This window comes from Streptomyces sp. AC550_RSS872 (genome assembly GCF_019049285.1).
In the GTDB taxonomy this organism is placed as follows: domain Bacteria; phylum Actinomycetota; class Actinomycetes; order Streptomycetales; family Streptomycetaceae; genus Streptomyces.
On sequence record NZ_JAGMUL010000020.1, the window covers coordinates 36293 to 90388 of the forward strand.

Here is a 54096-nt window from a genome sequence, read left to right on the forward strand (position 1 = left end):
CGCCGGCTTGACGGGCTTCACCGGGTATTCGGGTTTGACCGGCTTGACGGGGTAGGCGGGCTTTTCCGGATACGCGGGTTTGACCGGCTTGACGGGGTAGGCGGGCTTTTCCGGATACGCGGGCTTGACCGGCTTGACGGGGTAGGCGGGCTTCTCCGGATAGGCAGGCTTGACCGGCTTGGTGGGGTACTCCGGCTTGACCGGCTTGACGGGGTGCTCGGGCTTGACCGGGTGTACCGGGTATTCGGGCTTGACCGGGTGGACCGGATGGTCCGGCTTGACCGGGTGTACCGGATACTCGGGCTTGACGGGGTGCACCGGGTGCTCGGGCTTGACCGGGTGTACCGGATAGGCCGGCTTGGTCCCGTGTGCCGGCTGGGCGGGCTTGGCCGGGTGCGGCGGGTGCGGGGTGGTGTCGTCCTGGGCGTGGGCGGTGCCCGCGCTCGCCAGTGCGGCTGCGGCGAGCGCGGCAGCCATGGCGGCTGGCGCCAGAACTGATCGCCATCTAGGCGATGTCGTCATTGTTTCCACTCTCCTCGACTTGGTTCAGGGCCTCGTGACGGCTGGTCAGCACCAAGAGCCGGACAGTGGAATGAATAGGAAATCGGCTGATATGAATAACGCTACAGCGGTCATAAGCCACCGGATGGTGTAGCGCAGGAGGCCAGTTGGCCCGGGGGAGGAGTGGGCCGCGAGGGCGGTGGCCCGAAACCTCCGTCCCCGTCCCCGACCCCGACCCCGACCCCCACCTCGACCCCGGCCGTCGGCCCTCGACCCGCGTCACGCGGCAGGCTGGACGAGCCCCGACTCGTACGCGAACGTCACCGCCTGGACGCGGGCGCGGGCGCCGATCTTGGCGAGGATGTTGCTGACATGCGTCTTGACGGTGGTCGGGGCGATGGACAGCCGCTCGGCGATCTCGGCGTTGGACCAGCCGGAGGCAACCGCGGTGAGGACGTCGCGTTCGCGCCCGGTGAGGACGGCGAGGTCGGATCTGCGGGGGAGGGAGTGGCTGGTGCGCTGTTCGCGGACGGTGTCGATGAGTGCGCGGGTCAGGTCGGGGGTGATGACGGCGTCTCCGGCGGCGATGATGCGGACGGCCGAGGCGAGTTCGTCGGGGGCGGCGTCTTCGAGCAGGAACCCGTCGGCACCGGCGCGCAGGGCCGCGTAGGCGTGGCTCTCGTGGCCGGCGCGGGTGAGTACCAGGACGCGGGGCGTGCGCGTGTCCGCTTCCGTCGGTTCGAGGAGCCGCGGGCCGCGTGGCGGTCGTGCGAGGCGTCGGACGGTGTCGATGTCGTCGTCCGTACGGGAAGGATGACTGCCCATCAGAACGACGTCGGGGCGAAGTGCGGCGCTGATGCGCACCGCTTCGGCCCCGCCCGCCGCCTCCCCGACGACGTTCAGGTCGGGCTCGGGGTCCAGGAGCATGCGCAGGGCGAGGCGCTGTAGTGACTGGTCGTTGACCACGAGTACGGAGACCATGCCTGTCATCTCCCTGATGGAGGGCCGAGAGGGCCGCCAATCGATCGGAACGAAACCGTTTCGTTCACCACGCTAGCGTAGCTCGTGTAAAGCCGGGATGGGCGAATGCCCAGGACGACTTCGTCCTCACCCGGCCCGGGGGTCGCGGCACGCGGGCTGCGTGCATGTCGGCGATCACTTCTTCGGGGCACCGTTCCGCGCAGGGAACCTGCCGCGCCGCACGTGCCCGCCATGCCGACGCCCGCGAGGCCCGCGAGGGCCCGCCGAGCGGGCTGAAGTGCAGTTCGGTGGGGTCCCGTGCGCCGCTCGCGTGGGCCGTGAGCTGGTAGCGATGCTCGTCCATGGGGTTGTAGCGGGCGGCGGTGCTCAACGGGGGCGTCCCCCGGGGCGGGGCGGGCGTGTCGGGGGCGTCAGTGTGCGAAGACGGTGCTGGCCGGCGTCACATGGACGGCCGTGCCGGCGAGGATGCTCAACAGGGCGTTGCGGCGCCACAGATGCAGGCCGACGGTGACGGCGAGGGCGGCCGCCGGGGCCGTGGCGCGCGACTCGGTGACCGGCAGGTCGCGCAGACAGTAGAAGAAGATCAAGACGGACGGCTGACGGCAGGGGCGCGTCCCCGAGAGTCAGGCTGCTGGTTTCAGCGCCGTACGGTGATTCCGGGCGGCTGAAAGCGGCTTGAAACCGTTCTGAACCGCCCGGGCCGCACGCTCTGCGGCATGACGACGACGGACCACGAACTCGCAATCGCAGCCACCGGGCTGCGTAAGTCCTACGGGGACAAGACCGTCCTGGACGGCATCGACATCCAGGTGCCCGCGGGCACGGTCTTCTCCCTTCTCGGGCCGAACGGCGCCGGCAAGACCACCGCGGTCAACATTCTCTCCACCCTGATCTCCGCCGACGGGGGACAGGCGCGGATCGCCGGGCACGATCTCACCGCCGAGGCCCAGGCGGTACGGGCCGCCATCGGGGTCACCGGTCAGTTCTCCGCCGTGGACGGGCTGATCACCGGCGAGGAGAACATGCTCCTCATGGCGGACCTGCACCACCTGTCCAAGCGCGAGGGGCGGCAGGTCACCGCCGCACTGCTGGAGCGCTTCGACCTCACCGAGGCCGCGAAGAAGCCCGCCTCCACCTACTCCGGCGGCATGAAGCGCCGCCTCGACATCGCCATGACCTTGGTCGGCGGCCCCCGGATCATCTTCCTCGACGAGCCCACCACGGGCCTCGACCCGCGTTCCCGGCACAACATGTGGCAGATCATCCGTGAGCTGGTCTCCGACGGCGTCACCGTCTTCCTCACCACCCAGTACCTGGAGGAGGCCGACCAACTCGCCGACCGCATCGCGGTGCTCGACGGCGGCAGGCTCGTCGCCCAGGGCAGCGCCGAGGAGCTCAAGCGGCTCGTCCCCGGCGGCCATGTGCGGCTGCGCTTCTCCGACCCGGTGGCCTACGAACGGGCGGCCACCGCACTGCGCGAGACGACCCGGGACGACGACGCCCTCACGCTCCAGATCCCGAGCGGCGGCAGCCAGCGCGAGCTGCGCTCCATCCTCGACTGGCTCGACTCGGCCGGGGTCGAGGCCGACGAGCTGTCCGTGCACACCCCCGACCTGGACGACGTGTTCTTCGCCCTGACCGCAAGCACCGCCCCCGCCAAGGAGACCGTCCGATGAGCGCCCCCGCCACCCCCGCCACCCCGGCCACTCCCGCCTCCCACGCCCTGCGCGACAACCTCACCATGCTGCGGCGCAACCTCCTGCACGCCCGCCGCTACCCCTCCCTCACCCTGAACCTCCTGCTCACCCCGGTCATCCTGCTGCTGCTCTTCGTCTACATCTTCGGCAACGTGATGAGCGCCGGCATCACCGGCGGCCCCGCGGACCGCGGCGAGTACATCGCGTACATCGTCCCCGGCATCCTGCTCATGACCATCGGCGGAACCGCGATCGGCACCGCGGTGTCCGTGGCCTCCGACATGACCGAGGGCATCATCGCCCGGTTCCGCACCATGGCGATCTCCCGTGCCTCCGTGCTGATCGGCCATGTCCTCGGCAGCGTGATCCAGACGCTGGTGGCGCTCGCGGTGGTGCTGGGCGTCGGGCTGGCCATCGGCTTCAGGCCCGACGCGACGCCGCTGGAGTGGCTCGCGGCGGCAGGGCTGCTGACGCTGGTCAGCCTGGCGCTGATCTGGATCGCCGTCGGCATGGGACTGGTCAGCCCCAACGCCGAAGGCGCCAGCAACCTCGCGCTGCCCCTGATGGTGCTGCCGCTGCTGTCCAGCGCGTTCGTGCCGGTGGACGCCATGCCGGGCTGGTTCCGTTGGTTCGCCGAGTACCAGCCCTTCTCGCCCGCCATCGAGACCCTGCGCGGACTGCTGATGGGCAGCGAGATCGGCACGAAGAACGCGCTGCTCACCGTCGGCTGGTGCCTGGGCCTTACCCTGCTGGGCTACTTCTGGTCCAAGGCGCGGTTCCACCACGAGCCGGGGCAGTGAGCTCACGCAACGCCACGGCCCGCAACTCCTCCCGCCCCAGGGCGGCGTACCGCGACCTCGCGTCGGCGTACGCCGCCCGGTCGGCGTCCTCGGCCGCCTGCCGGGACCGGGCCGAGGACAGGGTGGGGAACTCCCGCCCCACCGGCATCCGCTCCGCCAACGCCACCAGCCGTACGGCCGCAGTATCGCCCTGGGCCAGTCCGGCGAAGCCGAGCGCCAGCAGGACGGTGCCGTACACCGGCAGTTCCACCGGAGTTCCGCCGGCCGGCTCGCCGGACAGCATTCCGAGCAGCCGCCCGCGCAACTGCTCGGCCAGCCCGGCCACCGGTTCCAGCCGGCCGTGCTGCGCGTGCGCGGCCAACGCGGCCGACTGCATCTGGAGCATCCACGAGTCCGCGAACGGATCGTCGGCGTACAGCGGACCGGACTTCCGTACCCACTCCACCGCCTGGCGCCACAGCCCGAGCCCGACCTCGGTCAGCCCCCGGGCCAGTGCGATCTCCGCCCGCGCCAGCAGATCGGGACTGGAGATCTCGGCGGCCTCCGGCTGCTGGTCCACTGCCGCGAGTCGCAGCCAGTACTCCGCCTCGTCGACCTCCCCGCGCTGGAGGCAGGCGAGCACCAGCCCCCAGCGGACGCCGATCAGATCCAGCCAGACGCTGAACTCGCCGAGCACGTCGAGCGCGGCCCGCAGATGGTCGTACGCCTCCGCGCCACGCTCGGACTTGAGACACAGATCGCTGATCCGCCCGTGGCTGAGCAGCCGCATGGCCGGGCTGCCGAGCGGTCCCAGCGCGTCGAGCATCCGGCGGGCGCAGTCCAGTGCGCGCTCTGTCTCCTGCTCGGACTCCCATACGTAGCTGGCGACACATCCCGCGACCGCCGCCAGCAGGGGCTCCCCGGCGTCACAGAGTTCCGTCAGCCGTGTGTACCGGGGCGGATGCATGTCCGGGACGGCACACAGTACGACGGCCAGCGCCCGCACCACGGTGTCCGGCGGAGCGGGCGGAAGCCGGCGCAGCGTGACGAGATGCCGTACGGCGTGCGGACCGTGGCCCATGAAGAGGCTGGCCGTGCACGTGGTCGCCGCGCTGCGGGCCGTCTCGATGTCCTCGGCGTCCTTGGGGCCGGGGCGGAAACGGGACAGCGGACCGGCGGTCTCGGCGGCGAGAGCGGCGAGCCGGGCGTAGTTGGAGCCGGTGGCCCACAATCCGCTCAGTACGGCGGTGAGGGCCGCGGTGGTGGGGCCGTCGGTGCGGGCCAGCGCGTACCGCAGGGCCAGGACGAGGTTGTCCTGCTCGGTCCGGATGCGGTTCCAGGAGGGCAACGGGTCGTTGCCGAACAGCACATCGTGATGCGCCCGGCCGAAGTCCCGCGCCCAGCACAGGAACCGGTCGGTCACCGCCTCCTCCTCACCGGCCTCCGCGCGTCGGGCCGCGCCGAACTCCCGCAATGTCTCCAGCATGTGGAAACGCACCCCGGACGGACCGTCCCCCACCTTGATCAGGGACTGCTCGGCCAGCTGCTCCAGCAGCGCCAGTACGTCGTCGGTCCCGCCGAGCAGGTACTCCGCCGCGCTGTCACCGAAGCCGCCGGGGAACACCGACAACGCCCGCAGCGCCGCCTGACCGTCCGGCTCCAACAGGTTCCAGCTCCACTCGACCACGGCCCGCAGCGTGCGATGCCGTTCGGGTGCGTCACGGGCGCCGCCGCGCAGCAGGGCGAAGCGGTCCCGGAGCCGACGGGAGATGTCGCCCACGGACAGCACCCGCACCCGCGCCGCGGCGAGTTCCACGGCGAGCGGCAGCCCGTCCAGGTGCCGGCAGATCTCGGCCACCGTGGCCTCGGGCAGCTCCACGCCGGGCCGCGCCGCGCGCGCCCGCTGCACGAACAGCTCGACCGACGTAGCCGGGGACAGCTCCGGCAGGGCGTACACGGACTCCGAGGTCAGACCGAGCGGAGCCCGGCTGGTGGCCAGGACCCGTAGCTCCTTCGACCGTGACACCAGCGTCCGTACGAGCGCGGCCGCACCGGACACCACCTGCTCGCAGTTGTCCAGCACCAGCAGCGCGGGCCCCGCACCCAGCGCGGCGAGGATGCCGCTCTCCGCGTCCCCGCCACCGGCGAACTGCCGGCCCTCCCCGGCACCGACCGCCGACGCCACCTCACCGGCCACGTCGTCGTCGGCGGTGACACCGGCCAGGGCCACGAAGTGCACCACGGGCTGCTCGGCCGCCCGGCTCACCGCGTGGGAGAGCCGGGTCTTGCCCAGCCCGCCGGGCCCCACGACGGTGACCACCCGGGCCGCCCGCAGCAGCCCCGCCACGGCGGCGACGTCGGCGTCCCGCCCGAGCAGCGGGTTCGGATCGTGCGGCACGCCGTGACGGACCGGTGGCACGTCCGCGCTCAGCAACTCCTGGTACGCCGCCCTGAGTCCGGGCCCCGGATCGGCGCCCAGCTCCTCGCGCAGCCCGCGGCGGTAGGCGTCGTACCGGGTCAGCGCCGCGGCCCGGCCCGCGGTGGCGGCCTCGCAGCGCAGCAGCTCCGCCAGCACCTCCTCGTCCCGCGGCAGCTCCCGCGCCAGCTCGGCCAGCGGTGCGGCAGCCTCTTCCCGCCGCCGCAGCCGGGCGAGGGCGAGGGCCCGGAAGCGGACCAGGGACCGATGGGCCCGCAGCCGGTCGGTACGCAGCGCCACCACCGGATCGTGCAGATCCTCACCCGCTCCGGCACCCACACCGCCGTCCCACAGGGCGAGGCCCGCCTCGGCCCGCGCCAGCGAGCCCTCGTGGTCCCCCGCCCTGGCACGCTCGGCGCTCGCCGCCTCGTGCAGCAGCAGCGCGGAACTGTCCACCCGCGCCTCGTCCAGCGTCAGCCGGTATCCCGTGGGTGTGCTCACGACCAGTTCGGCACCCACCTGTGCCCTCAGCCGTGACACCAGGATCTGCACCGCCTTGCCCGGCCGCTCCGGCAGCTCCTCCGGCCACAGGCCCTCCACCAGCCGGCCCGTGCTGCACCCGGTGCGCGGATCCTCCGCGAGCAGGGCCAACAGCCCGCGCAGCCGCGGCGCGGTGATCTCGCGCCCACGACAGGCGACTCGGGACAGCAGGGTCAACTCGGTCGTCACCCGTGAAGGTTAGCCAGCCCTGCGCCGGCCGTGCTCTGGGCACAGGGGTCCGCGACCGGGATGATGAACGGGCCGGCCACGCCGATCTCCCGGGGAGAGTGACAGCTGATGCGAGTCTGTGTGATCGGGGCCGGCCCCGGGGGAATCGTCACCGCCAAAGTGCTGCTGGAGAACGGCTTCGACGTCACTGTCCTCGACAAGTACGAGCAGGTCGGCGGGGTCTGGTCGTCAGGAGGCTGCTACGACGGGCTGGCCAACCAGTCCGCGCTGCGCATCTTCGAGTTCGCGGACCTGCCCAACAGCCTGCACTTCGCCGACGCGGAGGACACGCAACGCTATCTGGAGAAGTATGCCGAGACCTTCGGCGTGCTGGCCCGTCTGCGGCCCGGAACCGAGGTGATCTCCGTCCGGCCGGTGGACGGACCCGGCCGGCCGGGCGCCGCCGGCTGGTCGGTCGACTCACGTCCCGCCGGGGACGGGACGGCGGAGGTCCATCGCGAGGAGTACGACCACGTCGTCGTCGCCAGTGGGGCCCATCACCATCCCCAGCTGCCCGGGTTACCCGGCCGCGAGTCGTTCCGCGGGACCGTGCTGCACTCCAACGAGGTGCGGGCCGGCACCTTCACCGACCGGCGTGTGGTCGTCGTGGGCGGCGGCAAGTCCGCGCTGGACCTGGTCACCCGCGCCGCACGCGAGGCGACCTCGGCCACCCTCGTGCAGCGCAAGGTGAACTGGATGATCCCCGAGCGGTTCCTGCTCGGTCTGGTCGGCTACAAGTGGATCCTGTTCACCCGGCTCGGCGAGGCCCTCCTGCCCCGCTACCACGACCCGGCGTGCATCCGCCCGGTCGACCGCCTCGACGAGCGGGTCAAGCGGGCCCTGTGGTGGCTCATCACCCGCGACCTGCTGCTCTCCACCGGTCTCTACGGTCTTCCGAAGCACCTGCGACCCGACCGCCCCCTCCCCTTCCACCTGGCCCACGCGGGAGTGATGCCACGCGGCTACGTCCGTGCCGTGCGCCGTGGCCTGATCACCGCCAAGGTCAGCGCCGTCGAGGCGTACACCGACCAGGGGCTGCGACTGGCGACCGGCGAGGAAGTGGCCGCGGACGTCATCGTGTTCGCGACGGGGCACCGCAAGGTCTTCCCGTTCCTGGACCCGAGCGTGCCCGTGCACGATTCCGCCGGCCGGCTACGGCTCTACCGGGGGATCGTGCCCCCCGGCGCCGACCGGCTGGGGTTCGTCGGATTCCGGCAGGTCTTCAACAACATCATGGGCATGGAACTCACCGCGCACTGGCTTGCCTGCCACTTCCGGGCGACGCTGCGCACGACCCCGAGCGAACAGCAGATGCGGGAAGCCGTCGAGGCCCGCCTGGCCTGGCAGGAACAGGTGCTGCCGGGCTCCGGCGGCTACGACTTCGGCCCCTACGACATCCACTGCGCGGACGAACTCCTGCACGACATGGGGTTGCCCTCCCGCCGCGCCGGCAACCTACTGGCGGAATACCTGCTCCCCGGCGGAGTCGCCCGCCGGTACCGGGGCCTGACCCGATCGCGCCGGCCGGAATGATCCCGCTCCTCCAGGGGAGCCGCCGGATGGCACGGGCCCGCACTCCGTGGTGAGGTGATGCCGAGAGGCGAGTCACGGGTGACGGGCAGGGGTGACGGGCACGGGGCGACGGGAGCGGCTTCGGCATGGTGGCGGGCATGGACGAGTTCCTCGGACGGGTGAACCCCGACATGTGTGTGGTCACGGCCGCGGCGGGCGGCGAACGGGCCGGCTGTCTGGTCGGGTTCGCCTCGCAGTGCTCCATCCGGCCGGTGCGGTGGGTGGTGTGGCTCTCGGAGGTCAACCACACCTTCCGGGTGGCCCGGTCCGCACAGGTCCTGGCCGTGCACCTGCTGGCCCGCGAACAGCACGCCCTGGCCGAGCTGTTCGGCGGACGAACCGGCGACCGGGAGGACAAGTTCCGGCACGTCCGCTGGCGCGAGGGACACGGCGGGGCCGCCGTCCTCCAGGACGCGCCGGCCTGGTTCGTCGGCAGGATCGTCACCCGCGTCGGTGGCGGCGACCACATCGGCTTCGTCCTCGACCCGGTCGAGTGGGGCGACGACGACACCTACGACGGGCCGCTGCTGCGCCTTGATGACGCCCGGACGATCTCGCCGGGCCACCCCGTGGACTGACCGGTCCCGGGCCGCACGCGAACGCCTGGAAGGGCTCATGGCTTCGGGGACGCTGGTGGAGCGTGTCCAGCTGGACCGCCGGTGCGGCGGGACTGAGCGGGGGCCTGCTCGGCCGGCAGCACGGGGTCCAGGACGTCCTCGAAGGCGGGCAGTGCGAGTCCGGCCCGGCCTCGCGCGGGGGGCCGGCCGTTCCGGTACCTCGGCCGCGGTCAGCCACGTCCTCGCACGTGACAAACCCGGCGACGTCGGCGGCCGTCCCCGGGATACTGGTCGCCCATGGACGAGGTCAAGGTCGTCGTCGCCCATTCCGAGCGCGCGACCCTGCGCGTCGGCGACGTGTTCCTGAAGGTGGACGCCGATCAGGCGCGCATCGACGTCGAGGTCGAGGCGATGGCCCTGGTGCCGGTCCCGACCCCGGAGATCCTGTGGCGCAAACCACCCGTGCTCGCGCTCGCCGCGGTCCCGGGGACGGTGCTCGGCCGCCTCGGCGAGCCGTCGACCGCGTCGCCGACGGCGTGGGCCGCGGCGGGCGCCGCCATCCGGAAGCTGCACGACGCGCCGCTGCCGCCCCTGCCCGGTCGGGGCGGCCGGAGCATCGTCGCGCTGGCGGCGGAACTCGACGACGAGTGCGAGTTGCTCGTGACGAACGGCGTCCTGCCCGCCGACCTGGTCACCCGCAACCGCCAGGTCGCCGAGGCCGCGCTCCGGCCGTGGACCCCGGCGTTCACCCACGGCGACCTCCAGATCGCTCACGTCTTCGTCGACGGCGACGAGGTCACCGGCATCATCGACTGGTCCGAGGCGGGCCAGGGTGATCCCTTGTACGACCTCGCCACCTTCACGCTCGGACACGAGGAGCACCTCGACGACGTCATCGCCGGCTATGGCACCGACATCGACCTCGACGTCATCCGCGCCTGGTGGTCCTTGCGAAGCCTGCTGGCGGTTCGCTGGCTGACCGAGCACGGCTTCGACCCGTTCGCGCCGGGCTGTGAGGTCGACGTCCTGAGATCCCGGATGTGAGGAGCGCGAGCCCGACTGCCGGGAGCGGCCGGCCGCGATGGGGTCGGTGCGTTGGTGCCCGGTGCGGCCTTGAGGCTTTGTCGGCGACCGCGAGGCTGAGCATTCCGACAACTGCCCCTCGGGCCAGGGCCCTTCACGCACCGCCCGAGGTGGGCGAGGATGCTCCAGGCGGCGGACCGCTGCGGTGACCGAGGCGTCACTGGCGACGTCGAGGCCGAGGAATGTCACGCCGTCGAGCGGGGTGACGCGTGAGGTGTCGCGGCTTGTGCCGACCGGATGACGCACCCGTCACGAGTGCCACCGGCCGATCTGTCGGCAAGCTCAAGCAGGGGGAAGGACGTCATGGGCAGGGTCAGTGCGCCGGAGCGGCGTGAGAGCGTCATCCGTGCGGCGATCGCCGAGTTCGCGATCAGGGGGTACCACGGCACCTCCATCGCGGCGATCGCCCAGCGGGTCGGCGTCACGCAGTCCCGCCTGGCTTTCGAGAGCGCGGCCGACGGGGGCGGGCGGCGAGCGGGCTCCTCAGGCCCTGACGAACGCCTACGCGCGGCTGATCTCGACGCGCCCCGAAACGCTCCTGATGCAGATGCGGGGATACGCCACCGTAGTGGCCGCCGAGGCGAAGGGCGATGGCCTGATCGGTGAACCCGGCCGGGCCGGCTGGATGAGGATCTGGGACACCGCGCACCTGTCGCTGGGCGCTGACGCCGGCGCGACGGCAGGTTTCTTCGCGTGCGGCATGCTCGGCAACACGCTTACGGCCATCGGCCTTCCCGCGAGTGCCGGTAAGTGAGGGAGTCTTCCGGACGGGCGATGCGTCAGCGCACGCCTGCCGCGTCGAGCAGGGCGGTCACCGTGGGTGCGATGAGTCCGGTCAGGTTGTCGGCCTGGATTCCCGCGCGGGCGCTGGCGCCGTCGAAGACCAGGCTGAGCTGCCGGGCCAGCAGATCGGGATCGCCCGCCCCGCCCTGCTCGGCCTCGGTGCGGAAGAAGGCGGTCAGGTCCGCCTTGATCTGGTGGGCGACCCGGCTCGCGGGATGACTCCGGTCCTTGAGCTCGATCTGTACGGCCAGGTACCGGCAGCCTCGGAACTCGGGCGCCCCTGCCTGCGCTTCCACCTGTTCGAAGACGTGCAGGATCCGCTCACGGGGTGACCGGCCGTCGTCCGCCGCAGGCAGGAGAGTCGCCGCGTAGGCGGAGGCGCGCTCCTTCAGGCTCACCGCCAGGAGTTCGTCCTTGCTCTCGAACAGCTGGTACATGGAGCGCTTCGACACCCCGGCCGCCTTGCACAGCGCCTCGATGCCGATACCGACACCGTCTCGGTAGGTGAGCGTGGCCGCCGCCTCCAGCAGGCGCTCCCTGGGGCTCAGTTTCACTTCGGTGGTCATACCGCGAGGTTAACCCGCAGCGGGCGAAACAAAAACCGATCGGTTTCCCAGGGGTCGGTCGCAGTGCGGTGTCCATGAATGCAGCCGGACTTGCAGTCGCCGGTCCTCGCCGCCGCGGGCTGAACCCTGCGAGCGCGGATGTCGGTGCCCCGTCGGCGCCCCGGGGGCCCCTCCGCCGACTGGGCCCGGAACGTCCCGGCGAAGCCGAGGGCCCTCCTGCCGGGCTTGCGCCTGGAAACCGATCGGTTTACCGTGGTGGAAACTGATCGGTTTCTCATTCTGTGGAGACAGTCATGACCGCATTGAAGGGCGCAAACGTCTTCGTCACCGGCGGCAGCCGCGGCATAGGCAAGGCGCTGGTCGAGGAGCTGTACGCGCGCGGTGCCGGCAAGGTCTACGCCACGGCCCGCGACCCGCGCGGCGTGACCCACCCGGACGCCGTCCCGGTGGCGCTGGAGGTCACCGACCCGGCCTCCGTGGCTGCCGCCGCCGCGCAGGCGGAGGACGTCACCGTGCTGATCAACAACGCCGGTGCCGCGCTCGGCGCGTCCTTCCTCGACTCCCCGGTCGACGACGTACGCCGGGAGTTCGAGACCAACTTCTACGGCCCGCTCCTGGTCGCCCGGGCCTTCGTACCGGTCATCGAGCGCAACGGCGGCGGCCACCTCCTCAACGTGCACTCCGTGCTCTCCTGGCTGGCCCTCGGCGGCTCCTACAGCGCCTCCAAGGCAGCCCTGTGGTCGCAGACCAACTCCCTGCGCCTGGAGCTTCAGCCGCGCGGCATCGCCGTCACCGGACTGCACGTCGGCTACGTCGACACGGACCTGGCGGCGGACGTCGACGCACCCAAGTCCGACCCTCGTGACGTCGCCGCCCTCGCCCTCGACGGCGTCGAGGCGGGCGCGTACGAGGTGCTCGCCGACGACATCTCGCGGCAGGTCAAGGCGGGCCTGGCCGGCGACCTGGCGGGCCTGTACGTCCAGCTGGCGAAGTAAACCCCCTTCACACACAAGGAGTCGGCGAGATGCCCACCCACGAGTCACGTCCCACGATCCACATTCCGGGGACCACCAGCCACACCATCGCCCCACGCGCGGGACGTGACGGCCACGAGGGAACTCTGCGCTACCTCAAGGCGGGCACCGGCGCTCCCCTCGTCCTGCTGCACACCGTGCGCACTCAGGCCGAGCACTTCCGCCACCTCATCCCGCTGATCGCGGACCACTACACCGTGTACGCCCTCGATCTGCCGGGGATGGGCTACTCCGAGATCGTGCCCGGGGCGTCGTACGACGAGCCGGCGATGCGCGCGGGCGTCGAGCGGCTCCTCACCGAACTCGACCTCCACGACGTGACGTTGGCCGGGGAGTCCATGGGGGCGGTGCTCGCCCTGACCACCGCGGCCGAGCTGCCGGAGCGGGTACGGCGCGTCGTCGCGGTGAACACGTACGACTTCCGCGGCGGGATCGCCCGGTCGAGCCTCCTCGCCCGGGTGGTCGTCAGCGGTGTCCTCATGCCCGGAGTGGGGCCGGTGATCGCCGGGGTGGAGCCCAAGCCCGCCCTCCGCAAGATCCTTCAGGGCGGCCTCGGCGACAAGAGCGCGCTGCGGGACGACTACGTGGACGAGCTCCTCCAGGTGGGCGGCCGCCCCGGCTATCGGACCGTCGCCCGGGCCGTGTACCAGGCCCTGCCCAGCCTCGTCGCGGCCCGCTCGCGCTACCCCGAGGTCAAGGCGCCCGTCCACCTCGTCTACGGCGAGAAGGACTGGTCCCGCCCCTCGGACCGACAGGCCAACAAGCGGCTGCTGCCGGCCACCGACTTCACGCAGGTGCCGAAGGCCGGCCACTTCATCGCCCTGGAGCGGCCCGACGTGCTGGCCGACTTGTTGAACGCGGTGGCGCATGCTGGTGGAACCCTCCCTGCCGATCATGTGATTTGCCGCCCGGGAGGGTGAGTCATCGGGCAAACCTCGTCCGGACGGAGACGGTGCCCGATACGAAGATCGCCGACTTGTCCGTGATCTTCGAGAGGACTCCCGCTCGTGTGCCTCCCCCGTTCCCGTGCGGAAGTCCAGGAGCCGCCAAGTGAAGCGGCAGGTACCGGTGTTGGTGAAGGCGTAGTGGTTGGTGAGGCTGATCTGCCGTTGAAGTCGTCCGGCAGGCTGGAGGCGAACCGCTCCGGCTCGGCGAGTTGTACGGGAGACCAGATGTCCTTGATCGTGTAGAAGCCGGCCTCCTTCTCGCGGATGGGGCCGAGGGCGCCCTTCACCTCGTGTGACGGAAGTGTTGACTGGGGCAGGTGCAGGACCTACCTTCTGGTCGAGCTCACGAACGATGTTCGAGATATCGGCAAAGCGTGGGCAGGCGGTACCTCCGCACCCCCAGCACCAGAAGGAGTACTCCGTGAATCCTGCGCTCACCCGTCGAACGGTCCTGGGCCTGATCGCCGGCTCGGCCGCTGCCACCGTCACCGGTGTCTCGGCCGGTACCGCTCACGCCGCCGTGCCCGCGTCACCCGGTGTGACGTACACGAACACCATCGCCGAGCAGCGGGCCGACCCGCACATCTTCAAGCACACGGACGGTTTCTACTACTTCACCGCCACGGTTCCGGCCTACGACCGGATCGTGCTGCGCCGGGCCACCACGATCCAGGGGCTCACGTCGGCCGCCGAGACGACCATCTGGACCAAGCACGCCACCGGTGAGATGGGCGCCCACATCTGGGCGCCGGAGATCCACTTCATCGACGGCAGGTGGTACATCTACTTCGCCGCCGGTGCCGCGAACGACATCTGGAGGATCCGGCCCTACGTCCTGGAGTGCACGGCCGCGAACCCGATCACGGGCACCTGGACCGAGAAGGGCCGTATCGCACTGCCGCTGGACACCTTCTCCCTGGACGCGACGACCTTCGCCGTCAACGGCACCCGCTATCTCTCCTGGGCGCAGAACGACCCGGCTGTCGGCCGCGGCACCAACATCTACATAGCGCGGATGTCCAGCCCGTGGACCATCACCGGCGCACCGGTCATGCTCAGCCGGCCGACCGCCCCGTGGGAGACCGCCGGAGGCGAGACGGTCAACGAGGGCCCGGCCGTGATCCAGCGGGGCGGCAAGGTCTTCATGACCTTCTCGGCCAGCGCCACCGACGCCAACTACTGCATGGGCCTGCTGACCGCGTCCGCCTCCGCCGACCTGCTGAGCACGTCGTCGTGGGCCAAGAGCGCCGGCCCGGTCTTCGCCAGTAACGCCGCCACCAGCCAGTACGGCCCCGGGCACAACCAGTTCACGGTCTCCGAGGACGGCAAGTCGGACATCCTCGTCTACCACGACCGCAGCTACAGGGACATCAGCGGTGCCCCGCTCAACGACCCCAACCGCCGCACCCGCGTCCAGAAGATCTACTGGAAGGCCGACGGCACGCCCGACTTCGGCATCCCGGTCGCCGACGGTCTCACTCCGATCCGGCTCTCCTCGTACAACTTCCCCGACCGGTTCGTCCGGCACTGGGAGTACCGCGCCAGGATCGAGGCGAACGTCTCGCCACTGGCCGACTCGCAGTTCCGTGTCGTCACCGGTCTCGCCGGCAGCGGCACCGTCTCCCTGGAGTCGGCGAACTTCCCCGGCTACTTCCTGCGCCACAAGAACAACGAGGTGTGGGTGCAGAAGAACGACGGGACGTCGCTGTTCGCCGGTGACGCCTCCTTCATCGCCCGGGCCGGCCTCGCGGACTCCGCCGGAGTCTCGTACGAGTCGCACAACCTCCCGGGCCGCTACATCCGCCACTACGACTACCTACTGCGGGTCCAGGCCCTCAGCACGGCGACCGACCGGGCCGACGCCACCTTCTACACCCAGTGAGCCACAACTGGGCCGTCAAGGTCCGGCCGCCCAGGTTCGTGTCCGTCTTCGCCTACTCCGCGGTCTGACAGCCGCGTTGCGAGCTGATCTGTTTCCACGTGGGCCCTGTGGTCACCCCTGCCTCTGTGCCGCCCGCATCACGTCATGCTTCCTGCATCGTGGGGGCAGGGCGCTCGCCCGAGCCCCGGACGATCAGTCGGGTGGGGACGGTGATGGTGCGGGCGCGGGAGCGGTCGCCGTCGAGGCGGGCCAGGGCGGTGGCCGCTGCCGATCTGCCGATTTCCTCGGGGTCCTGGGCGACGACGGTCAGGGCCGGTTCGAGTGCCTCGGCGAGTTCTACGTCGTCGAAGGCGATGACGGCGACGTCCTTCCGCTTGCGGCGGGCGAGTTCGGTGACTATGCCCAGGGCGACGATGTTGTTGCCGGCGAACAGGGCGGTGGGCGGATCCGCCAGGCTCAGGAGCTGGGCGGTCGCGGCGGAGGCCCCGTGCTGGTCGTGGGCATCGGTGACCAGGGAGCGGTCGTAGGGGATGTCGGCTTCGTGCAGGGCCGCGCGGTATCCGGCCAGGCGCTCGCGTCGCGTGTAGAGCTTGGTGGGGAGGTCGCCGACGAAGCCGATGCGGCGGTGCCCGTGGGCGATCAAGTGGGCGACGCCGTCCTGGGCGCCCGTCCGGTTGGAGCTGACGACGCTGTCCGTGGCCAGGCCCGCGCCCGGACGGTCCAGGAAGACGACGGGCAGGCCCGCGGTGCGGTGGGTCTTGAGGTGGGAGTGGTCGGCGCCGACGGACGGCACGACCATGAGGATGCTGACGCGGCGGGCCAGGAACTTGTCGGTCAGGGCGCGTTCGCGGTCGGGGTCGTCTGCGGAGGAGCCCATGAGCAGGGTCAGTCCGCGGTCGCGGACGGTGTCCTCGATGCTGCGGGCCACGGCTCCGAAGAAGGGGTTGCCGAGGTCGGGGATGACCAGCCCGATGGTGGTGTCGGGTCCGCCGACGCGGATGTTGCGGGCCATGAGGTTCGGCTGGAAGCCGAGCTTGGCCACGGCGGCGAGCACCTGTTCCCTCGTTTGGGCCGAGGCGGGCCCGTCCTCGTTGAGGACACGGGAGACGGTCTTGGCGCTGACGCCCACTTCTCGGGCGACGTCGGCCAGGGTGGGGCGGCGGTTCGCTGCCATGGAGGAACGGTCTCCTGTGCTCGTCGGTTCCGGCCGCGGCCTCGGCCGGAATTCCGTCGAGTGTCGAGTGATGCGGTCAGGTGGCCTGGACTCCCGCGGCCTTCGCCGCCTCGGAATCCGCTACGACAGTATCTCCGGACGCGTCCACGGTGAGCGCTCCGGTCATGATGGCGACGACCTCCGCCATGGAGTAGTCGGACGGCTTGATCACGGCAGCGCGCCTGCCCAGCCGGTGGACGTGGATCCGGTCGGCGATCTCGAAGACGTGCGGCATGTTGTGGCTGATCAGGACGACCGGCATGCCCTTGTCCCGGACGCGGCGGATGAGGTCGAGGACCTGGCCGGACTCCTTGACGCCGAGGGCGGCGGTGGGTTCGTCCATGACGACGACGCTGCGGGCCCAGGCGACGGCCCGGGCGACCGCGACGGCCTGCCGCTGACCGCCGGAGAGCGTCTCGACCGACTGGGTCAGCGAGCGCAGGCCGATCTTCAGGTCGGCCATGTGCTCGGCGGCCTCCTGGCGCATGCGCTTCTTGTCGAGCATGCGGAAGGCGCTGCCGAGGATGCCGGGGCGGCGGAGCTCGCGCCCGAGGAACATGTTGGAGGCGATGTCCATCGAGGCGGCCACGGCCAGGTCCTGATAGACCGTCTCGATGCCGTGGGCGCGTGCGCTCTGCGGCCCGGAGAACTGGATCGGCTTGCCGTTCAGCCGTATCTCGCCCGCGTCGGGCACCACCGCACCGGTAAGTGCCTTGATCAGGCTGGTCTTTCCGGCACCGTTGTCGCCGATGACGGCAAGGACCTCGCCGGGCAGGAGGTCGAAGTCGGCGCCGTCGATGGCGGTGACATGGCCGTAGCGCTTGACCAGACCGCGGGCCTGTAGGACGGGAGTGGGGGAGGTGGTGGCGGTCATCGGGCCTTCTTCCGGGAGATCTGGTCGACGGTCACCGCGAGGATCACCAGCACACCGGTGATCAGCGTCTGGTAGATGGAGGCGACGCCCATCAGTTGCAGGCCGTTGCGGAAGACACCGACGATGAGGACGCCGATGAAGGTGCCCAGGACCGAGCCGCGTCCGCCGAAGAGGCTGGTGCCGCCGAGGACCACGGCGGTGATGCTGTCGAGGTTGTCGGTCTGGCCCGCCTGGGGGTCACCGACTCCGGTGCGGGAGATGAGCAGCAGGGCTGCGATGCCGTAGAGCAGACCGGCCACGGTGTAGACGCCGATGGTCAGGCGGGAGGTGCGGATGCCGTTCAGCCGCGCCGCCTCCGGGCTGTTGCCCAGCGCGTAGACGTGCCGGCCCCAGCTGGTGCTGCTCAGGGCGTAGGCGAGGAGGAGGAACAGGGCGATCGTGACCAGCGAGCCGTAGGTGATGTCGGTGTTGCCGAGCGGGAAGGTCTGCCCGAGGGCCGTCAGCGGGCCGGGCAGGTTGGTGACCGTCTGCTCCTCGGAGTAGATGTGGGTCAGTGCGAACGCCACGTTGAGCATGCCGAGGGTGACGATGAACGGCGGCAGCGGGATCTTCTGCACCAGCGCCCCGTTGAGCAGGCCGAAGCCGCCGCAGACGACCAGGCCCAGTGCGATGGCGGCGAGCGGTGGCAGGGAGCCCTCAGCCGCCATCTTGGCGATCATGATGCTGCCGAACGCCATCACGGCACCGCAGGACAGGTCGATGCCCGCGGTGAGGATGATCAGCGTCTGGCCGATGGCGAGCGTGCCGACGACCATGACCTGCTGCACGATCAGCGAGAAGTTGCCGCCCGTGAGGAACTGATCGGTCGAGAAGGAGAAGAAGACGCAGGCCAGCAGGAGGGCGACGAGTGGCCCGGTGGTCGGTGTCGTGAGCAGTCTGCGGGCCGTGGTCGGCGCTTTGAGCTCGGCGTAAGGCGAGGACGTGCTCGGAGGCGTGGACGTGGCGGTCATGCGAAGTCCTTGTCGGGAGACAGAAGTCCTTGTCCTGCCTTGCCGGAGAACAGGGAGGACGAGGAGGCGAGGGGGCGGCCGTCCCCGGTCGGGGAGGCGGGGCCGGCCGCCCCGCTGAGGGGAGAGGCGGCGGACGTACGGTCCTCGGGGGCGGCTCAGCCCCAGCAGTTCTCCAGGCCGTAGGCGGTGTCCTTGGACGTGACCCCGTCCTGCGCCTTGTCGGTGATCAGGGTGACGCCGGTGTCGGTGTAACCGGACGCCTTCTTGCCGTCCTTGGCGTACGTCACGACAGCCTTGACGCCCTCGGCGGCCATCTTCAGCGGGTACTGCTGCGAGGTCGCCGCGATCTTGCCGTCCTTGACCGCCTGGGTGCCGGTGCAGCCGCCGTCGACGGAGACGATCAGGACGTCCTTCTCCCGGCCCTTGGCCTTCAGCGCGGTGTACGCGCCCAGGGCGGCGGGCTCGTTGATGGTGTAGACGACGTTGATGCCGGGCTCCTTCTGGAGGCAGTTCTCCATCGCCGTCTGGCCCTTGGCCTGGTCGCCTCCGGTGTCCTGGGAGCAGACGACGGAGGGGTCGCCCTCCTTGACGCCGAAGCCCTTGAGGAAGCCGTTGTGCCGCTGGACGCCGACGGAGACGCCCGGCGCGAGGTCGAGGGTGGCTATCTTCGCGGCCTTGCCCTTCATGGCGGCCTTGGCGTACTGGCCGATCAGCTCGCCGGCCTTGAGGTTGTCGGTGGCGAAGAGGGCGTCGACGGCGCTCTCCGGCTCGGTCGGGGTGTCCAGGGCGATGACCAGGACGCCCTTGGCCTTGGCCTTCTCGATCGCGGGCACGATCGCCTTGGAGTCGCTGGGGGTGATCAGGATGCCCTTCACACCGGCGGCGACCATGTTCTCGATGGCGGTGACCTGACCGGCGTTGTCCCCGTCGAACTTGCCCGCAGCGGTCATCAGCTGGACGCCGTCCGCCTTGGCGGCCTTCTCCGCACCCTCCTTCATCTTCACGAAGAACGGGTTGGTGTCGGTCTTGGTGATCAGGCCGACCTTGACGCTGCCCGAACCGGAGCCGACGGTGTCCGATCCGGAGCCGGATCCGCAGGCCGTCAGGGTGAGGGCTGCCAGGCCGGTGCACGCGGCGGCTCTGAGGAGGGCCGAGGGCAGACGAGGGGTGCGAGACATGAAGGACTCCTGCGGGATCGCGAGCGGTGCGGCGGCATCGGAGCATGCCGTCCCGAGGTGTCATCGTTGACTTATGTCATCGTTGACACTGCTTGCCGAGGATGATGGACTCCGCCTCCCGGCAACGTCAATGCCTTGCACCGGACACAAGTCCGTAACGGCCGCGGCGGATGTCCGGTCCATGCCCGCTTACGCCTGTGCGTTCGCAGAGAAGAGCAGCCCATGAGCCCGCGCCAGATCACCGTCCTGGGAGAGTGCGTCGCGGACGCGTTCACCGAACCCGCAGGCACCTCGAACGAACTCGCCCTGCGCGTCCTGCCGGGCGGCGGACCTGCGAACACGGCCGTCGCCCTGGCCCGCCTCGGCACCCCGGCCCGCTTCCTCGCGCGGCTGTCCGGCGATGTGTTCGGCCGCCTGTTCCGGGCGCACCTGGAGGCGTCCGGAGTGGACCTGTCGAGCGCTGTCGCGGCCGCGGAGCCCAGCACGCTGGCTGTGGCGGAGTTGGACGCCGAGGGGCAGGCCGCCTTCTCCTTCCATGCGCAGAACACGGCCGACTGGCAGTGGACCGCCGAGGAGTTGGCGGGGGTGGACCTGTCCGAGACCGCCTGCGTGCACACCGGGTCCCTGGCCCTGGTCCGGGAACCCGGCGCGGCGGTGGTGGAGGACTTCCTGGCGGCGGCAGCCCCTCGGGCGACCGTCAGCATCGACCCCAACGTCCGGCCGCTGCTGGTGGATCCCGAGGTCTACCGCGCCCGGCTGGCGCGCTGGTGCGAACTCGCCGATGTGCTCCGGCTGAGCGAGGACGACCTGGAACTCCTGCTGCCGGGCGCGCCGCCCGAGCAGGCGTGCGACATCTGGCATGCGGCCGGAGCGCGGCTCGTCGTGATCACGCGCGGTGCCGACGGCGCCCTGGCCTCACTCGACGGCGAACGGCTGCACGTGCCCGCGGTGGCGACACGGGTCGTCGACACGGTGGGGGCAGGGGACTCCTTCGCTGCCGGGCTGTTGCACCACCTCGGGGCCCGTGGCCTCCTCGGCGGCCGGCTGGAGGAACTCCGCCTCGACGATGTCGCCGAAGCCTGCCGGTTCGCCGCTCAGGTCGCGGCCCTGACCTGCTCGGTTGCCGGCCCCAACCCGCCGTGGCAGAGCGAGTTGGCGAAGCTCGCGACAGTCGGGCGCGGATGAACGGGCAGCCAGGCCGCGCCGGGGAATCACGACCGCACCGTTGACGCGATCACCGGATTACCCCCATCATCGGGCCCACTTGGTGACATCGATGACACAAGTCAACGATGTCACCACCTCACCACCTTGCCAGGCGCTGTGGACGACGGCGCCGACGAGGCGTCACCTTTCCGTCCGTTCGTGCCGGGCAGCAGGCTCCGCAGCATGGACGGCCGCAGCACAGGAGACTCCATGAGCTCTGGACGTGTATCCCGGCATGCCCGCACGCGGCTGTTCGCGGCGGTGGCGACCGTCTGCGCCCTGTCCGCAACCTCGCTCGCCGCCCAGGCCGTAGCTGCCGACACCCCCCGGTACCCGACGTACTCCGAGACCTATCGCCCCCAGTTCCACTTCACCCCGGAGAAGAACTGGATGAACGACCCCAACGGCCTCGTGTACTACAAGGGCGAGTATCACCTCTTCTACCAGTACAACCCGAACGGCAACTCCTGGGGTGACATGTCCTGGGGGCATGCGGTGAGCAAGGACCTCGTGCACTGGGAGGAGTTGCCGCTCGCCCTGTCGCACGACGACGAGGAGATGGTGTTCTCCGGCAGCGCGGTCGTTGACTGGAACAACACCACCGGGTTCGGCACGAAGAAGAACCCGCCCATGGTGGCGATCTACACCAGCGCCTACAAGAACGGCGGCAAGCAGGCCCAGTCGATTGCCTACAGCACCGACCGCGGCCGTACCTGGACCAAGTACCAGGGCAATCCCGTACTCGATATCGGTTCCAGGGAATTCCGCGACCCCAAGGTCCAGTGGTACGCGCCCACCAAGAGCTGGCTCATGACGGTGTCGCTGTCCACCGAGCACAAGGTGCAGTTCTACTCGTCCAGGAACCTCAAGGACTGGAAGCTGCAGAGCGAGTTCGGCCCGGCCGGTGCGACGGGCGGCGTGTGGGAGTGCCCCGACCTGTTCCCCCTCGCCGTCGACGGGGACCCGGACAACATCAAGTGGGTACTGGTCGTCAACATCAACCCCGGAGGTATCGCGGGCGGTTCGGCCGCCCAGTACTTCATCGGCGACTTCGACGGCAAGAAGTTCACCGCCGAGGACAAGGGCACCTACACACCGCCCGCCGGCCAGGTCGTGCAGGACTTCGAGAGCGGCGACTTCGGTGCGTGGACGACCACCGGCACCGCGTTCGGCCAGGCGCCGGCAGCCGGGGCACTGGACGGTCAGGGGACGGTCGACGGCTTCGACGGCAAGGGCCTCGCCAACAGCTTCCACGCGGGCGACGGCGCCACCGGCACCCTCACCTCACCCGAATTCACCGTCGACAAGCGCTACTTGAACTTCAAGGTCGGCGGCGGCCGGCACGCGCACGTGCCCGGAACCGTCATGGAGCAGGGACCGCCGCCCGAGGGCACGGTCCTCACCGACTTCGAGGGCGGCACCTACGGCAGCTGGACGACAACCGGGAACGCCTTCGGCGCCGCACCGGCCGCAGGCACCCTGCCCAACCAGCAAGAGGTCTCGGGATTCCTGGGCGACGGCCTGGTCAACACCTTCCTGAACGGCGACTCCACGACCGGCGCCCTCACCTCACCCGAGTTCACCATCGACAAGGACTATGTCAACTTCCTCATCGGCGGCGGCAACCATCCCGCCGGCTCCGACAACCCCACCGCCGTCGAACTCCTCGTCGACGGCCAGGTGGTCCGCAGCGCCACCGGACAGGACGCCGAGGCACTCAACTGGGCTTCCTGGGACGTCCGCGACATCGCCGGGAAGAAGGCCCAGATAAGAATCGTCGACGACAACACCGGCGGCTGGGGCCACATCAACGTCGACCACATCATGCTGTCCGACACCCAGGCCAAGCCGGTCTCCCAGGAGACGTCCGTCAACCTGATCGTCGACGGCCAGGTGGTCCGCAGCGCCACCGGCTCCAACAGCGAGACGCTGGACTGGGCTTCCATCGACATGCGCCCCTACGTCGGCAAGAAGGCGCAGATCCAGGTCGTCGACATGAACACCGCCGGCTGGGGACACATCCTCGCCGACCGGTTCACCGCCGCTGACACCCCCGCCCTCTCCGTCGTGCAGCGCGCCGACTGGGCCGACTACGGCAAGGACTACTACGCGGCCGTGTCCTGGGAGAACGCACCGGGCGGCAAGCGGTACATGGTCGGCTGGATGAACAACTGGGACTACAGCGGCGCCATCCCCACCCACCCCTGGCGTGGCGCGCAGAGCATCCCTCGCGAAATGGCCCTGCGCACCATCGACGGCCGTGTCCGGCTGACCAGCAAGCCGGTGAACAGCCTGACGTCCCTGCGGCACAAGCGGCCGGTGTCCGCGGCCGGGATCACCGTCAAGAACACCTCCCAGCCCCTGATCGGCCCCGCGGCCAAGGGCAAGGCGCTCGACATCGAGGCGACCTTCTCCCTCAGGGACGCCGAACGGTTCGGCCTGAAGGTGCGCACCGGCGCCGGGGGAGAGGAGACCGTCATCGGGTACGACGCCACGACGCAGGAGTTGTACGTCGACCGCACCCACTCCGGTGCCGTGGACTTCAACAGCACCTTCCCCGGCGTCCAGACCGCCCCGCTGAAGGCCAGGAACGGCAAGGTGAAGGTGCGGATCCTCGTCGACTGGTCGTCCGTCGAGGTCTTCGGCGGCAGCGGCGAGGCCGTGATCACCGACCAGATCTTCCCCGACCCCGCCAGCCAGGGAGTGCAGGTCTTCGCCGAGAACGGCTCGGTGAAGCTGGACCACGCCCGGGTCTGGCACCTCGACTCCATCCACGACTGACAAGGACACCAGACCGTGAAGAAAACCCTGCTCGCCGAGTTCACCGCCCGTCAGGGAGCGGAGGACGAGGTCGGCCGCCTGATCCGGGACTACGCCGTGAAGGTGCGCGAGGAGGAAGGCAACCTCGCCTTCGACGTCTACACCAAGGCGTCCCATCCACGTGCCTACTGGATCTTCGAGGTGTACCGGGACGAGGACGCCTTCCAAGCGCACCTGAAGGCGCCGTACGGTGGCCCGTTCAACACCGCACTCTCTCCGCTGATCGAGGAGGACGCCTCCGTGCTGACGTTCCTGGATCCGGTGGCCTGACCCATCGGCGCGGGCTTGCCTCGCGGGCCCGCGCCGCACGCGGGGACCTCGACCACAACCCAGCAGGGGGGCCTGGTGGCTGAGGCCGCACGTCTGCTCCGCACAGGCAGCGAGCAGCACCACGTCGACAAGATGCTCAGAGATCGCGGCGTCGGGTTCTTGGATCGAGGCCGCATCCTCACCGAAGCCAAGAAACTCAGCAGACCCCCCTAAGGATCAACGCCGTCGCGTTTGCAGGCGGGGGCGTGATGCGAGTCCGCCTTCCATGACGTAGATCTCGCACGGAGAGAGTGTAGGTCTGGGCGGTTTGCGGCTGTTTCCAGAGCAGCGCCTTGCGGTCCCGCCGCAGTCTTCCGTGCAGGTTGTCCTTCGCGAATTCATCGATCATGCGGCATGAACCTTCCATGGGATGTTCATGGTCTCAAGATCCCGTACGTGGTCCGCAACGGCTGGCAGAGCCGAGGCTCAGGACTCCGAGGAAGCTGTATCTGAGCCCCACATGACAAGTTGAGTGGTACTGCGGTGCAGGTCATGGGCCTACCGAAGTCGCTCTTGCGGTACCCACTGGGTCAGAGGTCGCGCGCCCGTACGTGCAGGTGACCGGCAAGGGGGTATACGGGCGGTGCCGCGGGCAGGAGCGTGGTCAGTTCGTACCCGCTCTTCTGCGCGACGCGGCATGATGCTGTGTTGTCAGCTTGGTGCAGGAGCTCAAGGCGCGTCAGTCCGTCACCGCGGAAGGCGGCGAAGGCCCAGTCCGTCAGCACGTGCAGTGCTCGGGGCGCTATCCCCCGGCCGCGTGCATGCGCCGCGGTCCAGTACCCGACCTCGGCGGACGGAACGCCCGAGGTGACGTTCTTGAGGACCACGTGACCTGTCAACTGTCCTTCAGCGCTCCCAGCTTGCGGTTCCACGATGGCGAATCCGAAGCGGTCCCCCGCCTCCCATCCCTGTTGCTGGTCCTGGACCCACCGTGCCGCGCTGGCGTCGTCGTCCACGGCTGAGCTCGTCCAGCGGCGCAGGGCGTCATCCCGATACAGCTCGAGCAGGGCGGCAGCGTCTGCATGGCTCCAGGGACGCAGTATGAGAGCGGGGGCTGACGGGGTGGCGTCTGCCTCCAGGCGTGCAGCGATCTTGTCCATCGGCCGAGCGTATGTGGCTGTAGCGGCTTTCAGTGCTTCGTCTGGCTGTGCGGCGGGGCTGTGAGGCTGTTGCTTCATCGAGCCGCCCGCATTCGCAGAGCTGTGACGGACCAGTCGATCACCGGGGCGAGGCGTTCCGGCGCCGGCCGGCCGTTGATCAGCGCGAGCAGCTGGAAGTACTGGTCCCTGCGCGGATCGCTCGCGGCTTCCAGACGGTGCAGCAGCCATCGGTGCAGCTCGGTGTCATCGGGGCGGCCGTGGGCGAGCGCGCAGTGGGCGGTGAGCGCCGCGACGATGGGATCGGCCTGGGGCGAATCCGGGCTGATGCCGCACGCCACGGGACTGGCCACCGCCAGGGCAGTTCTGTGGCGCCAGGCCCGCACGCCCGGCCCCAGACTGCCGTCGTGCCGTCCCTGGGCGGCCCAGACAGGCCGGCCGCCTCCGGCCGCGGCCTGCTCGATGTCACCGAGTCGTACTGGCTCTTCCACCAGGCATGCCTTCCGGGGATTTCCGGGGTTCGTAGTAGCTGACGCTTCCTCAGGGGGTGATCATTTTTGTCATACCGCCTCGGCCTCCAGACGAGCGGGGGCCGGGTGCGGTGGCCGCAGGACGCCGGCGAGGCAGGCGGCGATCACACAGCACGCCACGGGGAGCAGGAACGTGAGGTTGAGCGGCAGGACGTGGGTCAGCGGGCCGATGGCGGCGGGCCCGGCGAGCATGCCGAGGTAGCCGAGTCCGGCGACGCGGGAGACATTGACGCCGGCAGCGTCCCGGTCGGAATGGCCGGCGGCGCTGAGGAGTTGGGGAACACAGCCGGACAGTCCTGCCCCGAACATGGCCCAGCCGGCCAGAGCCAGGGGAATCCAGGGCGAGAGAGCCGCTGCGGTCAGACCGATTGCCGCGACGGATGCGCCGTAGCGGAGGACGGCCACGGGGCCGAGGCGCGCGGTGGCTCGGTCGGCGAGCAGTCGGCCGACGGTCATGGCGGTGGCGAAGGCTCCGTAGGCGAGGGCGGCGGTGGCAGCGGTCGCGTCGAGGACCTGGCGCAGATGGAGGGTGCTCCAGTCGTTCGCCACGCCTTCGCACAGCATGATCATCAATGCCAGCGCGGCCAGCATCCAGATGCGCCGGGGTGTCCTTTGGCGGGCCATCTTGGCAGAGGTGACGTCATCCAAGGGACGGATGGCGTCGTGGCGCAGCAGTGCGGGAGCCGCGAGCGCGGCGACGGCCAGGCCGCCGAGCGCCACCATGCCGAGAGTTGCCGCGGGGCTCCAGCCCAGGCTGAGCGTGCGGGATCCCGCCAGCGCAGCGAGAACACCACCGATGGAGAAGGCGGCATGGAAGGCGGACATGACGGGCCGCCGGTAACCGTGCTCGACCTGGACGGCATGGGCGTTCATGCTGACATCCAGGCAGCCGTTGCCGACGCCGAGCGCCAGGAGTGCGGCCCCCAACGTCCAGACGTTCGTCGCCAGGCCGGGCAGGACAACGGCCGCGCTGCACAGTGCCGCGCTCAGCGGGACGACGGTGCGGGCCCCGAAGCGGTCCGTGAGTGGGCCGACGGCCTGCATACCGGCGAAGGCTCCCGCGCCCAAGAGCAACAGAAGCCAGCCCAGCACGGCATGGCTGATTCCTGCGCGGTGCTCGATGCCGGGTATGTGGACGACCCACATCCCCATGAGGAGGCCGTTGAGAGCGAAGTAGACGAAGGTGGCCAGCCGTCCGGCCCGCAGGTCTTGTTCCATGCATCGAACATATAGAACACAATCAACTTTCGAAAGATTGCTTTTCGAACAGTACTGATGTTCAATCCGAGTATGGCTGGCACAGATCGACTCAGACAGATCACCGACGCCGTACGGGAAGCCGGCAGCATCGGCGTCGCGGAACTGGCCGCGCTCACCGGCGCCTCGGAGATGACCGTCCGTCGCGACCTCGAAGTCCTGGCCGCGCAGGGAGTGCTCGAGCGTTATCGAGGGGGAGCCAAGAGCCTGCTGCTGCGGGGCGAGGAGCCGCCCTTCGCGCTGCGGGCTCAGGATGGGCTGGAGGCCAAGCGGCGCATCGCGGCCGAGGCCGCCCGGTTGATCGCCGACGGCGAGTCCGTCGTGCTCGACAGCGGCACCACTTGCATGGAGGTGGCCCGCGCCCTGGAGCACCGACGGCTGACCGTGCTGCCGCTGTCCCTGCACGCCGTGAACGCGCTGGCTGGAGCCCCGCAGTTGACTCTGCTGGTCCCGGGCGGCAGACCGCGTCCGGGCGAGCTGGCGCTGACCGGCCCACTCGCCACGGCGTCGCTGGCCGCCCTGCGTTTCGACACCGCGATCATCGGCTGCTGCGGACTGGACGCGGACAACGGCCTGACCGCCTACGACCTGGACGACGCCGCCGTCAAGCGTGCGGCGATCGCCTCTTCCCGCCGAGTCATCGCTGTCGCGGACGGCGCCAAGTTCTCGCGTACCGCCCTCGGCTTCGTCGCCCCGGCCTCCGCCTTGCACGCCGTCGTCACGGACGAGTCCGCTCCCGACGAACAGACCGACCGACTGAGCGCGGCGGGCGTGACCGTACGGAAGGTGTGACCTCATGACCGGCACCGTGCTTCTCTTCGATCTCTTCGGCGTCATCGCGCGCCTCCAGTCCGCCGAGGGCAAGGACCGGATCGTCCGGGCGGCGGGCATACCCGCGCCCGATTTCTGGGACGCCTACTGGACGCTGCGTCCGCCATACGACCGAGGTGAGGTCAACGGCCCCGGCTACTGGCGCAGCGTCGCCAAGACACTGGGTACCCGCTTCGACGACCACCTGATCGAGCGCCTCGTCGCGGCTGACATCGCCAGTTGGAGTGGCGTCGACGACACCATGGTCGACCTCGTCGAGCAACTCGCCGCACAGGACCGGCGGATCGCGCTCCTGTCCAACATCCCAGAAGAATTGGCCGGCCACTACGAAGCACACCACGCATGGCTCGAACGCTTTGAGGTATGCGCCTTGTCCTGCCGCATCGGCCGCGCCAAACCCGACCCCGACGCCTACCGGTGGTGTCAACGCGCCCTGCGTGTGCCGGCGGATCGCGTCCTTTTCGTCGACGACCGTCAGGCCAATGTCCGGGCCGCCGAGGCCGTCGGCATGCGGGGGCGCCTCTTCACCACCTCGGCCCGGCTGAGAGAACACCTCGCCCAAAGCGACGCCGAGTGAGGATCCCGCGCAGGTGCCCGTTTTCCCGCCCGTGGGCCGGTGTTGGACGACATTCTGGGTGAGCAGGAACAGGGCCTGTCGCGACCCGCTGGATGACGATGACATCGGCTGGAGGGGCTCTGTCTCGGCTGGAGGGGCTCTGTCTCGGCTGGTTTCGTGTGCGACGACATGGTGGACGTGAAGCTGCCGCGGAGGAGCTGAGCGCTCTTCGAGATGATCGCCTTATGAGTGAGATCATATTGATGTCTGATCCGATGGTGGCGGCGGTGCCGGTTCGGGATTGCCGCGAGTGGCTTGTGGACGTACGCCGCTGCGGACAGATGCTGGTCGACGAGCGGGCCCGGGATGCTTCCGGGGCGTTCGCCCACTTGCGGGAGGGAGTTCTCGACCGGCTGGTGAAGGCGCAGGCGTGCCTTCCTGAGGGGTTCCGACTGCTCTTCATCGAGGGGTATCGGCCGCCGGCCTTGCAGCGGCATTACTTCGATGGGTATGCAGCTGAGTTGAGGGCTGCCCATCCTGACTGGTCCGCTGAGGAGGTCCGCTCGGCGGCGAGTCGTTTCGTGTCCCCGCCCGAGATCGCACCGCACAGCGCTGGGGCAGCTGTTGATCTGACGCTCGCTGATGCCGCAGGTCATGAGCTTGATCTGGGTACCGCCGTGGATGCGAGTCCGGAAGAGAGCGCGGGGGCCTGCTACACCCATGCCGACAACATCAGCGATGAAGCCCGCACTCATCGGGGGATTCTGGCAGCCGCACTGGCCGCTGCCGGTTTCGTGAACTATCCAACGGAGTGGTGGCACTGGTCGTTCGGGGACCGGTACTGGGCCCTGGCCGCGGAAGCCGAGGCTGCTCTTTATGGCCCGACGGATCTCCCATAGGGCGGCACCTCTGCCGCGCCTGGCCGCACATGGTTGTTGATCTTTCCGGGGAGATTGACGGCGCTGTGAGGCAGGCGGAGGTGCGGGGTGCCCATCGGCGATGCCTACATCGTCCGGTTGAAACACCAGCTACGGGCTGGTGAGTTGACGTGTCCGGCGTGTGGGGGCGTGCTTGCGCCGTGGGGGTATGGCTGGCCGCGGGAAGTCCGCGGCGATCTCGGAGCTCGCTGGTTGGTACGCCCTCGCCGCTCGCGCTGCACGGGCTGCCAGGTCACACATGTGCTGCTGCCGGAGGTGTTGTGGCCCCGGCGGACGGATACGGCCGAGGTGATCGGGGCCGGGCTGGAGATAGCGGCCCTGGGCATGGGGCACCGCCAGGTCGCCGCCCATCTGGGCAGGGTGGAGGACACCGTCCGCGGCTGGATCCGCCGGTTCCGCCTGCGGTCCGAGGACGTGCGCCGGTACTTCACGGTCGCCCTGGTCGAGCTCGCGGACGATCCCGTCGTGCCCGAGCCAGCGGGGACACCGCTGTCGGATGCCGTCTCGGTCATCGCGGCCGCCCATCAGGCGGCCGCGATGAAGTGGCCGGAGATGAACACGGTGTCGCGGTGGGCCTTCGCCGGCCGGGTGATAGACGGCCGGGGCCCGTGCGAGGGCGCCCTCGCTGCCCTCGACTCGGCGTAGCCGAAGCCCTGAAAGAAGAGCTGTGGCTCTGTCGGTGAGTCGCGATGTCGTTTCTCGTTGGGTGCGGATGGCACCGCCGTATCGGCGAAAGTGAAGTCGCTGAGTTTTAGAGGCGCTTGGGGTCTTGTGGTGGGACGATGGCTGTTCTTCTCCTGCTGGGGCCCCGATGCGCCTGTCGAAATCCAAGGCCGATCTGTACGCGGCGATCCGCCGGGACCACCGCGCCGGGATGTCGATGCGCGCTCTGCACGCAAGTACGGGGTCACCTGGCAGACGGTCCGCAAGACACTGGACCTGGTCTGGCCCGAGCCGCGCAAGAAGCTGCCCCCGCGTCCGACCAGGCTGGATCCCTACTAGTGCCGCATCAGGCAACGTTCGCCCTGTTGTGATGTGACGCGCCGTCCCGGTGCTCTGCCGGGCGGCGCGTGGACGTCACCCTGTCCGGGTGGCAGAACGAGTACGCGTGCGCGAGATCGACGATGACGAGGCAGACGGCTGCTTCGGATCATCCGCCGGGGCACCGGGTCGGTGGTGACCTGGCGGCGGGCCCAGATGGTCCTGCTGTCCGCCCAGGGCATTCCGGTGGCGAAGATCGCCGAGGTCACCTTCACCAGCGCGGACCGGGTCCGAGATGTGATCCACAACTTCAACACCGACGGCTTCGACTCCCTGTATCCGAAGTACAAGGGCGGCCGGCCCAAGACCTTCACCTTGCCCGAGCGTCGCGAGATCAAGAAGATCGCGAAGTCCAAGCCGGCCGAACACGACCTGCCCTTTTCGACCTGGAGTCTGACCAAGCTGGCGGACTTCCTGGTCGCCGAGGGGGTGGTCGACGACATCAGCCACGAGGGCCTGCGCATCCTGCTCCGCGAGGAAGGCGTCTCCTTTCAACGCCTGAAGACCTGGAAGACCTCCCGCGACCCCGACTACCCGGCCAAGAAGGCCCGAGTCGAACATCTCTACGCGATCGCCGACGGCGAGGTCATCCCCGAGGAGGGGGAGCCCGAAGTCGTCTTCTGCATGGATGAGTTCGGGCCCGGTCGACGACGGCGCGTAGGCGCCGGTCGTCGGCGTGGCGGTTTCGCCAAACACTGCCTGATCCGGAAGCGCTATACGCCGGTGCTGCCGTCGATGCGTTCCCGGAGCAGGTCGGCGTGACCGTTGTGGCGGGCGTACTCCTCGATCATGTGGACGTAGATCCAACGGAGGCTGACATCCTGCTCCATGAACCGGCCGGTGTCGGTCAGAGCGCGGTCGGCGCAGTGCTCGCGGGCGCGGGCGATCTCCGCGTGCCAGGTGGCCAGAGCGTCGCGCAGGGTGGCGCCCCCGGCCAGCTCGAAGCCGCCGTCGGGGCCATCGGGGTCAGCCTGCGGGTCATAAATGGGCGGGGCTTGTTCTCCGGCGAACACTCGGCGGAACCAGTTCCGCTCCACCTCCGCCATGTGCTGGACGAGGCCGGTCAGTGTGAAGGCGGACGGCGGCACGGATGCGACGGCGGCCTTCTCATCGTCCAGGCCCTCGCACTTCATGGCGAGGGTGGTGCGATGAAAGTCGAGCCAGCTTTCGAGCGTGGTGCGCTCGTCGGCGTTCAGGGGCGGCATAGGGCGTTCGATGATGGCCATCGGTCGATTATCGCCAGCGGCCGAATCCGTCGACAGGCAGGACCTCACAACGGGGCGAACGTTGCCTGCTACGGCACTAGCCGCTGATCGACGAGGTGCTCCGCAGAGATCTGGACGCGCCGCCGAAGCAGCGGCACACCGCGAAGCGGGTTTTCGACCGGCTGCTGGACGAGTACGCCGCGACGGGGATCTCGTATCAGATGGTTCGCGGCTACATCGCCACGCGTCGTGGGGAGATCCGTCAGGAGGCAGGGCGGGGCAGGGCGGGGCCGTCGGAGGTGTTCGTGCCGCAGACCCATCTGCCGGGCACCGAGGCAGAAGTGGACTTCGGGGACGTGCACATCGTGCTAGCCGGCGTGGCGACCCGCTGCTATCTGTTCTCCTTCCGGCTGTCGTACTCGGGCAAGGCGGTCCACCGGGTCTTCGCGTCCTGCGGGCAGGAGGCGTTCTTCGAGGGCCACGTTCACGCGCTGTCCGTGCTGGGCGGCGCCCCTCGCGGCAAGGTCCGCTACGACAACCTGAAGGCCGCGGTCGCCCAGGTGCTCGGGTTCGCCCGGCACCGTCAGGAGAGCGAGCGGTGGACCGCGTTTCGCACGCACTGGGCATCGAGAGCTTCTACCGCAGGCCAGGACTCGAAGGCGCCCACGAGAAGGGCGGCGTCGAGTGGCAGATCGGGTACTTCCGGCGCAATCACTTAGTTCCCGTTCCCGAGGTCGCCTCGCTGGCCGAGCTCAACGAGATGGTCGACCGGTGGGACCTTCAGGACGAGAGCCGAGGAATCCGCTCGCGGGCAAGGACAGTGGGCGAGTACTTCGCCGTCGAGGCGCCGTTGCTGAAGCCGCTGCCGACCGAGCTGTTCGAGACGGTCCGGCTCTTCACGCCGCGGGTCGACCGCTACAGCCAGATCGCCGTGCAGACCAACCGCTATTCGGTTCCGGTCCGGCTGATCGGCCGGACGGTGCGGGTGATGCTGCACGCCATCCACCTCATCGTCCACGACCGGGGACTGGAGGTCGCCCGTCACGAGCGGCTGAGCACGAAGGCGGGCTCGCGCCTGGAGCTGGACCACTATCTGGAGGCGCTGATCCGCAAGCCCGGCGCTTTCCCCGGCGCCACAGCTCTCGAACAGGCCAGGTGCGCGGGCAAGTTCACGCCGGTCCACGACGACTGGTGGGCGGCCGCCCGGGCGGCGCACGGCGACAAGGACGGCACCAAGGACCTGATCGAGGTCCTGCTGCTGGGCCGCCGCATGAGCCACGAACACATCGTCGCCGGACTGGCGACGGCTCTGCGGGCCGGTGCTCTGACCGCGGACGCGGTCGCCCTGGAGGCCCGCAAGGCCGCTGAAGCCGACGAACTGGCGGCCTCCGCTCCCGCTCCCGCCACGTTGCCTTGCCCGAGCCGCCTGGGCGGCAGCGGGCGACGGTCACGTTTCTGTCCGACTGGCGGATGGCGCATCTGCCGGCCGACACCCGGCCGCTGCCCTCGGTGGCCTCCTACGGCCAGTTGCTACGACTGCGCCGCCTAGGCGGTGCCCCTGCCACCGAGGGAGAAGCGACGTGAGTGCCCAACGCCATCACGGCCTGACAGAACAAGCCGCCGACGCCGCCATCGACCAGGCAGGTCGGATGCTGCGGCTGCCCACCATCCGGGGCCAGTTCCCCGACCTCGCCGAGGCCGCGAAGCGCGATCAGATGTCGTACAAGGGTTTCCTCGCCGAACTGCTGCCGGCCGAGTGTGACAACCGGGTCCGCCGCCGCTCGGCACGGCGCATCAAGGCCGCCGCCCTCCCACGCGAGAGGTCACTGCGGGCGTTCGACTTCGACGCCAACCTCAATGTCCACGCCGCCACGATCAACACCCTCGCGACCTGCGAGTGGGTCAGAAAGGGACAGCCCCTCTGTCTGGTCGGCGACTCGGGCACCGGAAAATCGCATCTGCTGATCGCGCTGGGCACGGAGGCCGCGATGAAGGGCTACCGCGTCCGCTGCACCCTCGCCACGAAACTGGTGAACGAACTCGTCGAGGCAGCCGACGAACGGCTGCTGACCAGGACGATCGCCCGCTACGGACGCGTCGATCTCCTCTGTATTGACGAATTAGGATATATGGAACTTGATTGCAGGGGCGCCGAGCTGCTGTTCCAGGTCCTGACCGAACGCGAGGAGAAGAACAGCGTCGCCATCGCCTCCAACGAGAGCTTCGGCGGCTGGACGAAGACGTTCAGTGATCCGAGGCTCTGCACGGCCATCGTCGACCGGCTCACCTTTGACGCGGCCATCATCGAGACCGGCACGGACTCCTACCGCCTCGCCCAGACCAAAGCCCGAGCCGAACAAGCCGCCACAGTCTGACGCCACCAACATCGACACGAGCCATAAGACGACCCTTGGCTTGCCTGCCCACTGCGGCGCAGAGCGCCGCAGTGGGCTCAGGAGCTGTGATGAACCCCGCCCCGTATGAGTGGTCGTGGCGGAGCGTCGCCGCAGGACAGCCGTCGGATTCTACTCGGGATCGGTGTCCTCGTTGACGCGCCCTAGGTCCCGAGGAGCTAGAGAATGCGCGCTGGTGGTCAGTACATCGGCGAGGAGGGAAGCCATCTTCTTGGGACGGACCGTTTCCGAAGTGGTGGCAAGTTCCTCGATCGTCCACCAGCGATGCCCGTGTCGGGCCTCTTCCGTATCGATCTTGATTGCGCTTGCCTCGTCGGAGGTGATTCGGGCGAGGCGGTACTCCTCGTACTGGTCGAAGCCCTGGCCGTCGACCGTGAAGACTGCCTGTCGAGTCCATACCACCGGACTCAGCCTCTGCACGGGAAGAGACAATGCCGTCTCTTCCCACGCCTCACGCACTGCTGCCTGGACGTAGTCCTCACCGTCTTCCACCCCGCCCCCGACGGTGAACCACCATCGGGCTCCTGGCTTACGTGGATCTCGGCCGCACAGCAGAAGAAGGCGATCACACTCATCAATGAGAAGAACCCGGGATGTCCATCGCCTCTTCAGCACCATGGGGTCTGACCCTATCCCCGGGCCTCTCGCGTCCTCGCATGAGATCAACTGAACGAGTTCGCCCAAAGCGATGAGCTGGCGATCGCGACCACGCGGACGCCCTCTCGGATCCTTCTCGCCCACCTGAGTGTCGGCATACGGATACCTGTCTCCAGCCGCGTACACCTCAACGTGCCCACGGAATCGCGTGGCGCAGACGTGACAGAAGCCTGGCGCCTGTTGACTCTCCCTTCGTGGGAGACCCAAAGGTGGAGCGCATGCACGTCGGTGACAACACGTTCTGGAGTATCGGAGAGGTCGCCCGGAAGACCGGGCTGTCGGTAAAGCTGATCCGGCACTGGTCCGACACCGGGGTCATTCACCCGGCAGGCCGGACTCCGGCCGGCTACCGGCTGTACGGCGCCGAAGCACTGGCCCGTCTGCAACTGGCGCAGACACTGCGAGGGCTGGGCCTGGGGCTGGCGACGATCCGGGACGTACTGGAACGCGAGAACACCCTGTCGGAAGTAGCCGCAACGCACATCGACGCGCTGGAGAGGCAGATCCGCACGCTGCGAACGCAGCAGGCAGTGCTGCGCTCCGTCACCCGCCGCAACACCACTGCCGAAGGGCTCACCATCATGACCGAGCTGGCGCGCATGTCCGCCGCTGAACGCCGTGCCGTCATCCTGGACTTCGTCACCGACACCCTGGGGGAACTGGACGTACCCACCTACCGACGGGGCCTTCTGGCAGCCACCCCGGACCTGCCCGCCGACCCCACCAACCAGCAGGTCGACGCCTGGCTCGAACTCGGCGAACTCGTCAGAAACCCAGCTCTGCGCACCGGTCTGCGCCGTATGGCCCACTACGCCGCCGAACACCATCCAGGCGAGCACGACGACAGCGCGCTGCGGGACGCCGAGCAGGTGACAGACGACTGGCTGCGGCGAGTGGAAACAGCGATGGCGCAGGGGATCGCCGCGGACTCGCCGGCGGCCGACCCCATCGTCACCACCATCGTCGAGAGGTGGATCCCCACGCAGGCTGCTCCGGACGGTACGACGCTCGTTGACGACGCGCAGACGAGGGGGCTGCTCCTTCAGCAGCTCGAAGTCGCCTCCGACACGCACGTGGAGCGGTACTGGCAGCTGCTGTGCATCATCAACGGCCGGCCCGTCCGGCCCAGCATGGCGGCAGCCGGTCGATGGCTGACGACGGCATTGCGGGCGCATCCTGAACCCGGTGCGCGAGCCGCGCAACTCGCTGAGATGTACGACGCCGGTAAGGACGCGTGGGGACCGACCGGCGTGCTCCATGCCTGTGAAGAAGTCCTGGACGCCGTCGGCAGGCTCGTCTCTGCGGTGGAGCCGGGCCAGTTCGCCCAGCCGACGACCTGCGCCGACTGGGACGTTCAGGCCCTCCTCAACCACCTCGTCTGGGAGAACCTGCTGTGGGCCGGCCTGGCCAACGGAACCCCCCGCTCCGACTTCACCGCCGACCACCTGGGGGACGACCATGTCGCGGCATTCCGTACCGCGTCCCAGGCGGTACGGTCGGCCTTTGCAGGCCCGGGGATGCTCGAGCGGCGCTACGGGCCCGCTCCCGGGCGACGGCTCGTCGAGCAGTTGGTGATCGAGATGCTGGTTCACGGCTGGGATCTGGCCCAGGCCATCGGGCGCCCCTACGACAGCGTTCAGCACGTCGCCGAGACGGCCCTCCCTGTCGTATGCGAGATCTACGGCGATCTGCCCCGTACTGCCGGGGGTTCCTTCGCCGAGCCGCAGCCGGTACCCGCTGACGCCAGCCCGCTCGACCGTCTGGCCGCCTACCTGGGCCGCACCGTCACCTGACGAACACGAGCACGAGCACGGTCCCGTGTACCTGGCTTAGTACGTTCGCGCGTACGCCGACAACCTGAGTGACAATCAAACTCATCGACACTCGACGACTGTTCGGCCCTCAACTGACATCCATGCTCATCGACAAACGATTCTCGTTGAGAGCTTCGCAGCCAGAGCTGCTTGCCCGGCGGCATCTTGAAGCGGTCGAGAGATCCGTTCAGCCGATGGTGAAGCGCTGGTTCTGGGCGCCTCGGTCACAGCGGGCAGTGCGGTAGTAGCCGTCGTCCTGCTGGTAGAGGCAGCGGCCCGTGCCGACGCTTTGGAGCATGACAGCGCTGCGGGCGGCGGGCTGGACGGTGCGCCACTTCTGGTATGAGCCGCCGTTACAGCGCAGGGGGTACACGTCGCCCCGGTCATTGCTGTCGAGGCAGCGGCCCCAGAAGTTGTTCTTAAGAGTGGTGCTGGTGTTGAGGCGGCCGTTCCACTGCCACAGGAGGCTGCCGCGTCCGGTGGTGCAGCGGTCGCCCTTGAGGCCGGTTTCGTCGGTCTCGCGCAGGCGGGGCGTTCTCCCGCACCCCGGGGGTCTTCGACCGCATTGGGCCGCAGATGTTCGGCGTCTTCCCCCCTGAGCAGGGGAGGAAACGGCGAGGCGGAGCGCGTTTGATTCTCCCCAGATTCTCCCCAGGGCCGTCGGAGGCGTTCGAGACGTCCACGATCGGGGGTCTCCGGCCTACGGAGTAGGCCCTCATCAGGTGGTACTCAGAGCCAGTCTCGTCGCTTGAAGATGACGTACAAACTGGTACATACGATACCCATAAGGGCGATAGCGAAGGGATATCCGAACACCCAGCGCAACTCCGGCATGTGCTTGAAGTTCATCCCGTAGATCGTTCCGACCAGCGTCGGAGCGAACAAAATGGCTGCCCAAGAGGAGATCTTCTTGAAGTCGTCTACCGGGCGGGCCTGACCTGCGGAAACGTGGCGGATCGGGTCTCTGGCCTGCGTAGATCCTTCTTTCGTGGTTGTTCAGGTTCGTGCCTCGGTGCGCAGTCGATTCTCCCCACGCGCTCCCCGGAGACGCGCATACTCCCCAGATTCTCCCCAGAGGAACTGCTCAGTGGCCCAGGGAACGGCCCTGCTGTGTGTGATTCGGGTGTCGACCGGCGATCACACACAGTTCGGGTTGGGGGGCTGCCAGAGGCGAGTCAGAGTGGGCGCTTTTCGCGGATCGGCAGGATGCTCAGCGCCATGACGGTGCCGTCCTCGTGGAAGGAGATCGGGCCGTTCCAGTGTCTGGCTGCATCTGTGCCGTGCCAGTGTGTCGAAGCCTCGAAAGAGATCAGCACGATGACCGCACCAGGCAGCCTGCCCCTGCACGCCCGCCAGTGGCTGCCGACGACATCTTTGCAGGGCTTCCGCCCGGGGTGCCCGGCCCAGACTCTCTTCCTCCTCGCGTTTTGGAAGGAGCCCCTGGAGTCGCGGCCCTGACTCGCTCGGGTGGGTTAGGCCCCTGGCCGGTGTTTCCATCTCGATGTGGCGCGCTTTGAGTACAGGGTGTCGTTCGTTATCGGAGGGGGCGGTGACCCGTGCGCTGGGACCAGCGGACGGCGATGAGGCCCAGCGCGGCCACAAGGACCACGATGCCGATGATCAACAAGTAGCCCAACCCTTCTGCGGCCACTCCGATGATTCCCAGCACGACGGCGACCAGAACGAGAAAGAGCAAGAGGGCCATGACGCGTAAGCCTCCCTTGGGTGGCTGAGCGCGGGCGATCAGCGGCGCGCGAGTTGCCGCTCGCCGCCTGCGCCCGTCTGGTAGGGCATGTCGTAGTGCTGGAAGATCGCTTCCTCCGACTCGGCGGGCAGGATGTCGTCCATGCCGACCGAGGGCGCCTTCTTCACCAGCGTCTTGGTGTAGGAGACCTTGACGTAGCCGGGCCCGAGGATCGCCTCGTCCAGGGGTACGAAGGCCAGGTGGTGGCGGGTGGGGAGCCCGGTGCGGACCGTGGCCATGGCCGGTTCGTCGGTGGTGGTGTCGACGTAGACCGCCTCGAGTATGCCGATCTTGTGGCCCTTGGGGTCGACGACGCTGCGGTTGCGCCACTCGCGGATGTCGGCTGCATGGATCATGGCCTGCCTCCTGAGCCGTTGATCAGGGCCGGTGCGAGCCGCCCCTTGCGGAAGTCTCTGCCCGCTGAGCCCGGTGGTCCTCTGTTCTTCCAGGTTATCCGGGAACTTCTGCGTCGCGCCGTCACGCGGTGACCGTATAGCCCGTGGTAGTCGACAGGCATGCCGATGAAGCCTTCTGGTACCGCAAACCCTTCGTCTTGGTTCGGGCGGCTGCGCCGCGTGATCAGCCGTTCGCCAGTCGGGCGCGGATGGCGGCGGAGCAGGGGTATTGAGCTGTGGTCGCGTTCGCTGGGCTTTGCGGCGCTGGGGTTGCTCACGCTGGTGCCACTCCTGATCATCGTCTCTTCCGCCGATCCCGAGCACGGGCGGGGGTTCGCGCAGTGGCTGGGGGAGGGGCTTGGCGTGTCGAGGGCCTCCAGACGGCAGGTCGAGCAGTTGTTCATCCGGCCCGGCCAGGCCCTGCGGACCACGACCGTGTTCGGTATCGCCGCCCTTGCCGTGTTCGGCCTGACCTTCGGGGCGGCGGTGCAGACCGGCTACGAGAAGGTCTGGGACCTGCCGCCGGCCCGCTGGTGGGCCAGATGGCGGCATGTGGTGTGGCTGGGTGTCCTCACCGGATACCTTTTCGTCTCCGCCACCACCGCGCTGCGCCGCGAACCACTGGCAGGCGGGGCCGTGGCCTCGCTGAGCGCCGTGCTGTTCCTGTGGTGGTCCCAGCGCGTGCTGCTCGGCGGGAGGATCCGCTGGCGTGCCCTGTTGCCCGGCGCCGTGGCCACCGTGATCGGGCTGGTCGGCCTGAGGGTCTTCTCCAGGCTCGTCTTCTCGCCGTTGATCGCATCCAACGCCGTCAGCTACGGCCCCGTCGGAACCGTCCTGGTCGTCCAGTCCTGGCTGGTCGGCGTGGGTGTCGTCGTCTTCGGCGGTGCCCTGGTCGGCCGACTGCTGCACGAGGAACTCCCACGCTTGGCCCACGTAGTGAACCGGCGCAGGTGAGCTGCGGCCCTGCGACCGATCAGCTCGCCCGGGCCGCGAGTTCGTCATCGTGGGGTTGCCGCTCGGGGCATCAGCAATCGTGCCGCCGCAGACCACCCCGTCGAGCCAGTGAGGGGTCGTGTGGTCTGCGCGGTGACGGCATGAGGGCACCTGTTGCGGGACCGTACGTCATCACGGGCCGTTTCCCTTCGTGTGGCGTCGGGTCAGTGCCGACAGCGCGTGGCCTTGGTCGTCGGGGGACGGCGGGTGGGTCTGGACGGGGAGGCCGGCTGTTCGGTGACCAGAGTCTCGAAGAGGCTTTGGGCTTCGACCATGGCCTCCCGCATTTCCTCGGCGCTGCTCTGGCCGCGGGCCACCGCGTGCATGTTGCGGTAGCCCTGGACGCAGTGGGCGTGGCGGACGGAGAGGGCGGCGATTTGGTCCTCGAACTGCTCGCCGTCGGGGAAGCCGCGGCCTCTTGCCATGCGCGCCAGCAGTGCGTCTGCGTCGGTGACGGCCTGCTGGGGTGATGCGACGAACTGCTCCTGGATGACGGCCCATTGCGTCACGTAGCGCTCTCGGACCGCGGGCGACAGCGGCTGTTCCGTCAGGGAGCCATGCCGCTTGAGGCGCTCTGGGGCGAAACGGGAAGGATCAGTGCGTACATGTGTACAGCCTGGTGTGGGATGCGTGTGACACGGGCGGGCAGCAGCTGGTGCCTGCCCGGGGCGCATCGGGATGCGACCGGGATCGCGTGACGATGGGCGCGCACGGGAACGGCCTCGCTCGTGACGTGGCGGGTTCCGGCACCGATGCGCAGGATTCGCCCTCTGGGAAGCGTGCCGACGGTGCGACGCTGCCGGGGGCAGGGGCGGCATGTCGCACGCCGGCCCTCGCCGCAGTTCCCGGACAGGCGTCAAGCAGCCATTCATGCCGCACACGACGCGCTGACGTCGCACGGTATCCGCAACCGTTCGGCAGGACTACGCTGTGAGGTGAGGCCCCAGTCCCCGGTATCGATGCTGTGTCCCGCTCCCGGGGAGGCCCACCGTGTTCGTGCTGCTCCTCATCCTCATCGTGGTCTTGTTCGGCCTCGGCTTCATCAGCCCCATCTGGTGGGTTGCTGCGGCCGTGTTGGTCTTCGGCGCCACCCGGCACGGCCGCGAACGCGGGGGAGGCTGGATCCGTGGCGACGGTTCCGATCTCGGGAACTATCGGGACTACGAGGCGCGTCGGGATCGTCAGGACCGCTGGGACCGCCGCTACAGCCGTCAGCACCGGGCACGTTGGCGGCGCGAGGACCGTCGGGACCGCGAAAACCGCAAGTGATCCGTGGAGTGGCCCGGGAGCCTGAGGTTCCGGGGATGGCTTCAGCCTGGTCGGACGCGTTCTGATCGTTGAGAGGTGTATGCCGTGCAACGCACAAGCGTGATCCAAGAGGAGTGGTGGGATCTGCGGGTCGAGGCCACGTGGGGGAACCCACCTGCGGGACGGGATGTCGCCGCACTGCGCGCAGAGAACGACCAGCTGCGGCAGGCGCCGGCAGGCCGTGCGGTCATCGACCCGGCCCACGACATGCTGGGCAGTGCGACGCCGAACTTCCGGAGGTGGCCGCGGACCTGGTCGCCGCCTGGGAGGGCAAGCCGCTCCCGCAGCGGATGCAGCGTACGCGGCGAGGCGGGTCGTCCAAGTAGGGAGAGGTCATGATTCACGCAGCCGACGTCCGAGAATGGCGCAACCGCGATGTCGTCGACACCGAGTCGCACAAGATCGGTGTCCTGGAGGCGGTCTATGTGGACACCACCACCGATGAGCCGGCCATGGCCACGGTACGGACCGGACTGCCCACCCGGCACCGTCTGGTCTTCGTCCCTCTCGACGACGCGATCGTCGGGCCGGGCTATCTCAGGGTCGGCTATGTAAGAACGCTGGTGAAGCAGGCCCCTTCGATCGGCACCGACGACGTGCTGCCCGCCGAGCAGGAGGAAGCGGTCTTCAAGCACTACGGACTGCCCTACAAGCCTGGTGCGGCCGGCGAACGGCAACTGGCGCGCCGCTGACGACCTGTGGATGGGATGACTGCCCTGTGAGGTACGGACCATGCACCAGGTGACCCCGCCCCGTGAGGAACAGCGGCTGTTGACGGCTGTGCCCTCGGCGGGGGATGCGGCTCTGCTGGCCGAGGTCGTCGAACTACGAGCCAGGAACGCGCAGTTGGGCCGGGCGCTGTCGAGCCGTGCGACGATCGACCAGGCACGCGGCATGGTGATGGCCCTGGCCCCGTGTTCCAGCGACAGGGCCTGGGACTTGCTGGTGGACGTGTCGCAGCACTGCAACACCAAGCTCCGGGACGTGGCCGTCGCTCTGGTCGCCACGACGACGGACGAGGCGCTCCCGGAACCGATACAGCGGGAGCTGCGCCGAGCACTGAGGCGCCTCCACGAGGTGGACCCGAGATGACGGCGCACGCGGCCGGCGGACGGCACCGGGAGCGGCGAACTCAACTCTCCGGTGCCTTCGTCCAGGACGGCCGTCGGACACCTGTGGTGTGTAGCCCGCCCCTTGGATCTCGAACACCGGTCGTGCGGTTCTTTGTCTGTTCCTGACGCCCTGTGTGAAAGCGGACTACCCGGGAACTCGTCCGATGTGCTTCAGACCGGAGGCACGCCCGTGGGAGCCGCTGTCGCTGCTCCCCAGTGCGCTGCGGTCCGACGGCTCCCACGGTGAGCGACGCCACCGACAAGGCCCTCCAGCCTCGCCGTGGTGCGTTCCCTGAGGGGAAACACCAGCGCGCGGAACGTGGTGGCGTCCGTCGGCCTGCGAAGCTCTCCGATGTCCAGCCAACCCCAGGAGCGGAGCGCAGCGAGGGTTTGACGATCGGCCCGGTCCACCAGGATGGCGCCGAGCGTTGCCTGATGGTCGCTCCGCAGCCGCTCGTGCACACGACGGGCGAGTTCCCGGTCCTGTGGGTGCGGCCGGATCAGAATGTCGGCGAACGCGAAGACGTTGCCGGACACGGTGAGTTGCTCGATGCTGCGCGGCAATGCTCCGTCGAAGCCGAGCCACCAGGAGCCGTCGCCGCGAACCGGGAATCCGAAGGCGCATCCCATCAGGCTGTCCGTCTCGGCGATCACCATGGCGAATTCCGGTCGGCGCATGTCCGTGATGAGGCGGTTCAGGAAGTTCTGGCGGCTGGGACGGCGGTACGGATCACCCGGCGGCGTTGCGCGGGACTCCACATACAGCCCCGCCAGATCCTCACGCAGGTCCTCCACCAGCCAACGGCTCAGCCGACGCAACCGCACCGGAGCCACGGCTGAGGGCTCGCCATCCCCCGACTTCCGCGTCTGTCCCCGCCCTGGTTCGGCCTTCATCGCACATCTCCCGGGAGAACAGCTGCAAGTGGGACAGACCGGTGCGGCAGGGCCGGAAGGGGTGCGGCCGGGGTGTCGCCGGGGCGAGGTGGCAGGTGGCCGAACTGAAGGCCGAGGAGCAGGAACCCGCAGCCGGCGAGGTCGAGGATCCGCCCGCTGCACTCGCAGGAGGTCACGGCGGTGCGGCGGGCGGTGAGCTGTGAGAGGGACATGACGCCTCGGTTCGGAAGACCATCCGCCGGCGGGCATCGGCGGCCGGAGTTCCGGCCCCCTGGACGCGCTCCGGCAGGGGCGTACTTTCGGCGGAGGCAGAGCAACGGCCGGTCCGACAACCTGCGCAGCAGGACAGAGGACCCACCCAGGTCCCTCCAGGGATGCGCCGGGTGACAGACGAAGAGTCCGCACCCCGCAGCCATCTGTGTTCAGCAACAGCGTGCCGCCGGGGTCTGGGACGTCTGTACAACAGCGTAGTCCTCGCGTCGTGTGACGGACGGTCCGAAGCCGCCCGATCCCAGGATATGGACGCTGCCGTCCTGCGACGTCGGCCTTCGGTGGCGCCGTTGTCGGCTCACTCCAGGAGCACGAGGTGGTCGGCGGCGCCCCCTCGCCATTCGATCAGGAAGAGGGTCGCGTCGTCGGTGGTGCGGCCGCCCCGTTGCTGCTTCAGGGCGTGGGAGAGTGAGCGCACCACCGCTCGTACTCCCTTCGCTGTGTGTTCGATGCGGTTGACCCAGTGGATGAGTTGTTCTTCGCCGAATTGTTCTTCGCCGGCTTCGTGCTCCTCGATCAGGCCGTCGGTGAAGCACAGCACGCGGTCGCCGCGTTGGAGCATGTGCCCGCTGATCCGGGGCTCTTCACCGCCGAAGCCGACGGGCAGGGTGGTCGGACCTGCCAGTTGCCGGACGACCCGGTGGTCACGGATCAGCAGCGGTGCGGGGTGGCCCGCGTTGACCCACTGCAGGTGGCCCGTCGCGATGTTCAGACGCATCATCTGGGCGGTGACGAAGTGGTCGGGCCCGAACTGCTCGGCGATGGCCCGGTCCATGAACGCGTAGATCTCGGACAGGGCGATGTCGGCACGTCTGGCGTGCCGGTAGGCCCCGACGGCGACGGTCGCCATCGTGGCGGCGTCGAGCCCGTGGCCCATCGCATCGAGCATGGCCACGTGCAGGATGTCCTCGTTGAGGGCGTAGTCGAAGCTGTCGCCCGCGACGTCGTAGGCGGGCTCCAGGATTCCGGCGACCTCGACCTGCGGGACGGACATGGCCAGCGGCGGCAACAGGGACCACTGGATCTCCGCGGCCACGGTCATCGGTTCACGGCGCCGGGCGCGGAAGAACTGATCGGTGTAGCTGTGCTTGGTGACCAGCATGTCGGCGACCAGGCCGGCGAGCCTGCGCAGCAGCCGCCGGTCGTCGTCATCGACGGTGTCCAGGGTGAGGGCCATCACTCCCACCTGGTCGCTGCCGTCCAGCAACGGCAGGTACATCCGGACGCCGTCGGACTGCGGCACCTCGATAGTGGTCGCGTGCAGAAAGGCCGTGCCGGCGGGAGAGTCATCGATCGGCTCGGGCTCGCCGACCAACAGCCGCCGACCTGACAGCGGCACCAACACCAGCTGGCCGTAGTCCTGCAGCAGGATCGAGACGTCGCGGCCACCGACCCTGGCCACCTCTTCCGCGATCAGCGGAGCGATCAGCTGCGGCGGCATCTCGTGTGCCCGGTCCAGCAGCACCCCCAGCAGGCGCTCACCGAACCCTTCCGACCGGTCGAGCATGCCCTCGTCGGGTCGGCGCTCACCTTCCGCCACATCCGCACCCCATCGGCGTCGTCGAGGCTTCGGCCGCCGTGTCCATGCTCACCTCGTGCCGCGAGTCCAGCGCCCGCACCGACACACGGGCTCCTGACACGACCGCGATCAACCCGCACAGAGTGACGCGGCCGGTCACTCCGAACAGCCCATTACGCCAGAGAACGGCATGTCACACATGATCAGAGAAGATGGCTCTCCGTGCCGCTGTGCACCACATCTCTCCCGGAGCCGTCACAGGAGCAGAAGATCGGAGCCGGTGTCCGCGAGGAGCCGTGCGGTCTGGGGGGATGGGTAGTGCAGCCGCAGGGACGCGTGGGTCCCGGCGGCGCGCCGCGACGCGTCGATGAAGACGCGCAGACCGCTGCTGTCGCAGCGGCCGACGGTAGTCAGATCCACGTCGATGGTGGTGATGCCGTCACTCAGGCACCGCTCCAGAGCGGCGCGCACCTGGGGTGCGGTGGCCGGGTCGATCTCACCGGCCAGGGTGAGCAGTGCCCGCCTGCCACGGTCGTGCCGGTAGATGTTCAGCTGCGGAAGAGTCATGACGCCTCGGTTCAGATGCCTCGGTTCATGGGGCCCGGCCGCTCCTCACGGGGTCCATGGCCCGAATGCACACGCGTGGGTACGAGTGGAGTCGATGGTCCGTGCGCGAGACCGCTGACGGGAGCTGGCTGGTCACCTGTGATGAGTGGTACGGCTGCGGCTGCGGCGCGGTGGGAAGCGGCCGCGACCCCCGTCGCGGTGGTCCCGCCGTTCGCCGGCGACAGGCGGCTCGGACCGGACAGGTCCCACCGGGGGCTGCGGCGTGCCCCGGCCGCGGCGGCCGGGCAGGGGGGAGCTGTACCGGTGCACGGCGATTCTGTCGGCGTGCTGGAGGTTGAGCCGGTGGATCACGTACGCCGCCGCTGCGATGAGGACCAGGAAGGCGGCGACTGTCAGGAAGGTGTTCATGGCGGCCACCTCACATACCGATGATCAGTCGGCTGGCCCGGTCGGGCGGACCGGTCTGTCGGGGAACGGCTGCGGACACCGCGGAGGCGCCGCCCTCGTACTCCCATGCCTCGTCCGGGTCCAGTGGCTGGTCGGTCGCGGAGACGCCGTGCCGGGCATGGTCCGCGGCGATGAGCGCGCTCGCGGTCAGTGGCGGGCCGTCGCAGTCGGACGCGGCAGCCATCAGCCGGGCTGCCGACTCCGCCCCGGTCTCGGGCGGGATGACCAGGAGATCCCAGCGGCCGGTGCCGTAGGAGAGCAGCAGCAGCTTGTGGGGGTCGATCTGCGGGGTGAACCAGCCGACCTTGACGATGTGGCCTTCCACGGGAACCTTGCGGGGGATGACCGGCCAGTGCCTCGGGTTTACGGCGATGCGGGTGATGCGGCCCCACAAGGGGTCCAACACGTCGGTGAGCGCCGGAAGTTCGCTCAGTAGATTCCGGGATCGGGGCCACCAGGCGCCGTCCAGGAGTCCACGGGAAGTGCCGTCGGTCTTCAGCGCGAGACGCGCGGACGGGGCTGCGACGGGCTCGGGGGGCGGCAGGGGTGGAAGCAAGGTCGCCGACATGATGCGGACCCGTCTCCGGGCCGCCTCTGCGGCGGCCCGGGTTTCATCTTTCGCCGAGAACGACCCGGCGTGGAAGCCGGTGTGCGGAATGCCCTCGGTACTGTCCACACTACTCCGCGCAACGCCGCAGCGGGGAGCAGTGGCCGCCTAGATGTGGAGCAGCCGCTGGGTGACCTCCCGGTACTGCCTCAGCGCGTGCCGGAGTTCCTCGGACTGCGTCCCGGGATCCCGGTCCTGCCAGCCGGCTCGCACGACACGCCGCCGTTCCGCGAGGGCGTTCACGAGCTGGGCGGTGGCTTCGTCGTAGCCGCTCTCGGCCTCTTCCAGCGCCTCGAGCGGGGTGCCGGCGAAGGTGTTGAGGGCGTGCCGGAGGCGCTGGACGATCTTGTCCTGTTCGTCAGACGGGAGCAGCGGCTCCGGCCCGGGCCGCGGCGCCCGGCCGGCTCCGGAGTTCGGCCCGCGGGCTGCTGGGCGCGCGTCTGGTCGTACGTCAGCGGGGACCGCTTCCGTTCCGCCTGAAGGCGTCCTTGGCCTTCTCGGCGGCCTGTTTCAGGTTTCCGGAGACCCGGTCGGCCCTGCCCCGGCGTTGCAGTCGCCTGTTGTGGGTGACCCGGCCGAGCTCTTCGGTGATCCTGCCCTTCATCGTCTGCGCCTGGTTCCTGATGGTCCGTGAAACGGTCATGGCCGACCTCGCTGTTGACCGGTGGATGGTTCTCGCGGGGGCTGGACGAGGCGGGAAGGCGGAATGCTTCGCCGTGTCTTCCGGAGTGGCATGGCCTTGCACCATGCTGCCAGTCAACGTCCGGCAATGGTCCGTGTCAACGCGGCGGCCACGCGATCCGGCCCGCCTCGTCTCGGAGCGTGCGGGAGTACTGTGGAGGAAGCGAGGGCTCTTCGTATGCCGGTGTCCGAACCGGCCCCGTCCTCGCGACTCCCATCTCATGGGCAGCCCTTGACCCCGGCCGCGCCATCCGCATCCAGGCCGAGGAGTCACGTATGCCACTCAGTCCGACCACGTCCACGACGGTCACACCCTCGCACCGCGCCCCGCCGCCCCAGGGTTACGACGGGACGTCCCCCTTCCCGCCGGACGGCCCGGCGCCCGCGCGCGACGGCGGTGAGCGTCTGTACGTCACGGTGACGGCGGTGATCGTCGTCCTGCCGTTCGTGGCGATCGGTCTCGCCGGCTGGCTGCTGTGGGGGAGCCTCATCCATCCCGCCGACATCGTGCTCGCCCTCGTCCTGTACACGATCACGGGTCTCGGCGTCACGGTCGGCTTCCACCGTGGCCTCACCCACGGCGGCTACCGGGCCGTCCGTCCCGTGCGGATCGCGCTCGCGGTCGCCGGTTCGATGAGTTTCCAGGGTGACGTCATCGGCTGGGTCGCCACCCACCGCCGCCATCACGCCTTCACCGACCGGCCGGGTGATCCGCACTCCCCGTACCGCTACGGCACGCACCTGCGCGGTCAGTTGCGCGGACTGCTGCACGCACACGTCGGCTGGCTGTTCCGCAACGACCGCACGCCCGCCGACCGGTACGCACCCGACCTGCTGGCCGACCGCGACATCCGTGCCGTCTCCCGCGCCTTCCCCCTGCTGTGCGTCCTCACCCTCGCCCTGCCGTTCGCGGTGGGCTGGGCCATCGGGGGTACATGGCTGCACGGCGTAACCGCCCTGCTGTGGGCGGGACTTGTCCGCATAGCGCTGCTCCACCACGTCACCTGGAGCGTCAACTCCCTGTGCCACCTGATCGGTGAGCGCCCGTTCCGCACCCGGCGCCACGACCGGGCCACCAACCTGTGGCCGCTGGCCCTGCTGTCGTTCGGCGAGAGCTGGCACAACCTCCACCACGCCGACCCCACCAGCGCCCGCCACGGCGTCGACCGCGGCCAGCTCGACCCCTCCGCCGCCGTGATCCGCCTCCTCGAACGCCTTGGCTGGGTGTACGACGTGCGCTGGCCCACTCCGGACCGCGTGGCCGCCCGCCGAGCCTGACACCGGTCACTCACCTCCTCCGCCGCACGGCAGTCGACAGGAGCTTTCATGACCACCGCGCTGCAACCCCCTCCTCCGTCCCAACCCCTTCTCCGCCTGCGCCTGGCTCCCCACGGGGGCATGCCCCGGCCCATCGACGGAGCGTGGTGGCCCCGTTCGCACGACCTGCTCGCCGAACTCCCCCGGCTGCTCGCCGGGTTGCCGCGCGCGTGGGGCCACATCACCAGCGTCACCGTCAACGGGGCGGCGTGGTCCGCGGTGCCCGGCCGGATGCTCGTCTTCAACCAGGTCGTACGACTGCGCAGGACCGTGGCGGCATCCGCCCCGCACACCATCGTCCTGCTCGCCCCCGGCCGGGGGCGTTGGGACCTGCTGGTCGTGCCTCCGGATACGGCCGAGGAGGCCGCGGAACCGCTCATGGCGGCCGCGGCAAGTGGTCACGTCTGATCCGGCCTGCCACGGACTGCCCGGCGAATGATCAGGGCACCGACGGCCGGGGTCGGCGACGACGACGGTCACATCCGCGCCACCAGTCGGCCGGGCGGGCCGGTGGCGGCCTCGTACGACGAGGAGGTTTCGCCGGCCTGTTCCGCCGTCAGGAGGGCGGTCGCGGTCGTCGGCGGGCCGGTGTTCGCGCTCGCGGCGGCCATCAGCCGGGCGGCGGAGGGGGCGCTGGTCTCCGGGGGTATCACGAGGAGGGCCCAGCGGCCCGCCGTATAGGACAGCAGCAGGATATTGTGCGGATCCTGCCCTGACGGGAACCAACCGGCCCTCACCGCATGGCCGTTGACGAGGATCTTGCGAGGGCGGATCGGCCAGTGACGTGGGTTGACGGCGATATGAGTGATCCGTCCCCACAGCGGATCCAGTACGTCCGCCAGAGCGGAGAGTTCGTGTGCCAGGTCACGTGAACGGGGCCACCAGGCGCCGTCCAGTTCGGCGTGCCCTGGCGAAGGACTCACGGGTTTCAGCGCGAGGCGCGCGGTCGGGGCCCTGAATGGAACGGCCCGTAGCGGGGGATGAGAGGTGGTCGCGGACATCGCGCGAACCCGTCTCCGGACCTCTGCACCTCTGCGCGAGGGCAGCCGTCCGGTGTCGTTGCTCACCGGGAACGAAACCGGCATCGGAGCCGGTGTGCGAAGTGCTCCCGATGAGTTCACGCTACTCCCCGAAGAGGCCGAACGGACCGCTCCTGGACGTCGGCTCACTTCCGTCGGCGGTCGTTCTCCGAGGAGCGGCTGGTCTCACCGCCTACGGTTGCCGTGCTCACGGCCTTGGAAGAGGTCGCCGAGTTCCCCGTCACCGTCGGCGAACCGTCCGGCGACGAACCCGATGGCATCCCGTGCTGCCACCAGCAAGGACGCGCCGAAGCCGGCGAAGTGTCCGGCAGAGCCCAGAGCCATCCTGGTGAACAGGCCAACCGCGGCCATACCCATCGCGCGCTCCTTGCTCGCCCCCGCTCCGGCAAGCGATTACTCGAGCCGCCGCTCTGGTTGTTCCTCCTCCTCGTCGAACACATGCACATCGCCGACCGCGATATTGACCTCGACCACTTCCAGACCGGTCATCCGCTCGATGGCAGCGATCACGTTCTCTCTGACGTCGCCCGCGACCTCGATGATGGAGACGCCGTACTCGACGACGATCTCCAGGTCGACCGCGGTCTGTACCTCGCCGACCTCGACCTTCACCCCGCTGGTGACGGACTTCCCGCCGGCACCGGGCATACGTTCACGCATCGCCCCCACGCCACGGGCGAACCCACCGCCCATCGAATGGACGCCCGGCACATCGCGGGCCGCCATCCCGGCGATCTTCGCCACCACACCGTCGGCGATAGTCGTATGGCCGCGCGACCCCGGATCGCTTCCGTGCGGCACCCCCGCACTCTTCCCGCCGCGCTCGCCCAATGACCCCGCGCGAGGAGTCTCGGGCTGGTTCGGCAGTCCGGTATCCGTCATCTTCGGTCACCACTTTCCGACGCAACAGGCGGCCTGTCGTGCCCCTTCCCTTTCACGCTAACGGCGAGTGCCCCGACCTCGCTCAGGCAAATGGCATGTGAGCGATGTCGGGCATTGCGCCAGGAGGCAGCGGTGGTGACCCGCGCAGAAGGGCAGGTCGGCCAGCCGGTCGGACCGCCCTACCGGACGCGGGACCTGCGGCTGCGCCCGTCCGCGATCCGAGGAGGACAAGATCGGAGATGAGCACCATCACCCCGATGATCAGCAGGTGGAGCGTGTCCCTGCCGAGTGCCCCGACGACGCCGGTGACGCAACGGCCCCGGTGTATACACACCGGGGCCGCCCTTCCGGGTCATTGCACGTGAGAGTGCGCCGACCCACTCACCAGGGTAGGTCCGGGACACCATTTCAGTCATATGGGAGGACATGGCCGTCATGCGGCCGGCCGGAGCCCTGAGGGCGGCCTGGGCCGTGTCAGTCACTGTCCTTTGTCCTCGGACTCCATGAGCTGGATTCCCTTGTGCGTCAGTGTGACCATCGAGGGGGTGTTTCCTCGCGCCCAGTCGACCTGGATCAGTCCCTCGGCCGCCAGGTATGTGCAGGCGGCGGCCAGGTCCTCCTCGGGAATGGCGACGTCCTCGCGCAACTGCGCCCCGGTGAGGCCGAGGAGGCGATTGCCTTCGATGGCCTCGTACAGGCTTTTCATGATCGCCTCGCGGTAGTGCCGCCGCTGGTGCAGTGTCGCCATGGTCGCCTGCCTCTCGTGCCGGCACCGACGAAAACCCGTAGGTCTGGGGCGGTATCCACCTTCCCCCGCTGAGGGGCATCTCCTCAGATTTCGTCCGGCTGTGTGTGATCGTCTGGGGAGGACTGGCTGGTCAGCAGCCAGGAGCGCACCGGCTCCGCCATGCGGGTCGTGTCCACGGTGAGGTGGAGGCGTGTTCCGCCGTCGGCGCCTGCGGGGTAGCTGCGCGCTTCGGTGGCGGCGAAACAACGGCGGAGAATCTCCGCGACATGGCGAGCCGCCTCCGGGTCCGCGGCGACGATACGAACCTCCGCGTGCCCGGCCGACGGCAGTTCCGGTGCCTTCATGGTGACCCCTTGCTCATTCAGGACGGCGTGCATCAGGGGCGGAGTGTCGGTGGGCGCGACGGCCGTCGCCCCATACCCGCCCGCGGCTGGAAGCGGTCTGCGTCATCAGCGGCTCCCGTCTCGACGCTCACGGCGGGTGGCATCGGCAGGAGAACCCTTCGGCGCGGTCGCACGTGGGCTCTTTCGGTTCCGCCGACCGATTCCCGGAAGGGCGTCGCTGTAGCGGAAGGCCCCGATCCTCTCGTCTTGCTGCGCATTGAGCCGGTGGATCAGGAACATTCCCACGATGATGACCAAGATGATCACGGCGATGGTGACGGCTATCTCCACATCCTCACCTCCCCAGGGCGGAACTCAAGATCCCGATCGAGGCTCCCGCCGCCCAAGCGGCTCCGCCGTCGGTCTCCCAATCCTCTTCCCGGCTCCGAGCCTCCGCCGCGTCGTGGCTCATGGCCTCGTCGGCCATCAGACGGCTGGCCGTGCGGATACCTCCCGGAACGGTTGCTGCTGCCATCAGCCGGCCGGCGGCGGCGGGCTCCGTCTCCGGAGGGATCACCAGCAGGTCCAGGCGGCCCACCGTGTAGGAGAGGAGGATCACTTTCCTCGGGTCCTGCTCGTCGGCGAACCAGCCGACATGCACCGTGTGCCCCGCGACGGGGACCCTACGCGCGATGACGGGCCAGTGGGCCGGGTTCACGGTGACGTGGGTGATCCGGCCCCAGCACGCGTCCAGCGCGTCCGTCAGAGTGGGGATCTCCCGGAGGAGATCACGGGAGCGGGGCCACCAGGCACCGTCCAGGAGACCTGGACCCGAGCCGGTCGGGGCCAGGGACAGCCGGGCCGACGCCGAAGGCAGGCGCTCTTTGATGATCGTAGGTTCGATGGTCGCGGTCATGACACGGACCTGTCCCCGAGCCTCCTGCTGGAGGCCGGTCTTCGCACTGCTGCAGAAGAACGTCCTTGACCGCCGCACCTGGGTCACCCGGCAGGAACTGCGGATCGCGATCGTGACCTGGATCGAACGCACCTACCACCGCTTGCGGCGCCAGAGGCGCCTGGCCCGTTTGCCCCCCATCGAGTACGAGACCATCATGGCCCCACCCGCAGCCCTGGCTGCATAAACCCTGCTGTCACCCGATCATGCAGCAGTCCCTCCTCAGAGGCCCGGACCTGTGTCGTCATGTGTTCTGCTTGCACGCTCGCGGCCTAACAGATGGGGTCTCGCCTGGCTGTGTTCAGTCGATGTCGGGGTCGTCGGACTCTTCGAGGAGGCGGCTCGCGAGGTCGTCGGCCCACTCCACGGCCCACGTGCGCAGAGCGGTGATGGTGGCATGGTCGAGGCCGTAGGCGGTGAAGGCTTCGTCGTCGGTCCACTCGGCGCCGGTGAGGTTCGCCTGGAGGTCCTCGCGCTCGAAGCGGCCACGGTGTGGCGGCGGCCGAACTCCTCGAGCTCGGCATTTGTCCAGCGGCGGGAAGTGGCGAACACGTCGATCAGATCGCGGGGCGCGCCGCGATCGGCGAGGGCACGGACCTTGGTCCCGATCACGTCCTCCTCGGCGAGGACAGGTCCGTACGGGCTCTGGGCGACGGGTCGCCAGAAGATCTCTTTGAGGATGTCGACTTCGCACTCCTGCCCGGTGGCGGGGTCCGTCACGGTGAAGCGAGCGGACAGCGGGGCGGTCTCCAGTGCCTGCACCTTCCAGCCGCGGGCTGTCAGGCCGCTGCGCAGAGTGCGGCCGCGATGTCCGCCATGGGCGCCGGGTTCTCGGTGGCGACATCAAGGTCTTGGCTGGGTCGGTTCACGAGGCGGGTGCGCCCTCACGGCATACCCGCCGGTGAGGACCAGGGGATACGGCGAGCCGAGGGAGAACACATCCGCCAGGAGCCGCGTGTGCAGCTCCGGCATGTCCGTCACGCGGCTGCCCGCGAACGGGAGGCAAGCTCGGGGAAGGCGTCCTCCCACACGGTGCGCACGGTGCGGCCGACGAGGGTGCGCAGCACGGGCCACAGCTCGAGGAGTAGATCCCGGTTGAGGTAGCGGGGGAGATCGTCGTGCAGGCCCTCGTGCAGGACGGTGCTGTACAGGCCCATGCGCTGGCGTGGGTTGTCCAGGTCGTACGAGGTCATCCCGGACCATGCCAGGTGCAGCGGCAGCTCCACGACGCCGTGGGCCGGTCCGTGCAGCTCGTCCAGTGACTCCGGTAGACGGCGCCGGAACTTTTCCCGGTACAGCGCGAGGTCCTCGGCGTCTGCGCCCGAGAGCTCCCTCGGCCCGGGTCCGGTGTGCTGCGGGTGGGAGGCCATGCCTCCCTTATGGCGGCCGCACAGGGGCAGGGGCTTGTGGCTTCAGCCAAGGAGTCAATGTCACTGTCTGTGTCCGTCGCCCAGCGGCTCACGGAGGGCAAAAGTGCTGCTCAGAGGCGTAACAGAGGCAGGTAGAGGAGATCACCCGCATCGCTTCTCCCCAGAGACTCCCCAGAGCCGATTCCGGCCCGATCCGTGACCGGTGCGAGAGCAAAGACCGCACAAGAACTGAGCTCGGCAAGATGGACTCAGAGCCAGTCCCGCCGCTTGAAAATCACGTACAAACTTACGCAAACCACCCCCATCAGGCCGATCGCAAACGGGTATCCGAAAGTCCAGCCCAGCTCCGGAATGTGCTTGAAGTTCATGCCGTAGATAGTTCCAACCAGCGTGGGAGCAAACAGAATC

The 54096-nt window shown here is 69.1% G+C and carries 58 protein-coding genes and 8 pseudogenes (1 of these 66 running past the window's edge); 30 read left to right on the forward strand and 36 right to left on the reverse strand.

What is annotated here, in order from left to right; all coding sequences use genetic code 11:
* The 3 genes and pseudogenes from KUM44_RS09090 to KUM44_RS09100 all read right to left on the reverse strand — a co-directional run.
* Window positions 1-477: pseudogene (locus KUM44_RS09090) on the reverse strand (cell surface protein); the annotation flags it as partial.
* A 303-nt stretch (window positions 478-780) separates the two neighbouring features.
* Window positions 781-1482, reverse strand: a complete 702-nt coding sequence (locus KUM44_RS09095; protein WP_217207282.1) for a response regulator transcription factor — start codon at window positions 1480-1482, stop codon at window positions 781-783.
* Window positions 1483-1892: 410 nt separating this feature from the next.
* Window positions 1893-2072, reverse strand: a pseudogene (locus KUM44_RS09100) (AzlD domain-containing protein); the annotation flags it as partial.
* A 126-nt stretch (window positions 2073-2198) separates the two neighbouring features.
* Here KUM44_RS09100 and KUM44_RS09105 point away from each other — a divergent pair.
* Window positions 2199-3158, forward strand: a complete 960-nt coding sequence (locus KUM44_RS09105; RefSeq protein ID WP_217207284.1) for an ATP-binding cassette domain-containing protein — start codon at window positions 2199-2201, stop codon at window positions 3156-3158.
* The gene (locus tag KUM44_RS09110) at window positions 3155-3979 is read left to right on the forward strand and encodes an ABC transporter permease (protein ID WP_217207285.1); all 825 of its coding nucleotides are present in this window, start codon (window positions 3155-3157) and stop codon (window positions 3977-3979) included. Before KUM44_RS09105 ends, KUM44_RS09110 begins: the two co-directional genes overlap by 4 nt.
* On the opposite strand, the gene KUM44_RS09115 is transcribed toward KUM44_RS09110, so the two are convergent.
* Window positions 3921-7103 carry a BTAD domain-containing putative transcriptional regulator gene (locus KUM44_RS09115; RefSeq protein WP_217207286.1) on the reverse strand — a complete coding sequence of 1061 codons (3183 nt, stop codon included), beginning with the start codon at window positions 7101-7103 and terminating at the stop codon, window positions 3921-3923. The genes KUM44_RS09110 and KUM44_RS09115 overlap by 59 nt on opposite strands.
* A 108-nt stretch (window positions 7104-7211) precedes the next feature.
* Here KUM44_RS09115 and KUM44_RS09120 point away from each other — a divergent pair, with 108 nt between their 5' ends.
* The 5 genes and pseudogenes from KUM44_RS09120 to KUM44_RS47140 all read left to right on the forward strand — a co-directional run bounded on the left by KUM44_RS09120 (window position 7212) and on the right by KUM44_RS47140 (window position 11108).
* Window positions 7212-8675: an NAD(P)/FAD-dependent oxidoreductase gene (locus tag KUM44_RS09120; protein WP_217207287.1), complete on the forward strand. Its 1464-nt coding sequence runs from the start codon at window positions 7212-7214 to the stop codon at window positions 8673-8675.
* A 128-nt stretch (window positions 8676-8803) separates the two neighbouring features.
* Window positions 8804-9292: a flavin reductase family protein gene (locus KUM44_RS09125; RefSeq protein WP_217207378.1), complete on the forward strand. Its 489-nt coding sequence runs from the start codon at window positions 8804-8806 to the stop codon at window positions 9290-9292.
* 276 nt (window positions 9293-9568) lie between these two features.
* Window positions 9569-10315: a phosphotransferase family protein gene (locus KUM44_RS09130; protein ID WP_217207288.1), complete on the forward strand. Its 747-nt coding sequence runs from the start codon at window positions 9569-9571 to the stop codon at window positions 10313-10315.
* A gap of 342 nt (window positions 10316-10657) precedes the next feature.
* Window positions 10658-10783 (forward strand): annotated as a pseudogene (locus KUM44_RS47520) (TetR family transcriptional regulator); the annotation flags it as partial.
* A 139-nt stretch (window positions 10784-10922) separates the two neighbouring features.
* A complete protein-coding gene (locus KUM44_RS47140; RefSeq protein WP_308402548.1) occupies window positions 10923-11108 on the forward strand; it encodes a hypothetical protein in 186 nt (61 codons plus the stop codon).
* A 25-nt stretch (window positions 11109-11133) separates the two neighbouring features.
* Here KUM44_RS47140 and KUM44_RS09140 read toward each other — a convergent pair whose 3' ends face one another.
* Window positions 11134-11703, reverse strand: a complete 570-nt coding sequence (locus KUM44_RS09140; RefSeq protein WP_217207289.1) for a TetR/AcrR family transcriptional regulator — start codon at window positions 11701-11703, stop codon at window positions 11134-11136.
* A 293-nt stretch (window positions 11704-11996) separates the two neighbouring features.
* Between KUM44_RS09140 and KUM44_RS09145 the strand changes: the two genes are divergently transcribed.
* From KUM44_RS09145 to KUM44_RS09155, 3 genes are all read left to right on the forward strand, one after another.
* Window positions 11997-12698, forward strand: a complete 702-nt coding sequence (locus KUM44_RS09145; RefSeq protein ID WP_217207290.1) for an SDR family oxidoreductase — start codon at window positions 11997-11999, stop codon at window positions 12696-12698.
* Between the two features lie 29 nt (window positions 12699-12727).
* The gene (locus KUM44_RS09150) at window positions 12728-13657 is read left to right on the forward strand and encodes an alpha/beta fold hydrolase (RefSeq protein ID WP_217207291.1); all 930 of its coding nucleotides are present in this window, start codon (window positions 12728-12730) and stop codon (window positions 13655-13657) included.
* A gap of 484 nt (window positions 13658-14141) precedes the next feature.
* Window positions 14142-15566 carry a family 43 glycosylhydrolase gene (locus KUM44_RS09155; protein ID WP_217207379.1) on the forward strand — a complete coding sequence of 475 codons (1425 nt, stop codon included), beginning with the start codon at window positions 14142-14144 and terminating at the stop codon, window positions 15564-15566.
* 142 nt (window positions 15567-15708) lie between these two features.
* Here KUM44_RS09155 and KUM44_RS09160 read toward each other — a convergent pair whose 3' ends face one another.
* The 4 genes from KUM44_RS09160 to KUM44_RS09175 form a co-directional block, all read right to left on the reverse strand.
* On the reverse strand, window positions 15709-16740 hold the full coding sequence (locus KUM44_RS09160; protein WP_217207292.1) for a LacI family DNA-binding transcriptional regulator: 1032 nt from the start codon (window positions 16738-16740) through the stop codon (window positions 15709-15711).
* A 76-nt stretch (window positions 16741-16816) separates the two neighbouring features.
* Window positions 16817-17653, reverse strand: coding sequence for an ATP-binding cassette domain-containing protein (locus tag KUM44_RS09165; protein WP_217207293.1), 837 nt, complete (start codon window positions 17651-17653; stop codon window positions 16817-16819).
* Window positions 17650-18663: an ABC transporter permease gene (locus KUM44_RS09170; RefSeq protein ID WP_217207294.1), complete on the reverse strand. Its 1014-nt coding sequence runs from the start codon at window positions 18661-18663 to the stop codon at window positions 17650-17652. The genes KUM44_RS09165 and KUM44_RS09170 overlap by 4 nt, the downstream gene beginning before the upstream one ends.
* Before the next feature lie 155 nt (window positions 18664-18818).
* Entirely contained in the window at window positions 18819-19841 is a 1023-nt protein-coding gene (locus tag KUM44_RS09175; protein ID WP_217207295.1) for a sugar ABC transporter substrate-binding protein, read from the reverse strand.
* A 222-nt stretch (window positions 19842-20063) separates the two neighbouring features.
* On the opposite strand from KUM44_RS09175, the gene KUM44_RS09180 reads away from it, so the two are divergent.
* The 3 genes from KUM44_RS09180 (at window position 20064) to KUM44_RS09190 (ending at window position 24137) form a co-directional block, all read left to right on the forward strand.
* On the forward strand, window positions 20064-21026 hold the full coding sequence (locus KUM44_RS09180; RefSeq protein ID WP_217207296.1) for a carbohydrate kinase: 963 nt from the start codon (window positions 20064-20066) through the stop codon (window positions 21024-21026).
* 231 nt (window positions 21027-21257) lie between these two features.
* Window positions 21258-23828 (forward strand): glycoside hydrolase family 32 protein, encoded by a 2571-nt coding sequence (locus tag KUM44_RS09185; RefSeq protein WP_217207297.1) that lies wholly within the window; start codon window positions 21258-21260, stop codon window positions 23826-23828.
* A gap of 15 nt (window positions 23829-23843) precedes the next feature.
* Window positions 23844-24137, forward strand: a complete 294-nt coding sequence (locus KUM44_RS09190) for a putative quinol monooxygenase (RefSeq protein WP_217207298.1) — start codon at window positions 23844-23846, stop codon at window positions 24135-24137.
* A 316-nt stretch (window positions 24138-24453) separates the two neighbouring features.
* Here the strand turns inward: KUM44_RS09190 and KUM44_RS45230 are convergent.
* The 4 genes and pseudogenes from KUM44_RS45230 to KUM44_RS09205 form a co-directional block, all read right to left on the reverse strand.
* Window positions 24454-24525, reverse strand: a pseudogene (locus tag KUM44_RS45230) (type I restriction endonuclease subunit M); the annotation flags it as partial.
* A 181-nt stretch (window positions 24526-24706) separates the two neighbouring features.
* On the reverse strand, window positions 24707-25276 hold the full coding sequence (locus tag KUM44_RS09195) for a GNAT family N-acetyltransferase (RefSeq protein WP_217207299.1): 570 nt from the start codon (window positions 25274-25276) through the stop codon (window positions 24707-24709).
* A 74-nt stretch (window positions 25277-25350) separates the two neighbouring features.
* Window positions 25351-25764, reverse strand: coding sequence for a hypothetical protein (locus KUM44_RS47525; protein ID WP_374202024.1), 414 nt, complete (start codon window positions 25762-25764; stop codon window positions 25351-25353).
* A 69-nt stretch (window positions 25765-25833) separates the two neighbouring features.
* Window positions 25834-27021 carry an MFS transporter gene (locus KUM44_RS09205; protein WP_217207300.1) on the reverse strand — a complete coding sequence of 396 codons (1188 nt, stop codon included), beginning with the start codon at window positions 27019-27021 and terminating at the stop codon, window positions 25834-25836.
* A gap of 72 nt (window positions 27022-27093) precedes the next feature.
* On the opposite strand from KUM44_RS09205, the gene KUM44_RS09210 reads away from it, so the two are divergent.
* The 5 genes and pseudogenes from KUM44_RS09210 to KUM44_RS09230 form a co-directional block, all read left to right on the forward strand.
* Complete coding sequence (locus tag KUM44_RS09210) at window positions 27094-27852, forward strand: DeoR/GlpR family DNA-binding transcription regulator (RefSeq protein ID WP_217207301.1); 759 nt, start codon at window positions 27094-27096, stop codon at window positions 27850-27852.
* Window positions 27853-27856: 4 nt separating this feature from the next.
* Window positions 27857-28468, forward strand: a complete 612-nt coding sequence (locus KUM44_RS09215) for an HAD family phosphatase (RefSeq protein ID WP_217207302.1) — start codon at window positions 27857-27859, stop codon at window positions 28466-28468.
* Between the two features lie 224 nt (window positions 28469-28692).
* Window positions 28693-29346 (forward strand): M15 family metallopeptidase, encoded by a 654-nt coding sequence (locus KUM44_RS09220; protein WP_217207303.1) that lies wholly within the window; start codon window positions 28693-28695, stop codon window positions 29344-29346.
* Window positions 29347-29433: 87 nt separating this feature from the next.
* Complete coding sequence (locus KUM44_RS09225; protein ID WP_308402549.1) at window positions 29434-30030, forward strand: DUF6431 domain-containing protein; 597 nt, start codon at window positions 29434-29436, stop codon at window positions 30028-30030.
* Window positions 30031-30475: 445 nt separating this feature from the next.
* A pseudogene (locus KUM44_RS09230) lies at window positions 30476-31068 on the forward strand (helix-turn-helix domain-containing protein); the annotation flags it as partial.
* A gap of 71 nt (window positions 31069-31139) precedes the next feature.
* On the opposite strand, the gene KUM44_RS09235 reads toward KUM44_RS09230, so the two are convergent.
* On the reverse strand, window positions 31140-31652 hold the full coding sequence (locus tag KUM44_RS09235; protein ID WP_217207305.1) for a DinB family protein: 513 nt from the start codon (window positions 31650-31652) through the stop codon (window positions 31140-31142).
* A 95-nt stretch (window positions 31653-31747) separates the two neighbouring features.
* Here KUM44_RS09235 and KUM44_RS47530 point away from each other — a divergent pair, with 95 nt between their 5' ends.
* The 3 genes from KUM44_RS47530 to istB all read left to right on the forward strand — a co-directional run bounded on the left by KUM44_RS47530 (window position 31748) and on the right by istB (window position 34006).
* Complete coding sequence (locus KUM44_RS47530) at window positions 31748-32350, forward strand: hypothetical protein (RefSeq protein ID WP_217207306.1); 603 nt, start codon at window positions 31748-31750, stop codon at window positions 32348-32350.
* Between the two features lie 41 nt (window positions 32351-32391).
* Entirely contained in the window at window positions 32392-33180 is a 789-nt protein-coding gene (locus KUM44_RS45240; RefSeq protein WP_374202025.1) for a hypothetical protein, read from the forward strand.
* A 100-nt stretch (window positions 33181-33280) separates the two neighbouring features.
* Window positions 33281-34006: an IS21-like element helper ATPase IstB gene (gene istB / locus KUM44_RS09250; RefSeq protein WP_254389288.1), complete on the forward strand. Its 726-nt coding sequence runs from the start codon at window positions 33281-33283 to the stop codon at window positions 34004-34006.
* A gap of 150 nt (window positions 34007-34156) precedes the next feature.
* On the opposite strand, the gene KUM44_RS09255 is transcribed toward istB, so the two are convergent.
* A complete protein-coding gene (locus tag KUM44_RS09255; RefSeq protein ID WP_217207308.1) occupies window positions 34157-34663 on the reverse strand; it encodes an NUDIX hydrolase in 507 nt (168 codons plus the stop codon).
* A 257-nt stretch (window positions 34664-34920) separates the two neighbouring features.
* Between KUM44_RS09255 and KUM44_RS09260 the strand changes: the two genes are divergently transcribed.
* A complete protein-coding gene (locus tag KUM44_RS09260; RefSeq protein WP_217207309.1) occupies window positions 34921-36495 on the forward strand; it encodes a TIGR03086 family metal-binding protein in 1575 nt (524 codons plus the stop codon).
* A 750-nt stretch (window positions 36496-37245) separates the two neighbouring features.
* Here KUM44_RS09260 and KUM44_RS09270 read toward each other — a convergent pair.
* From KUM44_RS09270 to KUM44_RS09285, 4 genes and pseudogenes are all read right to left on the reverse strand, one after another.
* Window positions 37246-37437, reverse strand: a pseudogene (locus KUM44_RS09270) (CorA family divalent cation transporter); the annotation flags it as partial.
* Window positions 37438-37691: 254 nt separating this feature from the next.
* Window positions 37692-37832: a hypothetical protein gene (locus KUM44_RS09275; RefSeq protein ID WP_217207385.1), complete on the reverse strand. Its 141-nt coding sequence runs from the start codon at window positions 37830-37832 to the stop codon at window positions 37692-37694.
* Window positions 37833-38050: 218 nt separating this feature from the next.
* Complete coding sequence (locus KUM44_RS09280; RefSeq protein WP_217207310.1) at window positions 38051-38221, reverse strand: hypothetical protein; 171 nt, start codon at window positions 38219-38221, stop codon at window positions 38051-38053.
* A 38-nt stretch (window positions 38222-38259) separates the two neighbouring features.
* Window positions 38260-38616 (reverse strand): PRC-barrel domain-containing protein, encoded by a 357-nt coding sequence (locus KUM44_RS09285; RefSeq protein ID WP_217207311.1) that lies wholly within the window; start codon window positions 38614-38616, stop codon window positions 38260-38262.
* A gap of 159 nt (window positions 38617-38775) precedes the next feature.
* Here KUM44_RS09285 and KUM44_RS09290 point away from each other — a divergent pair, with 159 nt between their 5' ends.
* A complete protein-coding gene (locus KUM44_RS09290; RefSeq protein WP_217207312.1) occupies window positions 38776-39609 on the forward strand; it encodes a YhjD/YihY/BrkB family envelope integrity protein in 834 nt (277 codons plus the stop codon).
* 203 nt (window positions 39610-39812) lie between these two features.
* On the opposite strand, the gene KUM44_RS09295 is transcribed toward KUM44_RS09290, so the two are convergent.
* Complete coding sequence (locus KUM44_RS09295) at window positions 39813-40157, reverse strand: hypothetical protein (protein WP_217207313.1); 345 nt, start codon at window positions 40155-40157, stop codon at window positions 39813-39815.
* Window positions 40158-40638: 481 nt separating this feature from the next.
* Between KUM44_RS09295 and KUM44_RS09300 the strand changes: the two genes are divergently transcribed.
* The 3 genes from KUM44_RS09300 (at window position 40639) to KUM44_RS09310 (ending at window position 42048) form a co-directional block, all read left to right on the forward strand.
* Window positions 40639-40917, forward strand: a complete 279-nt coding sequence (locus tag KUM44_RS09300; RefSeq protein ID WP_217207314.1) for a hypothetical protein — start codon at window positions 40639-40641, stop codon at window positions 40915-40917.
* Window positions 40918-41291: 374 nt separating this feature from the next.
* Window positions 41292-41648: a PRC-barrel domain-containing protein gene (locus tag KUM44_RS09305; RefSeq protein ID WP_030950091.1), complete on the forward strand. Its 357-nt coding sequence runs from the start codon at window positions 41292-41294 to the stop codon at window positions 41646-41648.
* Between the two features lie 40 nt (window positions 41649-41688).
* Window positions 41689-42048, forward strand: coding sequence for an ANTAR domain-containing protein (locus KUM44_RS09310; protein ID WP_217207315.1), 360 nt, complete (start codon window positions 41689-41691; stop codon window positions 42046-42048).
* Between the two features lie 191 nt (window positions 42049-42239).
* On the opposite strand, the gene KUM44_RS09315 is transcribed toward KUM44_RS09310, so the two are convergent.
* The 5 genes from KUM44_RS09315 to KUM44_RS09335 all read right to left on the reverse strand — a co-directional run bounded on the left by KUM44_RS09315 (window position 42240) and on the right by KUM44_RS09335 (window position 46441).
* Window positions 42240-42962 (reverse strand): hypothetical protein, encoded by a 723-nt coding sequence (locus KUM44_RS09315; RefSeq protein ID WP_254389276.1) that lies wholly within the window; start codon window positions 42960-42962, stop codon window positions 42240-42242.
* A 568-nt stretch (window positions 42963-43530) separates the two neighbouring features.
* The gene (locus KUM44_RS09320) at window positions 43531-44772 is read right to left on the reverse strand and encodes a PP2C family protein-serine/threonine phosphatase (RefSeq protein WP_217207316.1); all 1242 of its coding nucleotides are present in this window, start codon (window positions 44770-44772) and stop codon (window positions 43531-43533) included.
* A gap of 234 nt (window positions 44773-45006) precedes the next feature.
* On the reverse strand, window positions 45007-45318 hold the full coding sequence (locus KUM44_RS09325) for an STAS domain-containing protein (protein WP_217207317.1): 312 nt from the start codon (window positions 45316-45318) through the stop codon (window positions 45007-45009).
* 132 nt (window positions 45319-45450) lie between these two features.
* Window positions 45451-45726 (reverse strand): hypothetical protein, encoded by a 276-nt coding sequence (locus tag KUM44_RS09330; RefSeq protein ID WP_217207318.1) that lies wholly within the window; start codon window positions 45724-45726, stop codon window positions 45451-45453.
* A gap of 10 nt (window positions 45727-45736) precedes the next feature.
* Window positions 45737-46441, reverse strand: a complete 705-nt coding sequence (locus KUM44_RS09335; RefSeq protein WP_217207319.1) for a DUF5994 family protein — start codon at window positions 46439-46441, stop codon at window positions 45737-45739.
* 87 nt (window positions 46442-46528) lie between these two features.
* Between KUM44_RS09335 and KUM44_RS45245 the strand changes: the two genes are divergently transcribed.
* Window positions 46529-46852 (forward strand): hypothetical protein, encoded by a 324-nt coding sequence (locus KUM44_RS45245; protein WP_254389277.1) that lies wholly within the window; start codon window positions 46529-46531, stop codon window positions 46850-46852.
* On the opposite strand, the gene KUM44_RS09345 is transcribed toward KUM44_RS45245, so the two are convergent.
* A complete protein-coding gene (locus tag KUM44_RS09345; RefSeq protein WP_217207320.1) occupies window positions 46824-47015 on the reverse strand; it encodes a CsbD family protein in 192 nt (63 codons plus the stop codon). The two genes, KUM44_RS45245 and KUM44_RS09345, sit on opposite strands and share 29 nt — an antisense overlap.
* A 314-nt stretch (window positions 47016-47329) precedes the next feature.
* On the opposite strand from KUM44_RS09345, the gene KUM44_RS09350 reads away from it, so the two are divergent.
* Both KUM44_RS09350 and KUM44_RS09355 read left to right on the forward strand, forming a co-directional pair.
* Window positions 47330-48331, forward strand: coding sequence for an acyl-CoA desaturase (locus tag KUM44_RS09350; protein ID WP_217207321.1), 1002 nt, complete (start codon window positions 47330-47332; stop codon window positions 48329-48331).
* Between the two features lie 48 nt (window positions 48332-48379).
* On the forward strand, window positions 48380-48778 hold the full coding sequence (locus KUM44_RS09355) for a DUF5994 family protein (RefSeq protein ID WP_217207322.1): 399 nt from the start codon (window positions 48380-48382) through the stop codon (window positions 48776-48778).
* Between the two features lie 68 nt (window positions 48779-48846).
* Here the strand turns inward: KUM44_RS09355 and KUM44_RS09360 are convergent, their stop codons facing one another.
* The 7 genes from KUM44_RS09360 to KUM44_RS09390 form a co-directional block, all read right to left on the reverse strand.
* Window positions 48847-49293, reverse strand: coding sequence for a DUF5994 family protein (locus KUM44_RS09360; protein WP_217207323.1), 447 nt, complete (start codon window positions 49291-49293; stop codon window positions 48847-48849).
* Window positions 49294-49575: 282 nt separating this feature from the next.
* Window positions 49576-49767 (reverse strand): hypothetical protein, encoded by a 192-nt coding sequence (locus KUM44_RS09365; RefSeq protein ID WP_217207324.1) that lies wholly within the window; start codon window positions 49765-49767, stop codon window positions 49576-49578.
* Window positions 49768-49803: 36 nt separating this feature from the next.
* Window positions 49804-50292 (reverse strand): Asp23/Gls24 family envelope stress response protein, encoded by a 489-nt coding sequence (locus tag KUM44_RS09370; RefSeq protein WP_217207325.1) that lies wholly within the window; start codon window positions 50290-50292, stop codon window positions 49804-49806.
* 478 nt (window positions 50293-50770) lie between these two features.
* Window positions 50771-51040, reverse strand: a complete 270-nt coding sequence (locus KUM44_RS09375; RefSeq protein ID WP_217207326.1) for a hypothetical protein — start codon at window positions 51038-51040, stop codon at window positions 50771-50773.
* A gap of 83 nt (window positions 51041-51123) precedes the next feature.
* Complete coding sequence (locus KUM44_RS09380; RefSeq protein WP_030949326.1) at window positions 51124-51384, reverse strand: hypothetical protein; 261 nt, start codon at window positions 51382-51384, stop codon at window positions 51124-51126.
* 105 nt (window positions 51385-51489) lie between these two features.
* Entirely contained in the window at window positions 51490-51714 is a 225-nt protein-coding gene (locus KUM44_RS09385; RefSeq protein ID WP_217207327.1) for a hypothetical protein, read from the reverse strand.
* 4 nt (window positions 51715-51718) lie between these two features.
* Window positions 51719-52279: a DUF5994 family protein gene (locus KUM44_RS09390; RefSeq protein WP_217207328.1), complete on the reverse strand. Its 561-nt coding sequence runs from the start codon at window positions 52277-52279 to the stop codon at window positions 51719-51721.
* Between the two features lie 40 nt (window positions 52280-52319).
* On the opposite strand from KUM44_RS09390, the pseudogene KUM44_RS09395 reads away from it, so the two are divergent.
* A pseudogene (locus tag KUM44_RS09395) lies at window positions 52320-52505 on the forward strand (IS3 family transposase); the annotation flags it as partial.
* Between the two features lie 114 nt (window positions 52506-52619).
* On the opposite strand, the pseudogene KUM44_RS45250 reads toward KUM44_RS09395, so the two are convergent.
* The 3 genes and pseudogenes from KUM44_RS45250 to KUM44_RS09405 all read right to left on the reverse strand — a co-directional run.
* A pseudogene (locus KUM44_RS45250) lies at window positions 52620-53290 on the reverse strand (nucleotidyl transferase AbiEii/AbiGii toxin family protein).
* Window positions 53291-53295: 5 nt separating this feature from the next.
* Window positions 53296-53688: a hypothetical protein gene (locus KUM44_RS09400; protein WP_217207329.1), complete on the reverse strand. Its 393-nt coding sequence runs from the start codon at window positions 53686-53688 to the stop codon at window positions 53296-53298.
* 248 nt (window positions 53689-53936) lie between these two features.
* A protein-coding gene (locus KUM44_RS09405; RefSeq protein ID WP_217207330.1) for a magnesium and cobalt transport protein CorA crosses the window boundary here: on the reverse strand, window positions 53937-54096 show its final stretch. 1001 nt of this gene lie beyond the right edge of the window; only the last 160 of its 1161 coding nucleotides appear in the window; its start codon lies beyond the right edge, outside the window — the gene reads right to left on this strand; the stop codon is at window positions 53937-53939.

What these genes read in the sequence shown, in the direction of transcription:
- KUM44_RS09095 (WP_217207282.1), bottom strand. Translation starts at nt 1,482, where the DNA reads ATGGTCTCCGTACTCGTGGTCAACGACCAGTCACTACAGCGCCTCGCC.
- KUM44_RS09105 (WP_217207284.1), top strand. Translation starts at nt 2,199, where the DNA reads ATGACGACGACGGACCACGAACTCGCAATCGCAGCCACCGGGCTGCGT.
- KUM44_RS09110 (WP_217207285.1), top strand. Translation starts at nt 3,155, where the DNA reads ATGAGCGCCCCCGCCACCCCCGCCACCCCGGCCACTCCCGCCTCCCAC.
- KUM44_RS09120 (WP_217207287.1), top strand. Translation starts at nt 7,212, where the DNA reads ATGCGAGTCTGTGTGATCGGGGCCGGCCCCGGGGGAATCGTCACCGCC.
- KUM44_RS09130 (WP_217207288.1), top strand. Translation starts at nt 9,569, where the DNA reads ATGGACGAGGTCAAGGTCGTCGTCGCCCATTCCGAGCGCGCGACCCTG.
- KUM44_RS09140 (WP_217207289.1), bottom strand. Translation starts at nt 11,703, where the DNA reads ATGACCACCGAAGTGAAACTGAGCCCCAGGGAGCGCCTGCTGGAGGCG.
- KUM44_RS09145 (WP_217207290.1), top strand. Translation starts at nt 11,997, where the DNA reads ATGACCGCATTGAAGGGCGCAAACGTCTTCGTCACCGGCGGCAGCCGC.
- KUM44_RS09150 (WP_217207291.1), top strand. Translation starts at nt 12,728, where the DNA reads ATGCCCACCCACGAGTCACGTCCCACGATCCACATTCCGGGGACCACC.
- KUM44_RS09160 (WP_217207292.1), bottom strand. Translation starts at nt 16,740, where the DNA reads ATGGCAGCGAACCGCCGCCCCACCCTGGCCGACGTCGCCCGAGAAGTG.
- KUM44_RS09165 (WP_217207293.1), bottom strand. Translation starts at nt 17,653, where the DNA reads ATGACCGCCACCACCTCCCCCACTCCCGTCCTACAGGCCCGCGGTCTG.
- KUM44_RS09170 (WP_217207294.1), bottom strand. Translation starts at nt 18,663, where the DNA reads ATGACCGCCACGTCCACGCCTCCGAGCACGTCCTCGCCTTACGCCGAG.
- KUM44_RS09175 (WP_217207295.1), bottom strand. Translation starts at nt 19,841, where the DNA reads ATGTCTCGCACCCCTCGTCTGCCCTCGGCCCTCCTCAGAGCCGCCGCG.
- KUM44_RS09180 (WP_217207296.1), top strand. Translation starts at nt 20,064, where the DNA reads ATGAGCCCGCGCCAGATCACCGTCCTGGGAGAGTGCGTCGCGGACGCG.
- KUM44_RS09185 (WP_217207297.1), top strand. Translation starts at nt 21,258, where the DNA reads ATGAGCTCTGGACGTGTATCCCGGCATGCCCGCACGCGGCTGTTCGCG.
- KUM44_RS09195 (WP_217207299.1), bottom strand. Translation starts at nt 25,276, where the DNA reads ATGGACAAGATCGCTGCACGCCTGGAGGCAGACGCCACCCCGTCAGCC.
- KUM44_RS09205 (WP_217207300.1), bottom strand. Translation starts at nt 27,021, where the DNA reads ATGGAACAAGACCTGCGGGCCGGACGGCTGGCCACCTTCGTCTACTTC.
- KUM44_RS09210 (WP_217207301.1), top strand. Translation starts at nt 27,094, where the DNA reads ATGGCTGGCACAGATCGACTCAGACAGATCACCGACGCCGTACGGGAA.
- KUM44_RS09215 (WP_217207302.1), top strand. Translation starts at nt 27,857, where the DNA reads ATGACCGGCACCGTGCTTCTCTTCGATCTCTTCGGCGTCATCGCGCGC.
- KUM44_RS09220 (WP_217207303.1), top strand. Translation starts at nt 28,693, where the DNA reads ATGAGTGAGATCATATTGATGTCTGATCCGATGGTGGCGGCGGTGCCG.
- KUM44_RS09235 (WP_217207305.1), bottom strand. Translation starts at nt 31,652, where the DNA reads ATGGCCATCATCGAACGCCCTATGCCGCCCCTGAACGCCGACGAGCGC.
- KUM44_RS45240 (WP_374202025.1), top strand. Translation starts at nt 32,392, where the DNA reads ATGGTCGACCGGTGGGACCTTCAGGACGAGAGCCGAGGAATCCGCTCG.
- istB (WP_254389288.1), top strand. Translation starts at nt 33,281, where the DNA reads ATGCTGCGGCTGCCCACCATCCGGGGCCAGTTCCCCGACCTCGCCGAG.
- KUM44_RS09255 (WP_217207308.1), bottom strand. Translation starts at nt 34,663, where the DNA reads ATGGTGCTGAAGAGGCGATGGACATCCCGGGTTCTTCTCATTGATGAG.
- KUM44_RS09260 (WP_217207309.1), top strand. Translation starts at nt 34,921, where the DNA reads ATGCACGTCGGTGACAACACGTTCTGGAGTATCGGAGAGGTCGCCCGG.
- KUM44_RS09280 (WP_217207310.1), bottom strand. Translation starts at nt 38,221, where the DNA reads ATGGCCCTCTTGCTCTTTCTCGTTCTGGTCGCCGTCGTGCTGGGAATC.
- KUM44_RS09285 (WP_217207311.1), bottom strand. Translation starts at nt 38,616, where the DNA reads ATGATCCATGCAGCCGACATCCGCGAGTGGCGCAACCGCAGCGTCGTC.
- KUM44_RS09290 (WP_217207312.1), top strand. Translation starts at nt 38,776, where the DNA reads ATGCCGATGAAGCCTTCTGGTACCGCAAACCCTTCGTCTTGGTTCGGG.
- KUM44_RS09305 (WP_030950091.1), top strand. Translation starts at nt 41,292, where the DNA reads ATGATTCACGCAGCCGACGTCCGAGAATGGCGCAACCGCGATGTCGTC.
- KUM44_RS09310 (WP_217207315.1), top strand. Translation starts at nt 41,689, where the DNA reads ATGCACCAGGTGACCCCGCCCCGTGAGGAACAGCGGCTGTTGACGGCT.
- KUM44_RS09315 (WP_254389276.1), bottom strand. Translation starts at nt 42,962, where the DNA reads ATGAAGGCCGAACCAGGGCGGGGACAGACGCGGAAGTCGGGGGATGGC.
- KUM44_RS09325 (WP_217207317.1), bottom strand. Translation starts at nt 45,318, where the DNA reads ATGACTCTTCCGCAGCTGAACATCTACCGGCACGACCGTGGCAGGCGG.
- KUM44_RS09330 (WP_217207318.1), bottom strand. Translation starts at nt 45,726, where the DNA reads ATGAACACCTTCCTGACAGTCGCCGCCTTCCTGGTCCTCATCGCAGCG.
- KUM44_RS09345 (WP_217207320.1), bottom strand. Translation starts at nt 47,015, where the DNA reads ATGACCGTTTCACGGACCATCAGGAACCAGGCGCAGACGATGAAGGGC.
- KUM44_RS09350 (WP_217207321.1), top strand. Translation starts at nt 47,330, where the DNA reads ATGCCACTCAGTCCGACCACGTCCACGACGGTCACACCCTCGCACCGC.
- KUM44_RS09355 (WP_217207322.1), top strand. Translation starts at nt 48,380, where the DNA reads ATGACCACCGCGCTGCAACCCCCTCCTCCGTCCCAACCCCTTCTCCGC.
- KUM44_RS09365 (WP_217207324.1), bottom strand. Translation starts at nt 49,767, where the DNA reads ATGGGTATGGCCGCGGTTGGCCTGTTCACCAGGATGGCTCTGGGCTCT.
- KUM44_RS09370 (WP_217207325.1), bottom strand. Translation starts at nt 50,292, where the DNA reads ATGACGGATACCGGACTGCCGAACCAGCCCGAGACTCCTCGCGCGGGG.
- KUM44_RS09375 (WP_217207326.1), bottom strand. Translation starts at nt 51,040, where the DNA reads ATGGCGACACTGCACCAGCGGCGGCACTACCGCGAGGCGATCATGAAA.
- KUM44_RS09380 (WP_030949326.1), bottom strand. Translation starts at nt 51,384, where the DNA reads ATGAAGGCACCGGAACTGCCGTCGGCCGGGCACGCGGAGGTTCGTATC.
- KUM44_RS09390 (WP_217207328.1), bottom strand. Translation starts at nt 52,279, where the DNA reads ATGACCGCGACCATCGAACCTACGATCATCAAAGAGCGCCTGCCTTCG.
- KUM44_RS09400 (WP_217207329.1), bottom strand. Translation starts at nt 53,688, where the DNA reads ATGGCCTCCCACCCGCAGCACACCGGACCCGGGCCGAGGGAGCTCTCG.